Origin of the sequence: Actinacidiphila oryziradicis, from assembly GCF_005047355.1 — a bacterium.
GTDB classification, from domain to species: Bacteria; Actinomycetota; Actinomycetes; order Streptomycetales; family Streptomycetaceae; genus Actinacidiphila; species Actinacidiphila oryziradicis.
Genome location: NZ_SUMC01000061.1, coordinates 1 through 50,019 on the forward strand (window position 1 = coordinate 1; position 50,019 = coordinate 50,019).

Annotated in this window: 49 protein-coding genes and 5 pseudogenes; 28 read left to right on the top strand and 26 right to left on the bottom strand. The window is 67.7% G+C overall.

Annotation, left to right across the window (positions count from 1 at the left end; all coding sequences use genetic code 11):
- Positions 1 to 681, top strand: a 681-nt coding sequence (locus FCI23_RS38125) for a cytochrome d ubiquinol oxidase subunit II (RefSeq protein ID WP_136728757.1), incomplete at its 5' end; no start/stop codon positions are given.
- Between the two features lie 58 nt (positions 682 to 739).
- Here the strand turns inward: FCI23_RS38125 and FCI23_RS58590 are convergent.
- The 3 genes from FCI23_RS58590 to FCI23_RS64105 all read right to left on the bottom strand — a co-directional run bounded on the left by FCI23_RS58590 (position 740) and on the right by FCI23_RS64105 (position 1,975).
- On the bottom strand, positions 740 to 1,177 hold the full coding sequence (locus tag FCI23_RS58590; protein ID WP_211265645.1) for a hypothetical protein: 438 nt from the start codon (positions 1,175 to 1,177) through the stop codon (positions 740 to 742).
- A gap of 40 nt (positions 1,178 to 1,217) precedes the next feature.
- Positions 1,218 to 1,502 (bottom strand): hypothetical protein, encoded by a 285-nt coding sequence (locus FCI23_RS38140; RefSeq protein ID WP_246144475.1) that lies wholly within the window; start codon positions 1,500 to 1,502, stop codon positions 1,218 to 1,220.
- A 167-nt stretch (positions 1,503 to 1,669) separates the two neighbouring features.
- The gene (locus tag FCI23_RS64105) at positions 1,670 to 1,975 is read right to left on the bottom strand and encodes an aldo/keto reductase (RefSeq protein ID WP_136728758.1); all 306 of its coding nucleotides are present in this window, start codon (positions 1,973 to 1,975) and stop codon (positions 1,670 to 1,672) included.
- Here FCI23_RS64105 and FCI23_RS64110 point away from each other — a divergent pair.
- Positions 1,974 to 2,522 (top strand): hypothetical protein, encoded by a 549-nt coding sequence (locus tag FCI23_RS64110; RefSeq protein WP_407646090.1) that lies wholly within the window; start codon positions 1,974 to 1,976, stop codon positions 2,520 to 2,522. The two genes, FCI23_RS64105 and FCI23_RS64110, sit on opposite strands and share 2 nt — an antisense overlap.
- 300 nt (positions 2,523 to 2,822) lie before the next feature.
- Here the strand turns inward: FCI23_RS64110 and FCI23_RS38155 are convergent, their stop codons facing one another.
- From FCI23_RS38155 to FCI23_RS38165, 3 genes are read right to left on the bottom strand one after another with little or no spacing between them, the layout of a single operon-like run.
- On the bottom strand, positions 2,823 to 3,905 hold the full coding sequence (locus FCI23_RS38155; protein ID WP_136728759.1) for an L-idonate 5-dehydrogenase: 1,083 nt from the start codon (positions 3,903 to 3,905) through the stop codon (positions 2,823 to 2,825).
- A 1-nt stretch (position 3,906) separates the two neighbouring features.
- Complete coding sequence (locus FCI23_RS38160) at positions 3,907 to 4,704, bottom strand: SDR family oxidoreductase (RefSeq protein WP_246144477.1); 798 nt, start codon at positions 4,702 to 4,704, stop codon at positions 3,907 to 3,909.
- Positions 4,705 to 4,718: 14 nt separating this feature from the next.
- Positions 4,719 to 5,438, bottom strand: a complete 720-nt coding sequence (locus FCI23_RS38165) for a FadR/GntR family transcriptional regulator (RefSeq protein WP_136728760.1) — start codon at positions 5,436 to 5,438, stop codon at positions 4,719 to 4,721.
- A gap of 67 nt (positions 5,439 to 5,505) precedes the next feature.
- On the opposite strand from FCI23_RS38165, the gene dgoD reads away from it, so the two are divergent.
- From dgoD to FCI23_RS38210, 9 genes are all read left to right on the top strand, one after another.
- On the top strand, positions 5,506 to 6,657 hold the full coding sequence (gene dgoD, locus FCI23_RS38170) for a galactonate dehydratase (protein WP_136728761.1): 1,152 nt from the start codon (positions 5,506 to 5,508) through the stop codon (positions 6,655 to 6,657).
- Positions 6,658 to 6,696: 39 nt separating this feature from the next.
- Positions 6,697 to 7,665: a sugar kinase gene (locus tag FCI23_RS38175; protein ID WP_136728762.1), complete on the top strand. Its 969-nt coding sequence runs from the start codon at positions 6,697 to 6,699 to the stop codon at positions 7,663 to 7,665.
- Positions 7,666 to 8,506: 841 nt separating this feature from the next.
- Positions 8,507 to 9,652 carry a substrate-binding domain-containing protein gene (locus FCI23_RS38180; RefSeq protein WP_136728763.1) on the top strand — a complete coding sequence of 382 codons (1,146 nt, stop codon included), beginning with the start codon at positions 8,507 to 8,509 and terminating at the stop codon, positions 9,650 to 9,652.
- Positions 9,649 to 11,175 (top strand): sugar ABC transporter ATP-binding protein, encoded by a 1,527-nt coding sequence (locus FCI23_RS38185; protein WP_136728764.1) that lies wholly within the window; start codon positions 9,649 to 9,651, stop codon positions 11,173 to 11,175. Before FCI23_RS38180 ends, FCI23_RS38185 begins: the two co-directional genes overlap by 4 nt.
- A gap of 13 nt (positions 11,176 to 11,188) precedes the next feature.
- Complete coding sequence (locus FCI23_RS38190) at positions 11,189 to 12,301, top strand: ABC transporter permease (protein ID WP_246144478.1); 1,113 nt, start codon at positions 11,189 to 11,191, stop codon at positions 12,299 to 12,301.
- A 22-nt stretch (positions 12,302 to 12,323) separates the two neighbouring features.
- On the top strand, positions 12,324 to 13,412 hold the full coding sequence (locus FCI23_RS38195) for a Gfo/Idh/MocA family protein (RefSeq protein ID WP_169317113.1): 1,089 nt from the start codon (positions 12,324 to 12,326) through the stop codon (positions 13,410 to 13,412).
- Between the two features lie 3 nt (positions 13,413 to 13,415).
- Positions 13,416 to 14,318, top strand: coding sequence for an SMP-30/gluconolactonase/LRE family protein (locus FCI23_RS38200; RefSeq protein ID WP_136728767.1), 903 nt, complete (start codon positions 13,416 to 13,418; stop codon positions 14,316 to 14,318).
- Positions 14,319 to 14,367: 49 nt separating this feature from the next.
- Positions 14,368 to 15,156 (top strand): bifunctional 4-hydroxy-2-oxoglutarate aldolase/2-dehydro-3-deoxy-phosphogluconate aldolase, encoded by a 789-nt coding sequence (locus tag FCI23_RS38205; RefSeq protein WP_136728768.1) that lies wholly within the window; start codon positions 14,368 to 14,370, stop codon positions 15,154 to 15,156.
- 113 nt (positions 15,157 to 15,269) lie between these two features.
- The gene (locus tag FCI23_RS38210; protein WP_169317114.1) at positions 15,270 to 18,131 is read left to right on the top strand and encodes an RICIN domain-containing protein; all 2,862 of its coding nucleotides are present in this window, start codon (positions 15,270 to 15,272) and stop codon (positions 18,129 to 18,131) included.
- Positions 18,132 to 18,248: 117 nt separating this feature from the next.
- Here FCI23_RS38210 and FCI23_RS60680 read toward each other — a convergent pair.
- Positions 18,249 to 18,563, bottom strand: a pseudogene (locus tag FCI23_RS60680) (nucleotidyl transferase AbiEii/AbiGii toxin family protein); the annotation flags it as partial.
- The gene (locus tag FCI23_RS38220; protein ID WP_136728770.1) at positions 18,563 to 19,177 is read right to left on the bottom strand and encodes a type IV toxin-antitoxin system AbiEi family antitoxin domain-containing protein; all 615 of its coding nucleotides are present in this window, start codon (positions 19,175 to 19,177) and stop codon (positions 18,563 to 18,565) included. The gene FCI23_RS38220 and the pseudogene FCI23_RS60680, both read right to left, overlap by 1 nt.
- Positions 19,178 to 19,585: 408 nt before the next feature.
- Here FCI23_RS38220 and FCI23_RS38225 point away from each other — a divergent pair, with 408 nt between their 5' ends.
- The 4 genes from FCI23_RS38225 (at position 19,586) to FCI23_RS57050 (ending at position 22,675) form a co-directional block, all read left to right on the top strand.
- On the top strand, positions 19,586 to 20,590 hold the full coding sequence (locus tag FCI23_RS38225) for a DUF1259 domain-containing protein (RefSeq protein WP_246144479.1): 1,005 nt from the start codon (positions 19,586 to 19,588) through the stop codon (positions 20,588 to 20,590).
- 315 nt (positions 20,591 to 20,905) lie between these two features.
- Complete coding sequence (locus FCI23_RS38230) at positions 20,906 to 21,085, top strand: hypothetical protein (RefSeq protein WP_211265646.1); 180 nt, start codon at positions 20,906 to 20,908, stop codon at positions 21,083 to 21,085.
- 943 nt (positions 21,086 to 22,028) lie between these two features.
- Positions 22,029 to 22,253 carry a hypothetical protein gene (locus FCI23_RS57045; protein WP_169317111.1) on the top strand — a complete coding sequence of 75 codons (225 nt, stop codon included), beginning with the start codon at positions 22,029 to 22,031 and terminating at the stop codon, positions 22,251 to 22,253.
- The gene (locus FCI23_RS57050; RefSeq protein WP_169317112.1) at positions 22,250 to 22,675 is read left to right on the top strand and encodes a hypothetical protein; all 426 of its coding nucleotides are present in this window, start codon (positions 22,250 to 22,252) and stop codon (positions 22,673 to 22,675) included. The genes FCI23_RS57045 and FCI23_RS57050 overlap by 4 nt, the downstream gene beginning before the upstream one ends.
- Here the strand turns inward: FCI23_RS57050 and FCI23_RS38235 are convergent.
- The 5 genes and pseudogenes from FCI23_RS38235 to FCI23_RS38255 all read right to left on the bottom strand — a co-directional run.
- Positions 22,625 to 22,756 (bottom strand): annotated as a pseudogene (locus FCI23_RS38235) (MerR family DNA-binding transcriptional regulator); the annotation flags it as partial. The gene FCI23_RS57050 and the pseudogene FCI23_RS38235 overlap by 51 nt on opposite strands.
- A 6-nt stretch (positions 22,757 to 22,762) precedes the next feature.
- Positions 22,763 to 22,954 (bottom strand): annotated as a pseudogene (locus FCI23_RS38240) (HEAT repeat domain-containing protein); the annotation flags it as partial.
- 247 nt (positions 22,955 to 23,201) lie between these two features.
- Positions 23,202 to 23,798 carry a DUF742 domain-containing protein gene (locus FCI23_RS38245; protein WP_211265647.1) on the bottom strand — a complete coding sequence of 199 codons (597 nt, stop codon included), beginning with the start codon at positions 23,796 to 23,798 and terminating at the stop codon, positions 23,202 to 23,204.
- A gap of 16 nt (positions 23,799 to 23,814) precedes the next feature.
- Complete coding sequence (locus tag FCI23_RS38250) at positions 23,815 to 24,249, bottom strand: roadblock/LC7 domain-containing protein (protein ID WP_136728772.1); 435 nt, start codon at positions 24,247 to 24,249, stop codon at positions 23,815 to 23,817.
- Positions 24,246 to 26,786, bottom strand: coding sequence for a sensor histidine kinase (locus tag FCI23_RS38255; RefSeq protein WP_136728773.1), 2,541 nt, complete (start codon positions 26,784 to 26,786; stop codon positions 24,246 to 24,248). The genes FCI23_RS38250 and FCI23_RS38255 overlap by 4 nt, the downstream gene beginning before the upstream one ends.
- 822 nt (positions 26,787 to 27,608) lie before the next feature.
- Here FCI23_RS38255 and FCI23_RS38260 point away from each other — a divergent pair.
- Together FCI23_RS38260 and FCI23_RS38265 are read left to right on the top strand one after the other, a co-directional pair.
- Positions 27,609 to 28,001 (top strand): DUF485 domain-containing protein, encoded by a 393-nt coding sequence (locus FCI23_RS38260; protein ID WP_136728774.1) that lies wholly within the window; start codon positions 27,609 to 27,611, stop codon positions 27,999 to 28,001.
- On the top strand, positions 27,998 to 29,593 hold the full coding sequence (locus FCI23_RS38265) for a solute symporter family protein (protein ID WP_136728775.1): 1,596 nt from the start codon (positions 27,998 to 28,000) through the stop codon (positions 29,591 to 29,593). The genes FCI23_RS38260 and FCI23_RS38265 overlap by 4 nt, the downstream gene beginning before the upstream one ends.
- Before the next feature lie 14 nt (positions 29,594 to 29,607).
- On the opposite strand, the gene FCI23_RS38270 is transcribed toward FCI23_RS38265, so the two are convergent.
- From FCI23_RS38270 to FCI23_RS38280, 3 genes are all read right to left on the bottom strand, one after another.
- A complete protein-coding gene (locus FCI23_RS38270; RefSeq protein WP_136728776.1) occupies positions 29,608 to 29,913 on the bottom strand; it encodes a hypothetical protein in 306 nt (101 codons plus the stop codon).
- Positions 29,910 to 30,377 (bottom strand): hypothetical protein, encoded by a 468-nt coding sequence (locus FCI23_RS38275; RefSeq protein WP_246144480.1) that lies wholly within the window; start codon positions 30,375 to 30,377, stop codon positions 29,910 to 29,912. Before FCI23_RS38275 ends, FCI23_RS38270 begins: the two co-directional genes overlap by 4 nt.
- Before the next feature lie 155 nt (positions 30,378 to 30,532).
- On the bottom strand, positions 30,533 to 31,540 hold the full coding sequence (locus FCI23_RS38280) for a LysR family transcriptional regulator (protein ID WP_169317115.1): 1,008 nt from the start codon (positions 31,538 to 31,540) through the stop codon (positions 30,533 to 30,535).
- Between the two features lie 315 nt (positions 31,541 to 31,855).
- Between FCI23_RS38280 and FCI23_RS62600 the strand changes: the two genes are divergently transcribed.
- Positions 31,856 to 31,978 carry a hypothetical protein gene (locus FCI23_RS62600; protein WP_265737800.1) on the top strand — a complete coding sequence of 41 codons (123 nt, stop codon included), beginning with the start codon at positions 31,856 to 31,858 and terminating at the stop codon, positions 31,976 to 31,978.
- Positions 31,979 to 32,322: 344 nt separating this feature from the next.
- Here the strand turns inward: FCI23_RS62600 and FCI23_RS38290 are convergent, their stop codons facing one another.
- On the bottom strand, positions 32,323 to 34,029 hold the full coding sequence (locus FCI23_RS38290) for a carbohydrate binding domain-containing protein (RefSeq protein ID WP_136728778.1): 1,707 nt from the start codon (positions 34,027 to 34,029) through the stop codon (positions 32,323 to 32,325).
- Positions 34,030 to 34,455: 426 nt separating this feature from the next.
- Positions 34,456 to 35,151 carry an NAD(P)-dependent alcohol dehydrogenase gene (locus FCI23_RS38295; RefSeq protein ID WP_246144481.1) on the bottom strand — a complete coding sequence of 232 codons (696 nt, stop codon included), beginning with the start codon at positions 35,149 to 35,151 and terminating at the stop codon, positions 34,456 to 34,458.
- A 745-nt stretch (positions 35,152 to 35,896) separates the two neighbouring features.
- Between FCI23_RS38295 and FCI23_RS38300 the strand changes: the two genes are divergently transcribed.
- Entirely contained in the window at positions 35,897 to 36,400 is a 504-nt protein-coding gene (locus FCI23_RS38300) for a hypothetical protein (protein WP_136728779.1), read from the top strand.
- Positions 36,401 to 36,722: 322 nt separating this feature from the next.
- Here the strand turns inward: FCI23_RS38300 and fumC are convergent, their stop codons facing one another.
- On the bottom strand, positions 36,723 to 38,189 hold the full coding sequence (gene fumC / locus FCI23_RS38305) for a class II fumarate hydratase (protein ID WP_136728780.1): 1,467 nt from the start codon (positions 38,187 to 38,189) through the stop codon (positions 36,723 to 36,725).
- The gene (locus FCI23_RS38310; protein ID WP_136728781.1) at positions 38,189 to 39,850 is read right to left on the bottom strand and encodes an NAD-dependent malic enzyme; all 1,662 of its coding nucleotides are present in this window, start codon (positions 39,848 to 39,850) and stop codon (positions 38,189 to 38,191) included. The genes fumC and FCI23_RS38310 overlap by 1 nt, the downstream gene beginning before the upstream one ends.
- Before the next feature lie 997 nt (positions 39,851 to 40,847).
- On the opposite strand from FCI23_RS38310, the gene FCI23_RS62605 reads away from it, so the two are divergent.
- The 8 genes and pseudogenes from FCI23_RS62605 to FCI23_RS38340 form a co-directional block, all read left to right on the top strand.
- Positions 40,848 to 40,982, top strand: a complete 135-nt coding sequence (locus tag FCI23_RS62605; RefSeq protein ID WP_265737799.1) for a hypothetical protein — start codon at positions 40,848 to 40,850, stop codon at positions 40,980 to 40,982.
- Positions 40,983 to 41,063: 81 nt separating this feature from the next.
- Positions 41,064 to 41,456 carry a tautomerase family protein gene (locus FCI23_RS38315; RefSeq protein WP_136728782.1) on the top strand — a complete coding sequence of 131 codons (393 nt, stop codon included), beginning with the start codon at positions 41,064 to 41,066 and terminating at the stop codon, positions 41,454 to 41,456.
- A 289-nt stretch (positions 41,457 to 41,745) separates the two neighbouring features.
- Positions 41,746 to 41,982, top strand: a pseudogene (locus tag FCI23_RS63270) (alcohol dehydrogenase catalytic domain-containing protein); the annotation flags it as partial.
- Positions 41,983 to 42,123: 141 nt separating this feature from the next.
- Positions 42,124 to 42,534, top strand: a complete 411-nt coding sequence (locus tag FCI23_RS38320; RefSeq protein ID WP_136728796.1) for a VOC family protein — start codon at positions 42,124 to 42,126, stop codon at positions 42,532 to 42,534.
- Positions 42,535 to 42,777: 243 nt separating this feature from the next.
- Positions 42,778 to 43,092 (top strand): hypothetical protein, encoded by a 315-nt coding sequence (locus tag FCI23_RS60690; RefSeq protein WP_246144482.1) that lies wholly within the window; start codon positions 42,778 to 42,780, stop codon positions 43,090 to 43,092.
- Positions 43,093 to 43,155: 63 nt separating this feature from the next.
- A complete protein-coding gene (locus FCI23_RS38330) occupies positions 43,156 to 43,371 on the top strand; it encodes a type II toxin-antitoxin system VapB family antitoxin (RefSeq protein ID WP_136728783.1) in 216 nt (71 codons plus the stop codon).
- Positions 43,368 to 43,784, top strand: a complete 417-nt coding sequence (locus tag FCI23_RS38335; protein ID WP_136728784.1) for a PIN domain nuclease — start codon at positions 43,368 to 43,370, stop codon at positions 43,782 to 43,784. Before FCI23_RS38330 ends, FCI23_RS38335 begins: the two co-directional genes overlap by 4 nt.
- 78 nt (positions 43,785 to 43,862) lie before the next feature.
- Positions 43,863 to 44,009: pseudogene (locus tag FCI23_RS38340) on the top strand (NF041680 family putative transposase); the annotation flags it as partial.
- An 88-nt stretch (positions 44,010 to 44,097) separates the two neighbouring features.
- On the opposite strand, the gene FCI23_RS38345 reads toward FCI23_RS38340, so the two are convergent.
- The 6 genes from FCI23_RS38345 to FCI23_RS38370 all read right to left on the bottom strand — a co-directional run bounded on the left by FCI23_RS38345 (position 44,098) and on the right by FCI23_RS38370 (position 48,768).
- Complete coding sequence (locus tag FCI23_RS38345; protein WP_136728785.1) at positions 44,098 to 44,520, bottom strand: type II toxin-antitoxin system VapC family toxin; 423 nt, start codon at positions 44,518 to 44,520, stop codon at positions 44,098 to 44,100.
- On the bottom strand, positions 44,517 to 44,747 hold the full coding sequence (locus FCI23_RS38350) for a FitA-like ribbon-helix-helix domain-containing protein (protein ID WP_136728786.1): 231 nt from the start codon (positions 44,745 to 44,747) through the stop codon (positions 44,517 to 44,519). Before FCI23_RS38350 ends, FCI23_RS38345 begins: the two co-directional genes overlap by 4 nt.
- Positions 44,748 to 45,157: 410 nt before the next feature.
- Entirely contained in the window at positions 45,158 to 45,805 is a 648-nt protein-coding gene (locus FCI23_RS38355; protein ID WP_169317117.1) for a dihydrofolate reductase family protein, read from the bottom strand.
- On the bottom strand, positions 45,802 to 46,338 hold the full coding sequence (locus FCI23_RS38360; protein ID WP_136728788.1) for a DinB family protein: 537 nt from the start codon (positions 46,336 to 46,338) through the stop codon (positions 45,802 to 45,804). The genes FCI23_RS38355 and FCI23_RS38360 overlap by 4 nt, the downstream gene beginning before the upstream one ends.
- Positions 46,335 to 47,324, bottom strand: a complete 990-nt coding sequence (locus tag FCI23_RS38365; RefSeq protein WP_136728789.1) for a sigma-70 family RNA polymerase sigma factor — start codon at positions 47,322 to 47,324, stop codon at positions 46,335 to 46,337. The genes FCI23_RS38360 and FCI23_RS38365 overlap by 4 nt, the downstream gene beginning before the upstream one ends.
- The gene (locus tag FCI23_RS38370; protein WP_136728790.1) at positions 47,314 to 48,768 is read right to left on the bottom strand and encodes an MFS transporter; all 1,455 of its coding nucleotides are present in this window, start codon (positions 48,766 to 48,768) and stop codon (positions 47,314 to 47,316) included. The genes FCI23_RS38365 and FCI23_RS38370 overlap by 11 nt, the downstream gene beginning before the upstream one ends.
- Before the next feature lie 221 nt (positions 48,769 to 48,989).
- On the opposite strand from FCI23_RS38370, the gene FCI23_RS38375 reads away from it, so the two are divergent.
- Complete coding sequence (locus FCI23_RS38375; RefSeq protein ID WP_136728791.1) at positions 48,990 to 49,514, top strand: DUF4232 domain-containing protein; 525 nt, start codon at positions 48,990 to 48,992, stop codon at positions 49,512 to 49,514.
- Positions 49,515 to 50,019 lie beyond the last annotated feature (505 nt).

Here is a 50,019-nt window from a genome sequence, read left to right on the forward strand (position 1 = left end):
CGTAAAGCCTTGGTCCGCACATCCGAGCAACGGGTCGCCGGGGCCGTGTTCGCCGCCTCCTCGGTGGTCACTCCCTTCTTCCTGGGGGCGGTGGCAGGCGGCATCGCCTCGGGCCGCGTCCCGACCGGCGGATACGGGGATGCGCTGTCCAGCTGGACCAATCCGACGTCCATGCTCGGCGGCATCCTGGCGGTCAGCGTCTGTGCCTACCTGGCGGCCGTGTTCCTCACCGGTCAGTCCGTGCGGCGCGGCGACACCGAGCTCGAGCAGGGATTCCGGCGGCGTGCGCTCGCCGCGGGCGTCGCCTCCGGACTGGTGGCCCTGGCGGGAGTATTCATCCTCCACGACGACTCACCCAGGCTCTTCCACCAACTGAGCAGAGTCGGACTGCCACTACTGATCATCTCGGCCGTCTGCGGAGTCGCCGCTCTGCTGCTGCTGCGCAGCGGCCGACCGCCCCTGGTACGGACGCTCGCTGCGGCGGCGATCGCCTGCGTGGTGGCAGGCTGGGGCGTCGCCCAGTACCCGTACCTGCTCGGCACCCATCTGACCATCGACCAGGCCGCCTCGCCGAGCGCCACCCAGTGGGTCCTGATCGCCGTCTCGTGCGTGGCAGCAGTGCTGATCGCCCCCTCACTGCTGCTGCTCTACACCCTCTCACTGCGCCGCAAGCTAGAATGAGCCGCCCCACCAGCCCTCAGGCGGCAGTCGCGGGAGCCGGGGGCAGGTACTGAGCCGGTCAAACGACGACGTGGTTGGCGTGCATTTTGGCGATGGCATCGGCCTCGTAGCCGAGTTCGGCGAGGACTTCGTCGGTGTGTTCGCCGAGCAAAGGGGACCCGGTGATCACAGGGGTGAAGCCGGAGAACCCGATCGGGCTGCCGAACGTCAGGTACCCGCGTGTGCGGACTGCCGGCCGATGCCGGTGCCCTCCACCCCGACCACGACCAACGACCAGGGTGCCGTCTGAGCGCATCCAGTCCAGCAGGTCACGGTAGCCGCGGATGGTGGCGGGGAACTCACGGTCGGCCAGGTGCCGGCCGATCGGGTCGATCACGGCCGCGTGGTGGGTCAGACCGTAGGTGTCGACCCCGCCGGTGATCTGCGGGCCGTCGTGGCGTGACTTGGCCTCGACGCCTGCTGGAGTTCCCGCACCTTCGGGAGCTGTGGGGCTCAAATATAGGATTCGGCCGCTGACCTGCGGGTTCTTGGCGGTGTCAACTGGCGATCTGGTTCTCGTTGATAAGTCCGCCGAGGACCGCTGTGTGGTAGACGTGGTACTCGGCGAGGTCGATGGGGCGGCGCGGTATCAGATGCGAGAGCGCGGCGAACCACAGGCGGTCGGCTGGTTCGTAGCGCACGCGCGGGACGTGTCGGCGCAGGACCGCGTTCTCGTGCCGCAGCACCAGCAATTCCGCGTCCTTGGAGACGTCACGCCGCAGCAGCAACGCGGGCAGCGACAGCAGGCGGCGGGTGACGGCGTACACCATGGACAGGATCACGAAACATGATCCCAGACGAGGAACAACCGCTGCTCAGAGACCTGGACTCCCGGTTCCCCACGGCGAAGGACCTCAAAGCCAGACGACGATTCGTGTTTTTGAGCCCCACAGGATCTCCCTGTGCTCGTCGGGATTCCACGGCGGCACAGCTCCGGCGGCAAGATCCGCTATCGCCTTCGTGTGGGCCGCCTCAGGGCCGATCTCCTCGACCCATCGTGCCATAAGGACGTCGCGGAAGACCTGTCTCGGGATACGTGGCATCCCGTCAGCGCCTCATCCGCCACTGACAGTCGGTAGGCGTACGCCTGTGGTGCTTCCCCGGGCCCTAGCCAGATCCGGGCGAGTCGTTCCGCGAAGTCGTCGTCCAGCCGTATTGCCAGTGTTTCGAGGTTGGAGCGCAGTTGTTCGGTCGTCTCTGCTCCAGCGATCGCGGTGGAGACGACGGGATTGCGCAGCAGCCAGGCCAGCGCCATGTCCGCAGGCTTCACGCTCTTGCTGCTGTCGTATCCGGTGGGTGTCGAGCCCCTGGTCGGTTTCCTCGTCGCGGGCGATCAGGCGGATGCCGCTGTCTGTCTTCGGGGCACCCTCGTAGACGTCCCAGTTGTCTTGGACGAGTTGGGTGGCGATGGCCAGTGTTCGGGTCGACCTGGAACGGTCTTCCCAGCGGACGCCGCAGACCTCGCCGCGTCGGGTGCCTCGAAAAGCGATGATCTGCCAGAGCATGTACAGCCGGTCTTGCTCGACGTAGTCGAGAAAACAACCCGTCTGCTCCGGGGTCCAGACACCGTCGGTGCCGGGCGGTGCGATGGCGGCGACGAGGAACTGCCTGGGGTGCGGCGGGCGGGCGAGGGCGATCAGGAGTTCATCGACGGGGCCGACCAGCAGGGCGGCCTCGCGGTGGACGTAGTCCAGCAGGGCCCATTCGACGTGGCCGTAGTCCCACAGCTTGTCGAGCATCTCGGTACGGGCCGGGCTAGAAACGCGCGTGTTCATGGCTTCCCGATGCCCGGAATGCCGTAACTCGTATGTGCAACGGCTACACCTAGCGCAAGAGCTAGGGGTTCCCGTTCGGCGGGCGGTTCCCCGGCCGAAGGGACGGTCAGACTTGGTGAGTCGGTGTTGTCCGTGGTCGCTGAGCCTGTCGTCGAGTCGTTCGCCTTCGATGTCGGGGTCCGGGACGTAGCGGGAGAACCAGCGGGGGTGGTACGAGGCCTTGGCACCGAGGATGGCCATGGCGGCGGGGACCAGGGTGAGGCGGACGACGAAGGCGTCGACCAGGACTCCGACGGCGAAGCTGGATCCGATCTCAGGTCGTGCTGGTCAGAAGCGCAGGAGCACCTTGCTGGACCGGCCGGGGTCCGCGGCGACCTTGAAGGCATCTGCGAGGTCGTCTAGGTCGAACTCGTGGCTGATAATGGCCTCGACGCCCGAGCTGGGGTCGGCGAGGAAGCGCAGCGACGCGGGTAGTTCGGCGGCCATGCGCAGGGAGCCGGTGACTGTCAGTTCGTTGGTCACGATCTGCGAGGCAGGCAATGTGAAATCGGCGAGTGGGAGTTGTCCGACAGCCACCACAGTGCCTCCGCGGCACGCCGCACGCAGCGCCATGGCCAGGCCTGCGGGCGCACCTGAGGACTCGAAGACGATGTCGGCCGGGGGGATCAGCGTGCCGTTGGACATCTGCTCGACGGTGAGGGTCCGGTCGGCCCCTGTACGGGCGGCGACCTGGAGTGGGCGGGCGTGCAGGTCGGTGACGGTCACCGAGCCAGCGCCCCGGTGCCGGGCGATGGCGGCGACCAGCAGGCCAATGGGGCCGGCGCCCACCACTAGGACGTGCGCGCCGTGGAGGGGTGGCCCGTCGGCTTGTTCGGCGCGGGTGACCGCGTGCCAGGCAATTGCCGTCGGCTCGGCCAGAGCGGCCCGGCGCAGGTCCAGGCCGTCGGGGATCGGGACGAGCCGGTCTGTCGGGACGGTCATCCATGTGGCGAATCCGCCATCGGTGTGCGGCCACTGTGCGGCGCTGCCCAGGTAGCGGCACTTCGGGCACAGATGTTCCTGGCCGGTGCGGCACCACTGGCATACTCCGCAGGTCTGCGCCGGGTGTACGACCACGGCGGTGGACCCGGTTGGTCCCGAGCCGTCGACGGCGGCCTGCGCGATCGTGCCGACGACTTCGTGGCCCAGGACCATCGGGGCGCGCAGGACGGAGGCGCCGACGGCGCCGTGACGCCAGTAGTGGATGTCGGATCCGCAGATGCCGCCGTATGCGATGCGCACCACCGCTTCGTGCGGTTGCGGTACGGCCAGTTCCAGCCGGTCCAGCCGTAGATCGCCGGCGGTGTGGACCCGGACAGCCTCGACGGTGCGCTCTGCCGTGAGTACGGCCTGGCCATGTGGGATCGACATGTCAGATGACCGCCGTCATTCCGCCATCGACGAAGACGACCTGCCCGTTGACGAAGTCCGACGCGGCCGATGCCAGCCACACGGCGGGGCCGGCCAGGTCCTGCGGGGTTCCCCAGCGGCCGGCCGGCGTCCGGGACTTGATCCAGTCGACCATTTCAGGGTTCTGTTTCAGGGCGGTGTTCAGGTCAGTATCGATGTAGCCCGGCGCCAGCCCGTTGATCTGAATTCCGGCCGCGGCCCACTCGGCGCACATGACCTGTCCCAGGGCGCCGAGACCCGCCTTGGCCGCAGCGTAGGCGGATGTGGAACCGCGTACCAGCCTGTTCTGCACCGAGCAGATGTTGATGATCTTGCCCCGGCCACGGATGATCATTCCAGGGGCAAGCTGCCGGGCGAGCAGGAAGCAGCTGGTGAGATTCGCTGACAGTACTTCCTGCCAGGCATGCAGCGGGAAGTCGACCAAGGCCGACCGGTGTTGGATGCCGGCGTTGTTGACCAGGATGTCGATGCCGCCCAAGTCCTGCTCCAGCCGTGCAACGGCGGACAGCATGCTCTCGGCATCGGTGACGTCGAAGACCACGGAGTCCACCAAGGCCTCAATACCGTCGTCGGCGAGCGCATTGCGCAGCTGGTTCACCGCGGCCTTGACGCCAAGCTCATCGCGGCCATGTACGGCGACGTGCGCGCCGGCGCGGGCTAGGCCTTCGGCGATGCCGGCGCCGATGCCCCGGGTGGAGCCCGTGACCAGCGCTCGTCGGCCGGACAGGTCGAACGGTGAAGTGCGTATACGCTCTTCCAAGATCACCGGCGTCCTCACGCTTCAAATCCAAGTTCGACGCTCGCCAGGTCGACGAGTTCGCGGGCGATTCGCTCGGCCTGGGCGGCGGCCTGACCGGCCTTGCCGCTGCCGGCCCGCTCCAGGGCCTGCAGGAGTTTGCGGTGCAGTACCAGCGACGGCGGTGTCAGCTCGGTGATGGCCGTGCGCGACTCGTGCTGCCGGGCCTCCAGGGCGGCCACGACCACCTGCCCGAAGCGCGCGACCAGCTCGTTGCCGCATCCGATCAGGATCGTGCTGTGGAACACCTCGTCGGCGCGCAGGAATGTGCGCCGGTCCACTGTCCGGGCGGCGGCTTCCATCTCGTCGCAGGACTCACGCAGGGTCTGAAGCGCTGCGGCGTCCAGCTGGCCGGCTGCCAGCCGGGCGGCCAATGGCTCGATGCCGCTGCGCAGTTGCAGCAGGTCGTGCAGTTGCAGGTCGCTGTCCTTGCCTTCGGAGCGCCAGGCGATCACCTGGGTGTCCAGCAGGTTCCATTCGGCGCGGGGCAGTACGCGGGTGCCGACCTTGTGCCGTGCCACGATCATGCCGAGGCTGGACAGGACGCGCAGGGCCTCACGGGTCACCGAGCGTGACACGTCCAGCTCTTCCTCGATCTTGTCCAGGTCGATGATCTCCCCTTCGGCGAGGTGACCGTCGACGATCGCGGCCCCGAGCTTGTTGACGACGCGAGTGTGAAGATCGCCGCGGCGCTGCATCTGCCCCCCTTGTGGGTCGGTTCCTGGTTCAGATAATAATCATAGTAATCCGAGGAATGGAAGGTTCATGAAGATAATTCAGATCGAGACGTTCCAGGTGGCGCCCCGTTGGTTGTTCGTCAAGGTGGACACCGATGAAGGGGTGACTGGGTGGGGCGAGGCATCCCTGGAAGGGCACGGCGACGTCGTCCGCCAGGCGGTGGCGGCCCAGGCCGACTACCTGATCGGCCAGGACCCGGGGCGGATCGAGGATCACTGGCAGACGATGGCCAAGGGGGGATTTTACCGCGGCGGCCCGGTGCTGTCGTCGGCGCTCGCCGGGTTGGACCAGGCGCTGTGGGACATCGCCGGCAAGACCCACGGAGTGCCGGTCTACCAACTGCTGGGCGGGCCGGTCCGCGACCGGGTCCGGGTCTACGGCTGGGTCGGGGGCGACGACCCGCACCAGGTCGGCGAGGCCGTTGCCGCCCAGGTCGAGGCAGGCCTGACCGCCGTCAAGATGAACGCCTCCGGTGTCGTGGGTCACCTGCCGCCCCAGGCGCAGACCGCCGCCATCCTGGAGCGGGCGGCGGCCGCCCGCGAAGTGCTGGGCCCCGACCGGGATGTGGCCATCGACTTCCACGGCCGCATCTCCGCTCCGGCCGCCCGCCGCCTGCTGCCGTTGCTCGAACCTTTCCATCCGCTGTTCGTCGAGGAACCGGTCCTGCCCGGCAACAACCACGCGGCCCTGGCGCGACTGGTCGCCGGCTCCAGCACGCCGATCGCCACCGGCGAACGGCTGTACTCCCGCTGGGACTTCCTGCCCGTTCTGCAAGCCGGCGTCGCGGTGGTGCAGCCGGATCTGTCGCACGCCGGCGGTATCTCTGAGGTGCGGCGGATCGCTGCCCTGGCCGAGACCTTCGACGCAGCTCTGGCCCCGCACTGCCCGCTGGGCCCGCTGGCCCTGGCGGCCTGTCTGCAGGTCGACTTCGCCACCCCCAACCTGCTGATCCAGGAGCAGTCCCTGGGCATCCACTACAACGAGCCGGGGGAAGACCTGCTGGACTATCTGCTGGACACCTCGGTGTTCGACTTCCGCGACGGCCATATCCACCGCAGGGACGCTCCCGGACTGGGCGTCGCCATCGACGAGGCCGCAGTGCGCCGCGCCGATGCGGCCAGTACCCCGTGGCGCACGCCGGTGTGGCGGCACGACGACGGCGCCTTCGCCGAGTGGTAGCGGCCACCCGCCCGGAACCCGAACCGAGGAGTTCTTCCCATGCCCCAAGATCAAGATCCCCCGTCGCGCGTGGTCTGCTTCGGAGAGACCATGGCCCAACTCGTCCCCGATGACGGGCTGCCCCTGAACACCGCTGCCACGTTCACCGTGCGGACCGCGGGCGCGGAGTCGAACGTCGCCCAGGCACTGGCCCAGCTCGGCATCCCCGTGTCCTGGGTCAGCCGCCTGGGCGAAGACGCCCTGGGCCAGCGCATCACCCGAGACCTCGCCGCCACCGGCGTCGATGTCTCAGCTGTACGGTTCCTGCCCGGCCAGCGCACCGGGCTGTTCCTGAAAGACCCCGGCCCGCACGGCTCGACGGTCACCTACTACCGGGCGGGCTCCGCCGCCTCCACCATGTCGCCGGCCGACGTCGACACTGCCCTGGCCTTTCAGCCGGCGGTCCTGCACCTGTCCGGAGTGACGCCCGCGCTATCGGACAGCTGTGCGGCGGCCATTCGCTATGCGCTGACCGCATGCCGGGCCCAGGGCATCCACACCTCCTTCGACGTCAACTACCGCCCGGCTCTGTGGCCCTCCCCAGCCGTTGCGGCCAACCAACTGCTGGACCTGGCCAACGCGGCAGACACCGTGTTCGTCGGCCTGGACGAGGCCGAGGCACTGTGGGACCTGGCCTCCGCGACCGAGGTACGCCGGCTGATCGGCCAGCCGTCCACCCTCGTAGTCAAGGACGGCGCCCGCGCGGCCGTCTCCTTCGGCCGGGCCGATGAACCGGTCGTCGTGCCCGCGCTGCCGATCGTCGTCCGGGAGCCCGTCGGAGCAGGAGACGCGTTCGCGTCCGGTTGGCTGTACGGAAGGCTCCACGATCTCCCGTGCACCGCCCGCCTTCGCCTCGGGCACCTCATGGCCGGGGCCGCCCTGACCTCCCTCGGCGACCACTTCACCATCCCCGACACCCCCGAACGCCTGCTAGCGGTGGCTTGCGCGTCGAGTTGGGCAGGCGGCTGAACACTCTGATGCCGGGGGGACCTTCGAGGTCTTCCGGCCCAGGTCTCTGTGGGCCGTCGGCGGGATCGGCTTGAGCCCGGATGCGGCCGCGACCAGGTCCACCGCCGGCCGTGGCCGACGGCACCGGTCGGCCAACGAGCAGGCACCGCCAACTGCCCGCGCACAGCAGCAGGCCATGCCGCCATAGCGGCACCGCAGCTGATCCGGTGGGTTCGTCGCAGGACGTGGACGCCGGCGCCGACGGCCTGCCGGACAACCCGGTCGCACGCCGAACAGCTACCCTGAACGGTTCCCTGCCCGAGCGGCACCGGACCCACAGCGCCTTGGCATCGCGAGCACCGCGCTCGCTCGCGAACAGCGCGACGCGCCCCGTGCGGGGCTATCGCCGACCACTGGCGGTCCTTGGTGACCAGGTGCCCGACATGCCCGGTCACCGCCAAATCCCCCGTCGCTGGAGGGCAACACCCCGGCGGGCCCCGCGCTGATCTCCAGGCCTCGGGTAATTCTCTCAGTCACCCGTTCGGCGGACACCGCCTTTTGGCCGGCTGCCCCGGCCAATCAAGGTGCAGGTCGGCGGGGCGGCACACCAACGGCAGCGTCCCAACCTTCGTGGCCTCCAGGGTCTTCCATTGCTGTGATTACTCTGATTATTATCTCGCACAGCAAGTTACGTGAAGGTTTCAGCCACCGCGCTCGGATGCCTGACACCGGCACAGCCACCACGCTTCGGAGGGGCCGGCGCGAGCCGCGAACCCCCGGAACACCGCCCTTATTTGTGGCGATCAACGCACAGTAAGGCCCCACTCCCGGGCTGGACATCCGACCTGAACAGGAGCCCCTCATGGGTCACAGAGTTCGTAAGCATGTGCTGCCGGCCGTTCTCGTCGTAGCCGCGTTCACCATGAGCGCCTGCAGCACCAACTCTTCGGGAACCTCCACCAAAAGCCCGAGCAACGCGCCGGCCGCCGACAGCTCCGCCGCCGCGTTGCAGGGGTCGATCGCGTTCAACGACGACAAGCTCGCCGAGTTGCGAGACAAGATCAAGGCGGCACTGGCGGGCAAGGACCTGTCGAAGGTCGACAACGCCGTCGTGGTCAACGTGGTGTCGGCCTACTGGGACGCGGCGAAGACCGGCGCGGAAAAGGGCGCCTCCGAACTCGGCGTCAAGTCAACGTTCCAGGAGCCCCCCACCCAGGACGTGACCCTGCAGCTGTCGATGATCAACACGCTGGTGTCCCAGGGCATCACAGGCTTCTCCGTCTCGGCGATCCAACCGTCGGCGATGGGCAGCGCGGTGAGCGCGGCCACGGCCCGCGGGGTCAACATCCTGCCGATCGACGGGCCGATGCAGCAGTACCAGAGCGACGCGCCGGTGTACCTGGGCACCCCGAACTACGCCGCCGGGCAGCAAGCCGGCAAGGCCATGGCCCAGATGCTGCCCAACGGCGGGGACGTGGCGCTGCTGACCGGTTCGCTGACCGCGACCAACGCCACCCAGCGCATCGCGGGCTTCAAGGACGCCATCAAGGACACCAAGATCAAGGTGTTCCAGGTGTACAACGACAACGGTGACGCCGGCAAGGCACTGCAGAACGCCTCGGCGGCGATGCAGGCGGACCCGAACCTGAAGGCCTTCTACACGGTGTGGTCCTACGACGGCCCGTCGGCCGGGCAGGCCGTGCAGAGCGCTGGCAAGTCCGGCAAGGTGCAGATCCTGGCCGACGACGCCGAGCCGAAGACGCTGCAGATGCTCAAGTCCGGCGTGATACAGGCCATGGTGCTGCAGCAGCCCTACCAGCAGGGCTACATGGCCGAGTACATCCTGACCGCGATGAAGGTCCTGGGCAAGGATGCGACGATGGCACTGCTCAAGCCCTATCTTGAGTCGGACGGCTACACCCTGTCCTCGGGCATCGGCGTGGTCACCGCCGCCGACCTCGACGCCTACAACGCCAAGCTCGCCAGCTTCGGCCTCGCCTCGTCATGACGGCGGCCGACGTCGCCGCCAGCCCGGCGGTGCACCTGCGCCAGGTGACCAAGGCATACGGACCGGTGCGGGTCCTGGACGTGCCAGACCTGGTGCTGCGCCGCGGTGAGGTCGTGGCGCTTGTGGGGGAGAACGGTGCCGGCAAGTCCACGATGATGGGCGCTATCGCCGGCACCGTCGCCCCAACCACCGGGACGGTCGACATCGGCGGCGAAGAGGTCGCGGCCGGTCATCCGGCCGCGGCCGCCGCCGCAGGTGTGGCCATGGTCTCCCAGGAGTTCCCGTTGGTGGCCCAGTTCTCGGTAGCCGAGAACCTGCTCCTGGGGCGCACCCCCGAGGGCACCCGGCGCGGCATCTTGGACCGCCGGGCCCTGCACCGCCAGGCCCAGGCCGCGCTTGACGAGCTGGGCCTGGACATCTCGGCCAGCCAACGACTGGACACGCTGTCGGTCGCCCAGCGCCAGCTCGTCGAGATCGCCAAGGCATGGGCCCGTAGGCCGCTGGTGTGGATCCTTGACGAGCCCACCTCCGCCCTGGGCCCGGTGGAGGCCGCGATGGTCCTGGACCTGGCCCGACGCCTGGCCGAAGACGGCGGTGCCGTCATCTTCGTCGGCCACCGCATGGACGAGGTCCTGGACGTGTCCGACCGCCTGGTCGTGCTGCGCAACGGCGAGATCGTCGCCGACCTCTCCCGGGACCAGGCCAGCGAGGAGGTTCTGGTGCGGGCCATGGTCGGCGCCGAGCTGGCCCAAACGGAGGACGATCTGCCCGCGGTCGCGACCGCGACCGTGCTGGCCGCGCGCGGCCTGGCCGCCGACGGCTTGGGCCCGCTGGACCTGGACTTGAACGCCGGGGAGATCGTGGGCGTGGCCGGGCTGATGGGCTCCGGGCGCAGCCGCTTGCTGCACACCCTGTTCGGCGCTCAGCCGCGCACCGGCGGCACCGTCACTCTGGCCGGCACACCGTTCCGCCCCCGCAGCCCCGCTCAGGCGATCGCAGCCGGCGTGACCCTGGTCGCCGAAGACCGCAAGGAACAGTCCCTGCTGCCGGCCGCGCCCATCCGCTGGAACCTGACCCTGACCGCGCTGCCCCGCCTGGCCCGCCGCGGCTATCTGCGCCCGGCAGCTGAACGCCGCGAGGCCGCCCGGCTGCTGACCCTGGCCAACGTGCGCTGCCGCTCCGCGGAGCAGCCGATCCGCGACCTGTCCGGCGGTAACCAGCAGCGGGCGATCTTCGGACGGGCGGTGGCCACCAACCCGGCCGTCCTGCTGCTCGACGAGCCCACCCGCGGTGTGGACGTCGGCGCCAAATCCGAGATCTACCGGCTGATCACCGACGCCGCCTCGGGAGGCTGCTCGGTCCTGGTCGCCTCTTCTGAGCTGGAGGAACTCCTGCGGATCTGCCACCGCATCATCGTCATGGCCGGCGGCCGCGCGGTCGCCGACATCGCCCGGGCCGACTTCACCAAAGAACTGATCATGACCTGGGCGGCCGCGACCGCCCCGACCAGCGGAAACCGGTAAGGAAGCCATGCCAGTGTCGACCAACACGAACGGCCCGGCCGAGGCGCTCGGCCGGACGCAGCGCCCCCAGCCGGGCCGCGGCTGGACCCGCAGGCTAGCCGAGACCCCCGAGATCGGCGTGATCACCGCCTGTATCGCGGTGTTCCTCGGGGTGTGGGCGGACAAGAACCGGTTCGCCGACCCGGGGAACCTGAGCGAGATGAGCCGCAACCTGGCCGAGTTCGGGATCCTGGCCTTGGGGGAGTCCCTGGTCATCCTGACCGGCGGCATCGACCTGTCGGTCGGCGCCTTGGCCGCGCTGTCCGGGGTGTTCAGCGCCTGGCTGTTCGTCCAGGCCGGCCTGCCGCTGGCCCTGTGCATCCTGCTCACAATTCTGTTGTGCGCGGCGGTTGGGGCCATGCACGGACTGTTCGTCACCCGCCTGAACGTGCCCCCGTTCGTGATCACCCTGGTCACGTTCACCGCTGCCCGCGGTGGCGCTGAGGCGATAACCCATAGTGTGCCGATCTCCATCTCCGGGCAGGCGTTCATGGACCTGTCCCAGCAGAGCGTTCTTGGGATACCGCTGCCGGCGCTGGTGTTCGTGCTGGTCGCGGCCGCTGCCTGGTTCTTCCTGGAGCGCATGTACCTGGGCCGGCAGACGTATGCCGTCGGCGGCAACGCCGAAGCGGCGCGGCTGGCCGGCGTCAACGTCGGCCGCCGGGTGATGTGGACCTACGTCACCTCCGCCGTGCTGGCCGGCATCGTCGGCATCCTGATCGCCGGCCGGCTGGGGCTGGGAGACCCTTCGGTGGCCAATGGCTACGAACTCGACGCGATCGCCGCGGCCGTCATCGGCGGCGTCAGCCTGCTCGGAGGGCAGGGGCGCGTCATCGGCATCGTCGCAGGCAGCGTCCTGCTCGTCATCATCAACGACGCGCTGATCGTGCTCAACGTCAGCCCCTACTACCAGCAGATCGTGCTGGGCGCGGTCCTCGGCGTCGCGATCACCATCGACCGGGTGCGCGCCAAGCGCCTGGGCCGGGCTCGCCGACTGGTCAGGGCCCGCGCCGGCCGAGCGACCCAACTACCAGCCGAAGCAGCACCGGAAGACTCCCCCAGTGAGCTGCGCACAACAACCCGCTGACAACACTAAGGACGTTCATGCCGTGAACACCGAATCCGCCGTGCCCTCAGACGAGGCCGACCCCGCGACCGTGCGGATCGTGCTGGTCGGCTGCGGAGCGATCGGCTGGGAGGTGGCCACCCGGGTCTACGCGCACCCGACCGGCGGCCGCTACCGCCTCGTGGCAGCCGTCGACCCGCACGCCGACCGGGCCGACGCCGTCGGCGCTCTGCTGGGCATACCGGCCTTTGCCTCCCTCGCCGAGGTGCTGGCCGCCGGAGTCGAGTTCGACGCTGTCGACCAGCGCCTGCCGCACCACCTGCATGCCGACGCCGCCGTCGAGGTATTGACCGCCGGCCGGCACGTACTGGTGGAGAAGCCCCTGGCCACTTCAGTTGCCGACGCCACGCGCATGGTCGCCGCCAGCGAAGGCGGTGGCGTGGTGGCGGCCGTCGCTGAGAACTACCCGCACCTGTCGGCGGTCAAGGCCGCCCGCCACGCCATCGCGGCCGGGCAGGCCGGTGCGATTCGGGCGCTGCGCACCACCCGCGCCTACACCCTGGGCGGCGTCTGGGTCCGCGACGGCTGGCGGGCTGGCACTGGCCCGTCCTCCGGGATCATGCTGGACCAGGGCACCCACCACACGTCCCTGCTGCGCCAGCTCGGCGGAGAGATCACAGCCGTGGCCGCCCAGCACAGCACCGCGCCCGAGGATGCTGGAGACGGTGAGGTGGAAACCGTCCTGCTCACCGTCCGGTTCGCCTCCGGGCTCATCGGACACTCCGTCTACTCCTGGGGCGCCGCTGCCCTGGTCGACGAGGCCGAAGCCACGGTCTTCGGCTCGAAGGCCCGCATCGACGTGCGCGTCAGCTATGAGGCCGACCTCGGCCACGCCCACTGCTTCGACGCGCACGCGCAGACGCCGCAGGGCACCGCCATCAGCCCGCCGGAGAACTACTACGGCAGCCACCGGCTCATGGTCGACGACTGGGTGGCGGCGATCATCGAGCAGCGCCAGCCGCTGGTGACCTTCGCCGACGCTGCGGCCGACCTCGCGGTCGTGTTCGCCGCGGCAACCTCCCTGCAGCACGGCGGTGACTTCGTCGAAGTCGCCCAGATCGTAAAGGGCTGAGCCATGCGAACCGTTGTGAGCCGCGTGGCCGGGAACCACCGCGCCGAACACGCCGAAGGGCCGTGCTGGGACCCGCGCCTGGACAAGCTGCTGTGGGTCGACCAGTACGCCGGTCTCGTGCACCAGGCTAACTTCGACGCCGACACTCGCTACCTGGAGGTCGAGCACAGCTTTCAGGTCGGCGTTCCCGCTGGGGCCGTGGCGCCCTCGATCGGACCCGACGGCGGATGGCTGCTAGCCGCCGGTCACGGTTTCGCCCACATGTCGCACGACGGCACGGTGACGCAGCTGGGGCAGCCCGAGGCCGACGCGGGTCAGCGAATGCGGATGAACGACGGCAAAGCCGATCCGCGCGGCGCACTGTGGGCCGGGAGCATGGCCTTCGGCAAGCAGCCCGGCGCCGGCTCGCTGTACCGGCTGGACCCCGACGGCACCATCACCGTGGCCCGGACGCGCACCACCATCTCCAACGGCCTCGCCTTCTCCGCGGACGGGGATTGGCTGTACTACATCGACACGCCCACTCAGCGCGTCGACCGCTTCCACATCGCCGCCGACGGCCGCCTGACCGATCAGGCCACGGCTGTCACCATCGACCCCTCCCTCGGCCACCCCGACGGCATGTGCATCGACGCCGAAGGCTGCCTGTGGGTCGCGCTGTGGGACGGCTGCGCGGTCCATCGCTACACACCGGCCGGCGAATTGCTGGCCATTGTCGAAGTGGACGCCCCGCAGGTCTCCAGTTGCACCTTCGGCGGCCCCGACCTGGGCACCCTGTTCATCACCACCTCCGCCGAGAACATGACCGGCGCCCAGCGGGCCCGCCACGAGCACTCCGGCAAGATCTTCTGCGCCGACGTGGGCGTGAAAGGACTCCCCGCCGACGCCTACGCCCCCAAACCGTGATCGACCCTCCGGCCGACCCGGAGCAACCGCGCCCCAACAGGAGAAAGCAATGACCGGCTCCCACTCAGCGCCACAGGACGTCTTCGACGAGATGTTCCGCCACAGCCCGGTGATGGCGATCCTGCGCGGCCTGGACCAGCCAACCACCCTCAACCTATGTCACCGGCTGTGGGACCTGGGCGTGGTGGCCGTCGAGATCCCCGTCCAGCGCGAAGCCGACCTGGCCACCCTCGCGGCCGCCGCGACCGCAGGCGAGCACCGCCGGCGACCGGTCGGCGCCGGAACCATTACCAGCGTCGAGCTCGTCGCTCAGGTCGCCGCCGCCGGTGCCGCCTTCACCGTCGCCCCCGGACTGGACGAGCACGTCCTGACCGCTTGCACCGGCCTGGGGCTGGCCCACCTGCCCGGCGTCGCCACCGGCACTGACGTGCAGCGCGCGACACGGCTGGGCCTGCGGTGGGCGAAGGCATTCCCGGCCGCCCAGCTGGGCAGCGCCTGGATCACCGCGATGCTCGCGCCTTTCCCCGACGCCCGCTTCGTCGCCACCGGAGGCATCACCACCGGAAACGCGGGCGAGTTCCTGTCCGCCGGCGCGGCCGCCGTGTCTCTGGGCGGCTCGCTCGCCGACGCCGACGACGACGCCATTTACACCCTGATCGCAGGCTCCTCGCCGACCCCCGACAAGGCAGCAGGCAAAGGGGCGCCCAACCGCCCCACCCCCCTGGCCGCGGTGCGTCGGCCTGGCTGCGGTGGTCTACGCCAGCAGGAGTCTGGGGAAATCCGCAGTATTTCCGACTTTCCGCTTCAACGCGAGACCGACCATGACGGCCCGTGCTGAGAACCGGGATCTGCGACACCGCACCACGTCAACCGACCCCCGCCCGGCCGCCCGCCCAATCGACCCCCGGAGCAGCACCACCCACCCACGGAAGCGAGCCCATGATGTCGCCCTTGAACCTTTCGCGTAGGCAGGTCCTCGTCGCTGCAGGCGCCACGCTGCTGGCCAGCAGCGTCAGGATGGTGGCGGCCCCGTCCCCGGCCTATGCCGACACGGGATACAGCCCGACCGTGTACTACAAGATCAAGAATATCGCGTCCGGGCGGTTGCTGTCCGTGCTCGGTGGCGGCACCGACAACGGCGACGACGACATCCTCTACGACGACGTGAATACGACGGACCAGTTCTGGTACATCCAGGACTCGGCGCAGGGCTACAAGAAGTTCATCAACGTGCGCAGCGGCCGCGCGTTGTCGTTGGACCAAGGCGCTACAGCGAACGGCACCCGCGTCCACCTCTGGCAGTACCTGAACGGCTACCCCGATCAGGACTGGCTGGTAGCGCCGGGCACCACTTCGGGCACAGTGACGATCACGAACAGGAAGCGGGCCGACGCTGCGCTCTCAACGGTGAGCGCTGGCACGGCAAACAACACCCTCGTGCAGGTCTGGGACAACATCAATGCCTCGGACCAGTCGTGGCAGATCATCCCGGTGCAGACGTTCGAGGACCCGACTGTGCTTTACCAGATCGTGAACAAGAACAGCGGATCTTCGCTGTCGGTACAAGGCGGGGGCACCTCGAACAACTCCCCGGCCATCGTCTACACGGACGTCATCGCACCGGACCAGTACTGGACGATCCAGGACATCGGCGGCGGCTACTACCACCTGGTGAACAACAAGAGCGGCCTGATCCTGTCACTGACAGGAGGCGGTACCAGCAACGGCACGATCGCCATGATCTATGACAACGTCAGCGCCTCCGACCAGGCGTGGACGATCACAGCTCAGCCGAACGGCTACTACAAGTTCTACAATCAACGCCGTGCCACGGGGGTGCTGTCCGTCGTGGGCGCTGGAACCGCGAACAGCACACAGGCCCAGATCTGGGACGACGTCAGCGCGAACGACCAGTACTGGACGATCGTCCCGGTGGGGAACTCGATCGGTGTGAACGCGATCAACAACCAGGCCGTGCACTCGACGCAGATGACCGGCGTCGGCATGGAGGACGTCAACCACGAGATCTACGGGGGCCTCTACAGCCAAATGGTGTTTGGGGAGAGCTTCGCAGAACCGCAGAGCGACGCCGGGATCAGCGGCATGTGGCGCAAGGCGATCTCGGGTGGGGCGAGTGGATCGTTCGCGCTGGACACAAGCAATCCCTTCAAGGGCTCGCAGAGCCAGCAGATCACCTTCACCGGCGGCTCCGGCTCGGCAGGTGTCAACAACATGGGCCTGAACCGGTGGGGAACCAACTGGCAGGCGGGCAAGTCCTACGACGGCTACGCCTACATGCGAAGCACCGGTTCGGTTACCGTGCAGGTGGCCGCCGAGAGCAGCGCCGGCACCGTCTACGGATCGCAGTCGCTGACCGTGAACGGCGCAAGGTGGACGAAGCACTCGTTCTCCTTCACTCCTAACACGACGGACTACGCCGGCCGATTCACGATCAAGCTGACCGGTCCGGGAACCGTGAACATCGGGTACGTGTATCTCGAGCCGGGTACCTGGGGACGGTTCGATGGGCTGCCGGTCCGACTCGATATCGCAAACGCGATGCAGTCGCAGCACAACACCGTGCTTCGCTACGGCGGATCGAGCGCGGACCCGGGTACTTTTGGACCCGGAATGTGGACCAACTACCAGTGGAAGAACATGGTCGGCCCGCGGGAGAGCCGGCTGGACTACACCGGATGGTGGTACGAGCACGAGTCGAACGGCTGGGGGATCCCGGACTTCCTCAACTTCGCCGAGGCCCTGGGTATCAACGCGATTCCCACGTTCAACTCGTACGAGACTCCACAAGACATGGCCGACTTCGTCGACTACCTCAAAGGCTCCACCAGCACCACCTGGGGTGCCCAGCGCGCCGCTGACGGGCACCCCGCCCCCTACACGTTCCGTCAGATCGAGTTCGGCAACGAGGAGAAAGTCGACTCGAACTACGCCACCCGCTTCAACAACGCCGCGAACGCGATCTGGGCGAAGGACCCGTCGATCATCGTGACGGTCGCTGACGTGGAGTACACGAACGTCATCACGGATCCCGACCACGTGACCGGCGCGGGGAGTGGGCTCGGCTCCCTGTCGGCCTACCAATCGATCCTGAGCAACGCCGTTGCCAACAACGCACAGATCGCGATCGACCTCCACATCGGCGACGACGCCCCCGAGCGGGTACAGCAATCGATCGATGCGCTGAAGAGCTTCGACTACTGGCTGCACCAGTACAACCAGGGCGCCAAGTACCACATCAACGTCTTCGAGCTCAACTCCGGGCAGCACAACATGGAACGCGCCCTGGCGAACGCGAAGGCGATCTCGCTACTGCAGCAGTACGGAGACCGGGTAACCGTGGTCGCATCAGCGAACGCCCTGCAGCCGGACGGGCAGAACGACAACGGCTGGAACCAGGGCCTGGTGTTCTTCGACACTCACCGCAGCTGGCTCCAGCCGCCCGCGTACGTCACCGCGATGTTCTCCGAGGGCAACCTGGGAACCGTCGTGCACGCCGAGACGAACAACCCGTCCCTGGCCGTGAGCGCGCAGTTCAACGGAAGCAAGCTGGTCCTCAACGTGACGAATGAGTCCTCGACGGCGCAGTCGCCCACGATCGCGCTCACGGGCTTCGCGCCTACGAGCCAGACGGCTCAGATCACCAGCCTCAGCGGCGCACGCACCGATCAGAACAACGCCGGCAACGTCAACCAGGTTACACCGCAGAACAGCACGACTGCCTACACGCTCGTCGGCAACGCGCTGAACCTGACGTTCGCGGCCAACTCGGTCACCGTCGTCACACTGTCCTAACACCACGGGGGGCGGCCAGTGGTGCTGGTCACCCCCCGTGTTCCCCATGCCAGAGCCAGGCTGGCACCATCCACCGACTACTCCTCGCCGTACCGTCCCGGTCAGCTGCCGACGGGCGCACGCTCCGTCGTCGATTTCGGTGGCGGCGATCGTGGCGATCCTGCGGATGATCTCGGCTTCGTTGCCGGGGAACGCGCGGCCGAGGATGTCGATGTCGCGGGTCATTCGGCGGGCGCCGAACTGGGCGAGCAGCAGGCCGCCCTTGAAGATGAAGTGTTCCCGGCCGAGGCGCGATGCGGCCAGGCGGTAGAGGAACCGTTCGAGTACGTACTCAATCATGATCTCGTCGGTGGACCGGCTGTTGCGGCGTGCGAGGTTGCGGAGGTCGTTGTAGACGCGTCCGGCGGTGGTGTCGCGTGTGGGGTTGGCCATCAGGCGAGCACCGCTTCTACGGCGGGGCGGATAGCGGAGAGCGCGCCCAGCTCGCGGGCGATGTGTTGGAGTTCGCTGACCCCGCCGTGTCCGTTGCGGCGGAGGTAGCGGCCGAGTGCGGACAGAGCGAGGGTCTCGCCGATGCGGCTGCGGTGGCGCATGGCGTCGACGACGCTGCGGGCGGCGTTGTACGCGGGGATAGTCTCTCCTGGGGCTGCTTCGAATCGTTCGACGCCGAGGCTGAAGGTCTTCGCGCTGTACTGCGCGACCACGGTCGGTGGGTAGGAGATGGTGGGTCGGCGCGAGCCGCGTGGTACGGCGATGTTTACTGCCGCGGGGATGTCGTCGATCAGCTCGTGCAGGGCCAGGGCCGACTCCCCGCACACGACGGCGCGGGGGGCCCGTGTGCACACGGCCAGTAGGTCCGCGTGTGCGGTCTCGGGCGCGTCCGCGCGCCGGTAGACGCCACGGGAGAGTTCGTCTATCTCTCCCTCTGCGGCCAAAGATGCCAGGTCGCGGGAGGAGAGCAGGGCCTGACGTGCCTGGGCTGTCGTGAACGTGGGGGAGAGGCCGGCCAGTCGTCGCTCCAGGCGGGCGTTTTCCGCAGCATCCATGTATCGAATGATACCCCTGCATGAGCATGAGGGGATCGATTTAATACAATCTGCTGGCGGGGCGGTTGGTGAGTGGGTTCGTGCGAAGCGGCCGTGACGGGGTCCCTCGGATGGCCGGGCGGGTGCGGGTCGCGTGTGGTGGTCGGTGGTCTGACGTTCGGCGCGCCGGGCTTGGCTGGGGGACGCGTCGACGGCGGTCGGGGCGCCCTGGGCGCTCAAGGCCCGCCCCCAAAGAACTCTGTGCCCGTCTGTTCCTGAGGGGGAGCAGGCTCGAACTCCCATAACGGTGGTCAGGTTCGGGGCGCCGTTCGAAAGAGGGCCAAACAGTGACAATATTGTCTAATATGCCCCAAGGTGATGATGGCATCTCCCCCGGTCGTGGTTCCATCTCGTCATGGAGGTGATCACGTGATCGCTGGAGACCGACAGCAGGACACGTCCACGCAGGCAGCCACGCCGCGGCGGCGCCTGTTGGCCGCGGCCGCACTGGCGCCGATGCTGGCCGGGGCCGGGCCAGGTGCCGCTCACGCCCTGCCCACCGGGATGGTCGGGGGGAAGAGCCGCGATCCGGCCAAGCCGGTAGTCACCGCTGAATCGGACTGGAAGGACGTAGCGGACACCCTTGGTCGTAAAGGTATTATTATGCGAAAAGCGGTCTACCATACAGACTTTACTCGCTGGGACCTCCAGGTGGTCTCCGACGGGATCTCCATCGCACCAGGGTTCGCGCTGGGTACGCACGTGGCCTTCGTCCGTTACGCCGACGGCAGCACACTGGTGATGGGCGATGTGGCGGTCACCGAGGACGAACTGCAGCAGGTGAGCGACGCCCTGCACGCGCATGGGATCGCGCAGACCGCGATCCACAAGCACCTGCTCGCCCAGACCCCCGACATCTGGTGGACCCACGTCCATGGGCACGGCCGCGACGCGGTGGCCCTGGCCCGCGGGCTGCGCGCGGCATTTGACCGCACCGGCACTCCGCCCGCCGCACGGCCTGCTCCGCCGCAGGCCGTCGACCTGGACACCGCCGGAATCGATGCCTCGCTGGGCGTCAAGGGTTACATCGAGGATGGGATCTACAAATCCATCTTCGTCCGCCGCGAGACCATCACCGACGGCGGCCTGGTACTGCCCCCCGGCACGGGATCGACCACCGCGCTCAACTTCCAGCCCCTGGGCGGCGGCCAGGCCGCGCTCAGTGGCGACTTCGTCATGATCGCCAAGGAGGTCCAGGACGTACTGGTGGCCCTGCGGCGTGGCGGGATCCAGCTCGTCGAGCTGCACAACCACGGCTTGACGGACGAACCGCGCCTGTTCTTCACCCACTTCTGGGCCGTGGGCGACGCCGTCAAGCTCGCCCAAGCTCTGCGCCCCGCAGTGGACGCCACCAACATCGCACCGTCGGGCTAGCAAGATACGTAGCACTTCCCGTGTTGGTGATGACGACTCGGACGGCCCGCCCCGTGAAAGCCGGACCCGGCACCCTGCGGTGCGCCCAGGCGGTGGGTGCCCGTGCCCCACCTGACACTACTTGCCCGGGAGAACCGGGCCGCCGGGCGCCCAGGGCCGGCCGTTGGTTCGGCGGTGTCAGGCAGGGTCTTGAGGTTGACGGCATAGCCCATCGCCGCATACCCCGCTTCGCCCCGGTGCAGGTGGTCGCCGCAGTCAAACGCGGGCAAGAAACGCAGCAGGTTGAAGGGATCGCGCACCGCGCGTTCGAAGTCGATGACGCTGTCGAACGCCTCCGAGGTACGAATCCACTGGTTGACCTGCTCCCGGATCTCGTTCTTGGTAGAAGCCGACACCCTGGAACGGCAGCAGCGGGCCGCCATGGACGGCGACGCCTGCCTCCTTCCCCTCGTCGATCAGGGTGCGGTAGCCCGCGACGAGGGCCTGGGCGGTTAACGGCTGCCCGAGCCCGGCGCTGCCGGATCCGATGTCGTTGATGCCCTCCAGCGGGAGCACATTGCGGGTGCCGATAAATCATCCGCCCGGGTGGGGGCCTTGATCACTGATCTCTGGTCGTATCGGTTGCTCGCCCCGCTGTCTTCCCCTGGACACGGCCCGGCGGCATCATGATCCGTGGTGCTGGCCCCCCGTGGCCGGCTTCCCGCCCTTGAGGTTGAGGGTGTTCAGTGACAGGTTCCCCGTGGAGCTGACTTCGAAGAACCGGACTGCATCCGTCTGGGTGAGGGCGGCGCCAAGGCCCGGTGAGTCGTGATGGGCGTGGTGATCACGGGGAGCGCATTGAGGTGGTTGGTGGGGGCGTCGGGCCCGGTGAAGGTGTAGGTGCACAGTGCCCCGGCCGGCACGATGGAGCCGCCACCTGCGGTGTTGGCTGCGTTGACCGCGTTGATCAGATCCTGGGCGCGTGTGGGGCCACAACCCACGACTGTCGCAGGTGCAGCTTTCGAGGACTGCGTAGCCTGCGTACCCGCGGCGGCGGGAGCCGTCGGTCGTGCCGCCCGTCAAGGACGCGGACGTGCAGCCCCAGCACGAGACGGACGACGTAAACCTCAGGCGCGACGGGGACAGACGCCTCCGGCAGGGCAGCGAACGGCATGAAGCCGGCGAAGCCCGTTTCCATCAGTCCCGGGTGCGTCCAGTCCACGACCCCAGTCTGAGGCCCAGGAGCCAGTGACCGTCGTCCTGGTAGGGGCCCAAAGCGTGAGGCCGACGTGGTCCAGACGAGTCAGCCCATGGATTGGCATGAAGTCTAAATGGATCCATTCAACTTGTCTTCATACATTCTACGGCACATAATCTAGGGAAAAGGGCCCATATGGGGCAATATTGCCTACATAATGGATCCATTCCAGGTTTCTCAGTCACTCTCCAGGGAGCGCCCATGCCTAGCCGTGACACTCTGACCCCCCGCTCGCCTTGGATCGATCTGAGCGCCTCAGCCGACCTTGGGGTCATGGCCGGGCGTGCCCTGCGGGACAGACGCCGGAGCCAGTGGTCGGGCGGGGTGGGGATCGTCCCCCCGCCCATCACTCACAGCGCCCCGCCGCTGTGGACCTGCGCCCCCATCGCCGAGTACAAGCCCAAGGCCCCGAGGAAGACCACGTGAGCGACACCGCCGAGATCCTGTACGGCCACTGCGCCTCCTGCAACCGCGTCGTACCCCTGCGGGACGGCACCCTCGCCCCGCACGACTCCCAGCCGCCGCTGCGCGTCTACTGCTATGGCTCCAACCAGGCCCCCGCGCAGCCAGGGCAACCCGACCCCGGCGGGCAGGGCTGCCCACGACACGGAGACTGGTACCTGGAGACGATGCCCTGCACCTGCACCCCCACCCCCGCGCCCCAGGCCCCGCCACTGCCCTTCCCTGACCCGTGGGTACCAACCGGCACCACCGAGACCACAAGGCCCCTGCGGCCACTTGCTGCGCCTGATCCTGCCCGCTACGTGGGTCCGGACGGCACGGAGAAGAGCCAGTCCGATGTCCTCGCTGGAGTACTCTCGATAGCCAGCGTCGGTACGACCCGTTGACCGCACCAGGCCGAGCGAGTCGTAATGCCTGAGCATGCGGGCGCTGACCCCGGACCGTCGTGCCACATCGCCGATCAACACTGCCTATCACCCCTCCTGGCTGGTCCTGCCGAGGGCTACGACGCGCTTCGCCTCCTCGATCGCGAACTCGAATCCGGCATCCGGGTCGCGCAACAGCCGTTCCGTGGCGATCGCGTGCGCGTGCACGCGAGGGTCGAGATCCGTCATCGCAGCGCGCAGAGTTGGCAAAATCAGGCGGCTCAAGGCGTTGCAGCACCGCCACGGCATCCTCGGTGGATTCCTCGCCGGGACGGGCTCGTTCTCGACAGACCAGACGGACCCTAATACGCCGAAGTCGGTATACCAGCGATCCGACCCGACCGTCATGGGCGTTGACACCACAGGGACTACCAGGGGTCCCGTCCTCCTGTCTGTCGACTTGACAGGGAACCCACGCCGTTGAGGCAACGGTGTAACTCGTTGACGAGACACACCCGGCGACGCCACGTGGGTAAGGACAGGCTCATCAGAGCTGACGCAGTCCGATCAGCACCCTCTCCATCAGCGTGGGGCTCGGGGCGCCGCCTTCGCCGGTCGCCGCCCCGTGGACAACGATCATTCCGCGATCCGCCATGTCACCGAGGATGACCATGGCCACCCCGAGCGGCATCGCGAGCAGCGCCGCCACCTCGGCCACCGACCTCGGTTCCCGGCACAGCCCGAGCACCGTGCGGTGTGGCTGCGTGACAGCGCTGCTGCTCGGTTCGGCAGCGGTGACCAGGGTCTCGATCTCGAAGTGATGGCGCGACCTGGTCCGGCCGCCCGTCCACACGTAGGCGCGGACGGATGCGGCTGGTGCTCCCCGCTCGGCGTTCCCGGGTTCCCAGGTGGCCGGCTGGTCGTCCACCGCGGGCGCCTGCCCGAAAGACTCGTCGGCAGGCGCCGGCGAGGCTTCCTCCTGCTCGTGGTGCGCCATGTCCTGCGGCGTGTCACGAGTACCGGACGCCTTTCGCCTGCGTCGCGCGTCGCCGAAACTGAACGCGTTGAGCACGTCGGCGAAGGTCTGTTCGTCGTCCGCATCCTGATCTCTCCGAGGCCCGGACGGGCCTCCACCGGTGCTCATGTTCTTCTCGTCCGCGCTATCGGGCGGCGGTCTGCCGGGATTGCTGCAGCTCGGTACGGAGCTCCGGAGTCAGCATCTCGCCGACCTGGTCGACGAGCACGGACATCTCGTAGGCGATCTGGCCGATTTCGCAGTCCGGAGCTGCCAGGGCGACCAGGCACGAGCCGTCTCGGATCGACATCATCAGCAAGTTGCCGTGCTCCATCTGGATCACCGTGCTCAGCACGTCTCCGGTATCAATACAGCGGGCAGCGGCATGGATCAGGCTGATGGCACCGGCCGCGATGGTGGAGAGTTGCTCGGCACGTTCGTCTGCCAGCCGGTCTGATGCGGTGAGCAGCAGTCCGTCGGCTGAGATCACCACGATGTGCGCCACATTGGGAACTCGCTCGGTGAAGTTGGTGACCAGCCATCCGAACTGGCTCACCTCCCCGGAGTGGGGTGATGTCATGGCTTCTTCCTGCCCGTCGCCGATGGATTCTGTGTCTGGTCGGGTCGCGCCCGACGGAGGCCCGCCTGGTAGCTGCTGAGGAAGCTGTGGGCGCGGCCAGCGACCAAGCCCGCAGTTGCCCCGTCCCCGGCGGGGGACCGCTCAGCCCAGGCCGGTGGAGCGGATCGCGTAGGCGGAAGCCTTCTGGGCAATCCGGCCTGTGTGAGGTCGGTCGGCCCGTCGGGCTCCTGCGCAGCTCGCCCGGCCGGGTGTCGGACAGCAGGCGCGGGCGCCGGTCGGTCCGTTGTCGGTTCCCGGTCGCCGGGGGGCTTGGGCGAGGACGACGGGACAGGTGCGGGCTTCACCGCCGCGGCGGGCGGCACCGGGGTGTCCGCGGCGTTCCCGGCGCTGGGGGCGGCCGTTGCCGTTGCCGATGCTGATGCGGCCTCCGCGAACCACGGCAGGCCGACGGGCTCCCGAGGGGCGCCCTCGCCGGCCGGGGCGGGCCTTTGGGCAGTGCCGGCGAACGGCCGCGGCGGGCGAGATGGTGTCTTACCGTCGTCCATCCGGCCGCCGCTCGCCCGCCCCGGAATCCTGGCAGCAGTCGGCCGTTCGGCCATGGTGCCCTGCTGGTCTGTGTGGGTCGGCGCCTGCGCGTTGACCAGCGTGGCCGATATACGAACCCGGGCCCGCAGTCCCCTGCGGCCCGGCTGCGAGCTCAGGTTGACGGCGATGCCGTGCCGATTGGCCAGGCGACCGACCACGAACAGTCCCAGCTGCCGGGACGCGGGCGTATCCGTGGCGGCTTCCGCCGCCACGCGCTGGTTGGCCATGGCCAGGTCGCTCTCGCTCATCCCGATTCCCTCGTCCTGGATCTCGATCAGTACCGAGCCGTCGGACTCCCGGGTACCGCCGATGATCACCTGGGTGTGCGGCGGGGAGAACGCGGTGGCGTTGTCGAGCAGTTCGGCGACAAGCCGCCCCAGGTCTCCGGCTGCGTACCCGATCACGTCGACGGGAGGGCTGGGCTGAACGAGTACGCGCTGGTAGCGCTCGATCTCGGAGACAGCACCCCTCAGCACAGTGTCCAGCGCCACACGCTGATGGGATGAGCGCACCAGCGTGCTGCCGCACAGGACCATCATGTTCTCGTTGTTGCGCCGCATACGTGTCGCCAGGTGATCGAGCGTGAAGAGGCTGGCCAGTTGGTCCGGGTCTTCTTCGCGCCGCTCGAGCTGTTCCATCAGCAGCAGCAGGCGGTCCACCAGGCTCTGGCTGCGCCGGGAGAGGTTGACCAGGGTGTTCCTGAGGTCGCCGCGCAGCCCGGCCTGCTCCGCTGCCAGGCGCACGGCCTGAAAGTGCACCGTGTCGAACGCCCTGGCGAGCTGGCCGAACTCCTCTGTGGTGTGGACCGGCACGACGTCGACCGCGGCGTCCGCCACCTGCCCCTCGCGAATGCTCACGACTGCGGCGGGCAGCCGGTGCTCCGCCACATCGAGTGCCGTCGTCCGCAGGACGGTCAGCGACCGCAGCAGATGCCGGCCGATCGCGAAACCGATGGCAAGGGCGAGCAGCAGTACTGCGAAGACGATCACGGACGCCACGCCTGCGCGGTTGCTCGACTGGTCCTGCAGCTTGGCCGACGTTGTGCGCAACGTGCCGGTGAGGTCGTCTGCCACCTTGTCGACGAGCATTCCGGTGTTTTCGGAGTCGTGGTTCCACTTCTCGACCGAGATCGGCAGCGAGGTGGTGGCATTCTGCTGTACACCCGACCCGGGGGGCACAGCCAGCGCGGCGCTCACCGCTTGTGCACGCCGGCTGACGGCCGAGCCGGTGACCGTCCGCTGGTAGTCGCCCAGCTCCGTGGGGATGGCCACGGTCCGGAAGTCACCAAGCCTGTCCCGCAGGCGGACGTCGGACTCCTGCAGGGCCCTGATGAGCGTCGGGGTCATCGAATGGCCCCGGCCGACTGCTTGCAGCAGAATCACGTGCTGGAGGTGGATCTGCTCCTCGGCGGCCTCCAGGTCGTACAACGTGGTTGCCGACCTGGACAGTTGGGGAACGCTGAACGGGCTGAAGAGTGCTTGGCCCAGATTGAGCAGCCCATTGATGATCGTGCTGTAGTCGTTGAGCGCGGTCCAGGAAGCGATGTGGCCGGACGCCACCTGCGCGCGCAGAGCGGGCAGGCGGGTCAGGAGGCTGGCGGCGTCCCGGTAGCGATTCCCCGCAACACCCGCAAGGGAGACTTCCTGGTTCCTGGTGCTCGTGACAGCGGTCTGGGCACTGTCGACGCGCCGCGTCTGCTGCCGCAGAGCGGAGGGATCAAGGGGAACGCTGTCGCCCAGCCGTTCGACGGACATCGTGCGTTCCATCTGCAGGGCTTCCAGCAGAGTCCGCAGCTCGCCACGCATCTTGACCAGCCGTTGCATGTCCGCGTAGGAGTTGGCGCGTGCGACGTCGCCCTGGATCTGCACGACGCCCAGGGCGACGGCGAGCAAGGCCGGCACGATCAGCACCGCCGCCAGCTTCACCAGCAGCCGCCAGTTCCGCCACTGCACGAGCGGGGCCCACCACGATGGCCGAACCGGCCGCGCGGCCGCGTGCCTCGCCGCGGTCACGAGCTGAACTCCGCAGTCGGAACAGCTTGCTCACAGGGACCTATCACGGTGCCGTTTCTCCTGGGTTTCCCCTGAACAGGATGTGGAATGCCCGGCAGCAAAGGGCGATGCCGGCGAGATGGCGCAACTACCCGCGGTCACGCCACGGTGCGCGAACCCAGGAGCGGGCATACGCCCGGCCGGTGGAGAAGCATCTCAAGAGCTAAGGGAAGGCTCAGCCAGGGGGTTCCCAGCCTACCAGGCGACGTGGGGGTGCGCCCCAGGAAATCCATTGATTGCTCCACCTCCCCCTTCTCGGGTCCGACCCGATCCCCGCCCATTATGAGTCTGCTCGTCAAGTACTGGGTAGCGCGGGCGAGTTTAGGGCAGCCAACGGAACGGTAACAAGCTGCCCCCACTCCACCCCGGGCATCGACGAGCAATCCCTCACTCGCAGGTTCGCCTTACTTGGCGGGCCGACGAGCGGCACCGCGCGCCCAAATGCCCAAGATGGTAAATAATCAACAAATAGAAGACCAAGCCTCCTTCAATTCATAACCGCCCAAGGCCTCAAGTGGTCAAGTGGCGCAGAACTCGTGGGCACATCAAGGGTGTCATGTACATTTTGTGCGCACCGTGTGAGTAGTGGTGGGGGAGTTGTTTGACGGCGTGCGGCATCTCACTAGACTTTCCACCGCTCAACGGGCCACGGCTCACCCCTTCCCATCTCTCGCCCCAGGAGCACCAGTTGGCCGTCCTGCCCGAATACCCCAGGAGGGGAACGTGACCAAACCGGTATGGTCGCCCACCGCCGAAACTTCCGAGCGGCCTGCCGGACGGGAGTTCAGCGACCCCCGTGACGAAGCCGAGCCTGACTACCGCGCGATTCAGCAGAGCCCGGAGTTCTTGCGGCTGCGCAGACGGCTTCGGCTGTTCGTCTTTCCGATGAGCGCGGCCTTTTTCTTCTGGTACATGGCGTTCGCTCTTCTGTCCGCCTACGCCCACGCGTTCATGAGTCACAAGCTGGTAGGCGAAATCAACACCGGCACTGTCCTGGGCCTGATGCAGTTCGCGTCCACCATCGCGATCGTCCTGACGTACCAGCGTTTCGCCCGGAAGAAGCTTGATCCGGAGGTGCAGAGGATCAACGAACTGGCAGGAGTCGGCAAGGAATGACATCGCAGCTCGCGGTCCCAGCGACCGGTAGTCCCACGCTCAATCTGAGCGTGTTCCTGATATTTGTCTTCATTACTCTGCTCGTCGTATACAAGGTCACCAACAGAAATCAGACGACGGCCGACTACTACGCCGCGGGCAGCGCCTTCACCGGTATGCAGAACGGCATCGCGATGTCCGGCGACTTCCTCTCTGCTGCTTCCTTCCTGGGTATTTCCGGGGCGATCGCGGTCCATGGCTACGACGGATTCCTCTACTCCGTCGGATGGCTCGTCGCCTGGCTGGTCGCCCTCCTGCTCATCGGCGAGAGAGTGCGCAACACCGGGCGATTCACCATGGGTGACGTGATGGCCTTCCGTATGAGGCAGCGCCCGGTGCGGGCCGCGGCGGCCAACGCCACCCTGGTGATCACGTTCTTCTACATGCTCGCCCAGATGGCCGGCGCCGGTGGGCTGATCGCCTTGCTGCTGAACGTGCACACCAGGGGCGGGCAGGCGCTCCTCATCACGGGCGTGGGGATCGTCATGGTCCTCTACGTCCTGGTTGGCGGGATGAAGGGCACCACCTGGGTGCAGATCATCAAAGCCGGTCTGCTCCTGGTCTGTGTGACCTTCATCAGCGTGTTCCTCATTGGCAAGTTCGGATTCAACTTCTCCGCGCTCCTGGAACAGGCCACGCAGAACAGCCCGTTGGGCGAACGACTGCTTCAGCCGGGCAGCTCGTACGGCACGGACGCGACGAGCCAACTCGACTTCGTCTCGCTGGCTCTGTCGCTGGTTCTCGGCATCTCCAGCCTGCCGCACGTGCTGATGCGCTTCTACACCGTGCCCAGCGCCAAGGAGGCACGCAGCTCGGTGGTCTGGTGCTCCTGGTCGATGTTCACGTTCTACCTGGGAATCCTGGTCGTCGGTTACAGCGCCACGGCCCTGGTCGGTTCCGACGCTATTGTTCACGCCCCGGGCGGGGAGAACTCCGCAGCGCCTCTGCTCGCCTTCCGTATCGGTGGAGTTGTGCTCCTGGGAATCGTCTCGGCGGTGGCCTTCGCGACGATCCTGGCGGTCGTGGCCGGTCTGACCCTGGCCGCTTCGGCTTCCTTTGCCCATGACGTCTACGCCAACGTGATACGACGCGGGAAGGCCGATCCCCGGTCCGAGATACGGGTCGCCCGCCTGACAGCGATCGTGATCGGTTTCCTGGCCATCATCGGCGGCATCGTGGCCGACGGTCAGAACGTCGCCTTCCTCGTGTCGCTGGCCCTGGCGCTCGCCGCGTCCGCCAACCTGCCCACGATGCTCTACACGCTGTACTGGAAACGCTTCAACACCTCGGGAACGCTGTGGAGCATCTACGGCGGTCTGGTGTCCAGCCTCGTGCTCATCCTCTTCTCGCCGGTGGTCTCGGGTACCCCCACGTCGATCATCACGAGCGTCGACTTCCACTGGTTCCCGCTCACCAATCCGGGCGTCGTGTCGATTCCGCTCTCCTTCGTGTGCGGATACCTCGGCACCGTGTTCAGCAGGCACCCCGCAGATCCGGACAAGCACGCCGAGATGGAAGTTCGTGCGCTGACCGGGATCGGGGCCCATCGGTAGCCGACTGCGGCAGGTCATGTCCCACGTCGTGCAACACCGTCGGTTAGCTGCCCGAGAACCCGTTCCACGAGCTCCTCGCGGCCGACCGGGTCGGGCCCGGCCGGCGCCGGCGGTACTGGGGGCGTGCGCAGCGGGAGTTCCAGCACGCTGAGGGTCTCGGCGAAGCCGCCCTCGGCGTAGACGACGTTGAACGCGTAGTCGCCGGTGCTCGCAATGCCCTTAATGTCGCCGTGGACCACGATCGACCGGTCGCCGACGGGCTGATCAATCTTCCGCGACGGGTGGTCCGACGCCTTCTGCGAACCCGCCCCGGCGCTCATCGGCCTTGGATGTTCGTCGCACCGTCGCCCGTGGAGGCGATCCCGGGATTGTCTCCGCCTACGGCGACGCTGCGCATACCAGTCGCTTGAACGGGGGAACGCTCCGGGAGCAACGCCGATAGTTCAATGGCGAGTTCCGGGTCGCCCGTCAGCAGTTTCTTGATCTGGAGTCGCGGCGCGGCCATCGCATCGGGATCCTCTATGGCCTCCGCCAGGTCAGTGACCGCAGCTCCAATCGGCGTGCGATCGCCGGTCCGTTGCAGGATCCGGGCGAGCAGCCGCTGCCCGAGCCGTACCGTCGCCCCGGCCGCCTCGTCCTCGGCCCTGGTCAACACGCCGACGCCGTACGCACTCACTGCTGCTCCGACTGCCGGCACGAGCTCACCGAGCGCGGTGCAGGAGGCCCCCACGGCCAGGGTGCTGCCGCAGGTGGTGGTGTCGGTGAAGTCACCGGTGGCAGTCACGGCGCCAAGGGTGGCCGCCGCGGTGCCGCCTCCGCTGGTGCCGCCACCGGAGTAGACCAGCTGGTGATCTTCGCCGGGTAGCGATAGCCCCTGTACGACGGAGACACCGCATCCACAACAAGCTCCTCCCGACGACGAACAGCCCGAAGACCATCTCAACTGTCAGCCAAGTTGACAGTGTCCTTCCGGGCACTGGGGGGAAGGTGGCGGTGGCCCAGCGTCGCCGTCCGTGCGGTCTGGCGGAGTGTGGTGACGATGGGCGTGTCGCGGTTTTTCGGCAGCCAGGCGAGGGCTGTGGTCCAGGGCGGGAGGCCGGTGACGTCGACGTAGGTCACTCCAGGTCGCGGGTACAGGTGGCGTGCGGTGTCCGGTGGTAGCTGGATGCCTTCGCCGAGGGCGATAAGCGGCAGGGCGCTGTCGTAGTCGCGTACCGCATGGGGGCTGTAGCGTGCCGGGCTGCCGTCTGGGCGCGGGTCGGCGGACCAGAAGTTGCGCCACACCTTCGGGATCTGCGGAGACCAGCCTATGCACGGCCGGTCCGAGAGTTGGTCCAGCGTCAGAGTCGGCTGGGAGGCAAGAGGGTCGTTGCTGGCCATCGCGGCGCACCGTGGCCCTGTGTCCAGGGGCTGGACCTGGATCCCCTCCGGCACCGGGAGGAACACGAATGCGGCGTCGACGTCACCCTGAAGGATCGCGTCGGTGAATTCGGCGAAACTCAGCCGGCGTATCCGGATATCGAGCTGTGGGTAGCGTGCTCGTATGTCCTCCAGCACCTGGGGTATCGGCGACATCGCGGTGACGGCTTCGACCGAGCCGATCGTGACATATCCTGCCATGGTGCGCGCCTGGAAGTCGGCAGTCCGCCGTAGTTGGTCAGATGCCTCCACTACGCTGCGGGCGTCTGCGATCAGTGCCTGACCAGCTGGGGTCAGGGCGACTTTACGGCTTGTACGGTCGACCAGGTCCAGGCTCAGAATTCGTTCCAGTGCCCGGATCTGCTGGCTGAACGCGGGCTGTGTCATGAACAGCCGCGTGGCTGCGCGGCCGAAGTGCAACTCCTGTGCCAGTACCAGGAACAGTCGCAGCTGGTGAGTGCTGGGGTCACGGCGTACGCCCAGGCTCGCCAGGGGGAACGAGCCGCTTTTGACTTCATCCTGAGTCATAAGTATCAGGCTATCGATCAACCACAAAGGGTGATGGTCGTGAGGCATCTGGGGGCAGCGGTTCGGTGCAGAATCGTGTCTGCAGGTGAAACGGGGGCCCCGGGCCCCGCCGGATATCCGGCGGGGCCACACGGGGCGCGGAACGACCTGTGCTGTTCAGAAGCGCATCGCTGCTGGTCACGCCGTGTATCTGTACTCGTTGACGACGCCGCCGAGCACTCGTGTGCGTAGGAGGCGGTCAGTGGCAGGGTCGCCCAAGGGCACCGGGTGCTCCGCGACAAGGGGAGGGAGCTGCCCTCGAGCCTGGTGCGGGCGATGCTGGTTGTAGTGCCGGGCGTAGACGTCCGCACCGGCACCGCCCAGATCACCGTCTCCTGCCCCGGCCCGCACTCCGCGCCGGGCACCGACCTGACCCTCACTGTAAATGTCTGGAACTGACCCAGGGAACCGTTGAGAGCGCCGCTCCCCGGCTTCCGTCCGCGGAAGCCGAGATCGACGACGGTCTGCGCTGAGCGGGGGGACACCGTTCACGGCTCGCAGAACCGCACCATCCGGTTGGTCCTGCTTGGTGGACGCGCGGTTGCGGCCCGGCAGTCCGCGCTGGAGACCTTTGGCGGATCTCAGGTGGATTCGGGCCGCGGGGCACCCTTTCGCTGCGATGACAGAACGCCATCGCTTTGAGCGCCGGGGTGAGACATCGAGGCTGGCTGCCGGGCGGCGGTGCGTGCGGCGCTACGTCCGGTGGGGGCGGTGCGCCGCACGCGCGGTTGGGCGGTTGATGCCTAGCTGAGGGTGAAGTCGTCGGCATAGACGTTGGCTTGGCTGTACCAGCCGTGGACGTAGACGGTGACGGCTCCGCTGCTGCCGGTGGTGAAGGTGACCGTCAACTGGTTCCAACTCGCGCTGTTGGACCAGACGCTGGTGGTGGCGCCGCCGCTGACGCCGATGTAGGCGTAGGGGCCCTGAACCCAGCTGGTGAGCGTGTAGCTGTGGTTGGGGGACAGGGTGACGGTCTGGTCGCATTCACCGGTGCTGTTGGAGCTGGGGGTGACCTGGAGGGCGTGGCTGCCGGAGTGGACCGGGCTGGAGACCACGGTGCTGCCGCCCGTGCAGGTCCAGGGGCTGAGGCTGCCGGTTTCGAAGCCGGCGTTGGCCAGCGAGCCCCCGCCGCCTCCGCCCCCGCCGCCGCTGGTGGTGGTGACGGTGAGCGTGTAGGTCGCGCTGTGGCTGCCGGTGGAGGCGGTGCCGGTGACGGTGATCGGGTAGGTGCCCGCGGCTACGGCCGAGCCGACCGCCGCCGTCAGGGTCGAGCTGCCGCCGGAAGTGACGGAAGCGGGGCTGAAGGAGACACTGACGCCGGAGGGCGCGCCGGAGGCGGAGAGGCTGACGGACTCGGCGCTGCCGGAGGTTACGGCCGTGGAGACGGTCGCGGTGGCGGAGCCGCCCTGAGCGGCCGACGCGGAGCCCGGCGACAGGGACAGCGAGAAGTCACTGGTCGTGCCGCCGCCCCCGCCACCCTGGTAGGGCACGAAAGCGTCCGTGAACGCGAGGCTGCTCTGGCTGATCTCGCTGCATGTGGACAGTGAGTTGGCGCTGCCGCTGCACGGCTGGTCCCGGTTGACCGACCAGAACGCCAGCCGCCCGACACCGTTCTGCGCGGCGAAACTCTCCACTGTCTGGGCATCCGCCAGGGTGAAGGTGGAACCGTCGTCGTTCTTGCCGATCATCGGGGTGATCCCGAGGTTGGCGTAGGTGTAGCCGGAATCGACGGACTGCATCTGTGCCAGCGTGGCCCTGGCGGCGGAGAGCGCGCCCTGGCCCATCTCTGTGCCCGTGCCCGCGTAGTAGTCCATGGCCATGATGTTGACCACGTCGATCCTGATACCCGCGTTCTTCGCGGCCTTGAGGATGTTGACGCCGTCGTTGGTCAGCCCACTGGTCAGCACCGGAAGGGTCATGGAGAACTGCAGGCCGGGGTTGGACGCCTTGAGGTCCTTCATCGCCTGCATCTGGCGGGCTGCGGCGGCGGTGTCCGCGATGGCGGCGCCTTCGATGTCGAAGTCGAGCTGGGTGACGCCGTAGTCGTTGATGATGGCCTGGTATCCGGCGTCGATGCTGCTCTGGGTGGAGCAGGTCCAGGCGAGCGCCTCGCCGCTCGCACCGCCGGAGGAGATGATGACCGAGGCGCCCTCGGACTTCGCCTTGGCGATCTCGGGGTCGGTGTAGGAGTCGGCGCCGATGGGGAGGGTGTCGCCCCAGATCTGGTTGCAGCCTTCGCCGAGGACGAAGGCCGCTGTGTAGGCCTTGAGATGGTGTCCGGTGATGGCGGTGTCGAGCAGACCTTCCTGGCTGTTCGACATGTCGACGTAGGGGGCTACGGAGTAGACGCTGCTCGCTGCGGCGCTGCTGGTGGGGGCCAGAGCGGCGACCGCGCCAGCGGTCGCGAGCGCGAGAGCGCAGGCGGAAGCGGCAAATCTTGCCAGGTACATGACATGACACCTTTCGGGGATGCCCGTCGGGCGTGGGGGTACTGGAGAGTGGTGCCGCTCAGGCCTGGCGTTGGTACATACCAAACAGGCCGTGTGCCTCCACGTCAAGAGGACTAGACCAACTAAATGATTGAGTCCAAGGGGTCGCGCTGCGGTCAGTGATCGTAGGCGGACATTGATCGCTTGACGTTCGTCGAGAAGGGCTGGCTACCGTGCACGCCATCCACGTGGGCACCGGCGCTTTGCCCGGCGCCGTGCACGGATACGGCGCCACAGCGCGGGGACCAGGCACGCCGTCAGCTCCGCACGGCATGCTGCCGAGCGGAGCTTGGAACGTCCGGCACGCGGAAGAGGGGGCTCCCTCGGAGCACCGCATCCAGCGCAGGTGCACCCCTCGGCAGCCGAGGGCCGTGATCGTTTCGATCATCATGCTGCCGGTGAGGGGTGAGGCGCTACTTGTCGGTCCGGTCGGTGCGCAGGTTGGCTGCCGACGTCGAACGGTCCGATCCCGTCCGAGGTGGTGGAGCCGTAGTCCAGGACCTCGTCGGCACCGAGGTCGGTGAGCAAGTTGGCGTGGCGGTCGCGGGCCAGCGCGGTCACATGGCAGCCCAGCGCGTGTGCCAGTTGTACGGCGGCTGTGCCGACTCCGCCCGCCGCGCCCCGGACCAGGACCCGTTCCCCACTCGCGAGGTGCACGGTGTCCCGCAGCGCGATCAGCGCCGTCGCGCCCGCGACGACCAGGGAGGCCGCGTCGACCGACGAGATGCCCGCCGGGGCGTGCGCGATACGGTCCATGGGGACCACCACGTACTCGGCCGCCCCACCGGTGAGGTGCCGCTGCCGGGGATGCACCATGCCCCACACCCGATCCCCGGCCTGGTAACCCTCGACATCAGCGCCGGTCGCGACGACGGCGCCCGCGAAGTCCAGCCCCGCACCGATCGGGAAGCGGCGTCCCGACACCATCTTCAACTCCCCGGCGCGGACGATCACATCGTGCCCGTTCACGCTGGATGCCTCGACCGACACCAAGACCTCACCCGCGCCGGGAGCGGGGCGGTCGACGTCGTTGACCCGCAGGACGTCCGATGCCCCGTAACTCGTGATCTGAGCGGCCTTCATGTCGCTGTCCCTTCCGTGGGTGGCTGTCGTGGATCCGATCCTGGACCCCGCTCGCGACATCACGGTCGTTCGCCTTTTCCTGGGACTGCCAGACCCACCCTCACAAGCCGCGCCCGCGGCGTACTGGCGCCGTGACGGACACCCCCCTGGACATCACCGACGATCCCCGACGCGAGCTGGCCGAGTTCCCGGGTGATGCGGGTGATGCGGGTGATGCGGGCGATTCGTGAGCGGGGCCACAGGCTGGCAGGCGGAGTCACGGCGTGGCCGTCTGGATCCGAAAAAGCGCGGCCGTGCCTTCTGACCGGCGTGTCACCAACGTGTGTGCTCAGTACACCTAGGCCTTGAAGTTGCATTCGTGACGCGGTCCAGTCGCGACGATCGGTGACCGCGGGCGGGGCGGTATCAGCTTTCGGGGCATGCCTTCGTCGGTAGGGCGGTCGCGGAGAGGGCGCGCAGATCGTCGAAGGCTCGGACAGACGGGACATCCGGCTCTCGGTGTTGCCCTTGCCGAAAACCTCATCCGCGTGGTGACGGGTGGCGTGAGGGGTGCTCGGGGTGTCTGGGGGGCCGGCGTTCGCATGGTGCTCTCTGGTGATGCCGAAAGCGCACGTCAGCGATTTATGGACAGCACGTGTCCCCCCTTTATGGGACAGGAACGTCTCCAATTACTGGGCAGACAGACAATCCCTTAACTGGAACCGTCGTCCGTGCCCGTCAACAGCTGCTCACATGGAGGAATTCTATGATCACAAAGCGCCGTGCATTCGGGGCGATGTCCCTGGCCGTTGCAATGGCCGGATTGATCGCTACCTCGGCATCCGCTGCTCAGGCCGTCCCCAACTCGCCGACGGCCAAGCAGAGCATCGCCTCTGCCTCTGTATCCAGCAAGCAGCTCAGCCCCGCAGCGCTTACCGAGCAACGGTGCTGGTATTTCTCCCCCGGCACCAACGCCAACCGTCTGTGCGTGCAGATCGTCACCGACTCCTGGGGTAACTGGACGGGCGTGCGCACCACGTACTACAAGACCACGCCTGGAACCATCTCGGTCCAGCTCGGTTGGGAGCACACGGACGGCAGCTCCGGAAACGCCACCGGCTGGTACAACATCACCGGTCCCACCTCCACCAGCCATGAGTGGGATGGCGTCACTCCCCGAGGCTGCATTATCGGCACGATGAACGTTGCGGGGCAGGGACACTTTGATACCTACCTTGGAACGCCCGGAAACGGAGTTTTCTGCTCCTAGCTCACGGAGGAACGGACACGTCCGCCCGCACCCCCACCAACCGGAAGGCTTTCCCCTGACCGGCGGCGAGGGCCGACCGCACACCGCGGTCGGCCCTCGCCGCTGCCCGCCTCAGTCGAGGGCCGATTCGTGGAACCCCCTGCCGGGCACCTCGCCGAGCGGGCCGTGACCGCCATCCTCTCCAGCGCACCGGATGTGTCATGTGACGAACCCGCGCCCGTGGTCCCTGTGGCAGCTGCGCCCGCACCGCTGCCCGCGCGCCCGGAGCCGACCGGCCCGGCCGCACCCGAACGAGCGCGAGCCATTCCGGAGCGTTACGGGCTCAGTGGTCGAGGTGGACCATTTTCTTGGGGTCGACGATGCGGTCGAAGTCCTTTTCGGTGATGTAGCCGGTGGCGAGGGCGGCTTCGCGCAGGGTGGTCCCCTCGTCGTCAGCCTTGTGTGCGATCCGGCTTGCTTTGTCGTAGCCGATTTCCGGCGAGAGCGCGGTGACGAGCATCAGGGAGCGGGAGAGGTACTCGTCGATCTGCCGGCGATGCAGTTCGGTGCCTTCGATGCAGTAGGTACGCATCTTCTCGCAGGCGTCGGCCAGGATCCGCGCGGAGTGCAGGAAGTTGTTGATGATGACGGGCCGCATGGCGTTGAGTTCGAAGTTGCCCTGGCTGCCGGCGAAGGCGATGGCGCTGTCCTCGGCCAGGACTTGGATGCACACCATGACCATCGCTTCGCACTGGGTCGGGTTGACCTTGCCGGGCATGATGGAGCTGCCCGGTTCGTTGGCGGGCAGGGCCAGTTCGCCGATGCCGCACCGCGGGCCGGAGGCGAGCCAGCGGATGTCGTTGGCAGTCTTCATCAGCGGCACGGCGAGACCTCTCAGGCCGGCCGAAGCCGCCACCATGGCATCCAGGCTGCCAAGGGCGGCAAAGGAGTTGGGGGCCTTGCGGAACGGGTGGCCGGTTAGCTCTGCGATCTCCTGCGCCATCTGAACGCCGAAGCCCTCGGGAGCGTTGAGACCGGTGCCGACCGCGGTCCCTCCTACGGCCAGCTCGTACAGACCCGGCAGGGTTGCCTCGATGCGGTCGATGGCGTCGGAGATCTGGGCGGCGTAGCCGGACCACTCCTGGCCTACGGACAGCGGGACGGCGTCCTCCAAGTGAGTGCGGCCGATCTTGATGATGTCCCGCCACGCTTGGGACTTGGCTTCCACGGCATGTTGCAGGTCCCTCACCTTCGGGAGCAGGTACTCGTGGATCTGGCGGACGGCGGCGATGTGCATCGCGGTGGGGAAGGTGTCGTTGGAGGACTGGCCCATGTTGACGTGGTCGTTGGGGTGGATGGGTGTCTTGGACCCCAGTGTGCCGCCGACCAGCTGGATCGCCCGGTTGCTGATGACCTCGTTGACGTTCATGTTGCTCTGTGTGCCGGACCCGGTCTGCCACACGTACAGCGGGAAGTGGTCGTCCAACGCGCCGGAGATCACCTCGTCGGCGACACGGGCGATCAAGTCGGCCTTCCAACCGGGCAGACGGCCCTCGCGGCCGTTGACCAGCGCGGCGGCCTTCTTGACGTAACCGTACGCGTGGTAGACGGCCTTGGGCATGCGGTCGTCCCCGATGGAGAAGTGGATCAGGGACCGCTGGGTCTGGGCGCCCCAGTAGCGGTCGGCTGGCACCTCGATGGCGCCCATCGAGTCCGATTCAGTACGGCTGCCCTTCGCGTCGATGCCGATGGGCACCTCCTGCACCGTCGGCGGCGGCTCGACATCGGTGTGCGCGTGCTTGGCGGCCATCAGGACGGCCCCTGCTCATCGGGCAGCGGCCCGTAGACCGGCTGCCACATGGCGTCCTGCACGGCCTGGACGACATCGTCCGGCCGGCGGGTGGCGACCTTGTCCTGGATGGCCGCGCGCACGACCGCCACCGCTACCGTCGCCGAGGAGGCGCGCAGGTTCGCCACCGGGGGCAGCAGGGGCGCGCCGGGGGCGCGGGCGTCGACCTGCCCGGCCACCGCCTCGGCGGCGGCGAGCAGCATTGCGGCGGTGAGCCGTTCGGCGCCGGCGACGACGGTGCCCAGGCCGAGGCCGGGGTAGAGCAGCGCGTTGTTGGCCTGTCCGATGACGTGGCGGACCCCTCCGTATTCGACCGGGTCGACCGGGATGCCTGTCGCCGTCAATGCCTTGCCGTCGGTCCAGGCCAGCAGGTCAGCGGGCATGGCCTCGATCTTCTCGGTGGGGTTGGACAGCGGGAAGATGACGGGCCGCTCGACGTGCTCGGCCATCGCGGTGACCACGTCCTTGTCGAAGGCGCCCGGCGAGGTCGAGGTGCCGATCAGTATGGTGGGGTGGACATGCCGGACGGTGGTCAGCAGGTCGATCTTTCCGTCCGCCCAGCCCTGCACCTCCGCGGCGGGCCGTGCGTAGGGCGCTTGGTAGTCGCGTAGGTCCGGCATGCCCTCCAGCAGCAGCCCCTGCTTGTCGACCAGCCACACCCGACGGGTGGCTTCCTTGGAGTCCAGGCCGTCACGGACCATGGCGTCGCGCAGCTGGTCGGCAATGCCCACCCCGGCCGTGCCGGCACCGAAAATGATCACGCGCTGGTCACGGAACGGCACGCCGGTGATCTTCAAGGCCGACACCGCGGCGGCCAGGGTGATCGCCCCGGTGCCCTGCATGTCGTCGTTGAACATGCGATAGCGATCCCCGTAGGTCTCCAGGATGCGGCGGGCGTTGCCCGGCCCGAAGTCCTCGAAATGCAGCAGCGCGTTCGGATACAGGTCCGAGACCGTCTCCAGGTAGGACTCGATGAAGGTGTCGTAGCGCTTCCCGCGTTCCCGGGTGTGGCGCACGCCCAGGTAGAGAGGGTCGTTCAGCAGGTTCTCGTTGTCAGTGCCGACGTCCATGACCACCGGCAGGCAGCGGCCGGGGTGAAGTCCGGCCGCAGCGGTGTAGACGGCGAGCTTGCCCACCGAGATCTGGATGCCCTGCACACCCCAGTCGCCGATGCCCAGGATCTCCTCGGCGTCGGTGACCACCACCAGGTCGACCTCATCGGGGTGGAGTTGAAGTGCCTCGAAGGAGCGGCGCACATCGTGCGGCCGGTCGATGGACAAGAACACCCCGCGGGGGCGCCGGTACTCGTGGCTGTACCGCTTGATCGCCTCACCTACGGTCGGGTCGTAGACGACCGGCAGCAACTCGGCCAGGTGATCTTGTAGCAGCCGGTAGTACAGCACCTCATTGCGGTCGTGCAATTCCTCGAGGTTGATGAACTTCGCCAGAGCGGTCGGCTCTTCCCGCAACTGCTCATAGGCACGAATCGCCTGCTGGTCAAGGGTGAGCACGGCGTCGGGCAGCCGGCCCACCAGTCCGAGGCGCTCACGCTCCTCAGCCGTGAAAGCGGTACCGCGATTGGTCAGCGGATCCAGCAGGACAGGAGGCATATGCATAGGCATGAGAGCTCCTCCACGTGCATGACTCCATCGGTTCCAGCCCCCGCATTGCCATGTTCCACCAGCTCCCCCCAACGGCGCCACTGGAGAAATCCGCACTCATCCGCCCCGTTGGTGGCCTGAAACGGCATGCCGCTCTGAAATACGATTCTGGCCCTGACTTGCAGGTTCCCCGGGTTTCTGGGGAACCTGTCGCCGCCGGCATCGCCCTCGTCCCGCAGCGCTTCAGTCCGACATGGCGTCGGTTCCTCACCACACAGGCCCACGGCATCATCGCCGTCGACTTCATGCCGGTACGGCTTCCGTCCCAAGTGGTCCACGATAGCGTGCGTCGCGAAGCAGCCTGCGGCGCGCGGGGGTATCCTTCGTGGTTGCCGTGGCGATGGGGCTTCCTTTCAGAGACTGTTTTTCGACATGCACGCAACCCTTTTTTGCTACGCTTTTCTTGCTGGGTGCGCGGCCCGTGAACAGATCTTGATCTTCGGGTCACGATTCGACGTCCGTGAAACGACTCCAAATTGGCGTTGTGTTGCCGGTGTGCGCAGAGAGCGCTGGTGAGCCTGGGCCGTCTTTCGGGTCAGAAGACGGCCGCGACTAGGGCCTGTCCGGCCGATCTCCGTGGGAGAAGGAGCGGGGTCTGGCGCCTGTGATCGCAAGGCGGAGGAGGGAGACGACGCGATGGGGGTCCCCCCTGCTCGAGCGGAGCCGAGAGCTTGGTGGGGGCACCTCCCGGACGGAGTCTGGGGGAGAGTCGTCGACTGATGACAACGCCGCGAGCGCTGGTGCCAGGGCACGCGACGCCGCGGAGATCGGCCGGACAGGCCCTAGCTCGCATGCCGAATGAGCCGGGCTCCGAGAGATCGAAGGAACCCACCATGACCACGACAGTGGCACCCCAAGCGGTGCGCGCCTGTCGGTAGGGGGCTCGAAATGACGGCGCCCGGTCTACCGGCGAAGCGGCGGCCTCAGCTTGGCGGCCCCGCCGTGGCAGTGCCGCAAGGTGCCGAGCGGATCGTCGAAGATCTTCACCGGGCCGGGCTCCAGCCACGCGGTGGGCCTGGAACGCACCGAGGAGTTCCTCGCCGCGCCCCTGGCCTTCTTCGCCGCCCAGCCCGCTCCCGCCGCCACTGGCTGACCGTCAACCCCTGGCCGAGCCCTGGTCCACGCAGCGCCTCCACGACCCCCCCACCGGTCATCAGACCCGGAAGGAAAGGCCATGCCACTGCTGTATTTCGACGTCATCGAGGGCCGAACACCTGGTGAGATCAAAGCGCTGCTCGACACAGCGCACGCGGCCACGGTGGAGGCGTTCGGAGTGCCCGAGCGAGACCGGTACCAGGTCGTGCGGAGCCACCCCGCCAGCGAGATCGTTGCACTCGACACCGGTCTGGGCATCAATCGGTCCGACCGGATGGTAATAATCCACGTGGTCAGCCGCAGGCGCAGCCGTGCGCAGAAGGAGAGGCTTTACGCGCTGCTGGCCGAGCGGCTGCGACGCGACTGCGGTCTCGACCCGGCCGATCTGATCGTCTCGGTGACCGAGAACGATGACGAGGACTGGTCCTTCGGGTCGGGCCGAGCTCAGTTCCTGACCGGAGAGCTGCACTGAGCGTTCGGCGTGATCCACGCCGTTGTCGTCGGCTCGCTGCCTTGCGGTGCCAGCAAGACGGCTGCTCTAGTTTGGAAGATCCCGTATGCATCCGGTGGCTTACCTGCCAAGACCGCTAGATCTGCGTGATCGCGCGGCTCGCCGCTCTTCCCGCTCCCCGTGGCGGGCCGACGATCAGAACCTGTAAGGCCAGGCAGCTGATTCGAGTAGGTCCGAACGAGCGGTCGGCGACCCGAGAGAGCCTCCGGAGCGATCACTGGGAGCCGGCGGCGAGCCCTCGCCCGGGCAGGTGCTGATCCGGGTGCGGACCGCGGGTGCCGGGTTCCCCGACGTGATGATGGCGGCAGGCCATTTCCCGCTGCTCGGGGAACCTCCCTTCGGCCTGGCGGAAGAAGCGGCGGGGGAGGTCGTCGCCGTGCCGCCAGGCTCGCGGTTCGCAGTTGGCGACCAAGTGACCGGCATCACCGGGTTCTTGGAGGGATGGGGCGGGTACGCCGAGTACGCGTATCTGCGTGAGGGATCGGCCATCCGTATTCCGGCCGGCATGACGGACGAAGAGGCCGGCGGCTTTCCCATCGGCTTCCGCACGGCGTACGCGGGCCTCGTCGAACGCGCCCCGGTGGAATCGAGAAGCGCGGGTCACGGAGCCGCACATAGCCTGATCGTCATGGACATCACCATTCACACGAGCTTCCTCCCGCATGACGACCCGGACGCGTCCCTGGCTTTCTACCGCGACGCCCTCGGCTTCGAGGTCCGGAGCGACGTCGGACAGGGCAAGATGCGCTGGATCACGGTCGGCCCCGTCGGCCAGCCCGGCACGTCCATCCTCCTGGCGCCGCCGGCCGCCGACCCTGGGGTCACCGAGGACGAGCGCCGCACCATCGTCGAGATGATGGCCAAGGGCACCTACGGCTGGATCCTGCTGGCCACCCGGGACCTCGACGGCACTTTCGAGAAGGTGCAGGCCGGGGACGCCGAGGTCGTCCAGGAGCCGACCGAGCAGCCGTACGGCATCCGCGACTGCGCCTTCCGCGATCCCGCGGGCAACCTGGTCCGCATCCAGGAGCTTCGCTGAGCCGTCCGGTCATCGATTCGGCTCGGCGGGCCTGCCCTGGTCGCCGCCGCTGGACGGCAGGGACTGCGAGCCGGCACCGGAGGCGGCGGCGATCCTGAGCGCGCGGTCCGTACTGCCGCAGGTACCGGTGGAGGTCGGCGTCTCGGCGGGCGATGCGGTGGGGTTCGAGGGCGACCGGCGGGCCTGCCTTGCCGTAGCCCGGTCGCTGCTCTGCCAGGCCGTGACGGGCAGCGGGCCCGCGGCGTGACGCTGGCGGTGTTCACCGACCCCGACCGGCTCGCCGACTGGGACTGGACGAAGTGGCTGCCGCACGGCGCGGATGTACGGTCCGGGACGACCCGCCTGGTGGCCGTCGGCCCCGAGCAGGCGGACGCGCTGGCCCGGCAGCTGCTCGCCGCCGCACCCGGCGCCGCGAAGGGCGGCACGCGGTTATACGCCGGTCATGGTGGTTTTGGCGTTTATTTACCTGTTCATGCCTCAGGTGGGGAGCCGAGGTTGACGGGCGGCTGGCGGCTCGTTCGCTGTGTGGGCGATGAGCGGCGACCCGTCGATATCTGATATCGGCTGCCGTAGATTTTGATATCGTGGTCGTGTCGCGATGCACTGGATCGAGGAGGACATATGGCACGAACCGTCATTGACGTCAACGATGAGATGCTCGCCGAGGCGGCCGAGATCTTCGGTACCACGACGAAGGTCGCCACGGTGAATGCAGCTCTGGAGGATGCGATCAAGCGCCGGAAGCGTGCGTCGTTCCTGGGCTGGCTCGCGGAAGGCGGGCTGCCCGACCTGACCGGCCCGGTCGAGACGGCTGACGACCCGCACCAGGCCGCATGAGCGACCGCTACCTCATCGACAAGTCCGCCCTTGCCCGCTACCCAAAGCCGGCTGTCCGCGCTGTGATCGACCCACTCCACAACGCGGGCCTGCTCGCCGTGTGCGGGGCTGTCGAACTGGAGGTCCTGCACAGCGCCCGGTCCAAGACGGACGCGGAACGTATCCGCGACGAGATGCGGGGCTTCGACTGGCTCCCGACGCCCGATGAGGCCTGGGACCGTGCGCTGGACGTGCAGACGCGGCTGATCGCTGCCGGGAACTGGAAAGCTCTGTCGGTCTCGGACCTGGTCATCGCCGCGACGGCCGAGCGCAGTGGCGCGACGGTCCTGCACTACGACGGCGACTACGACATGATCGCGAGCGTGACCGGCCAGCCGATGCGCTGGGTGGTCCCTGCCGGAACGGCCGACTGACACGCTTCCGCACCGCTGGTCTCACCGCTCTGCTGCTCGACCCGCTGCGGGCCGGCGCACCGTCCCGGGTGGTCAACGGACGGGCCGGTGCGGTCGTTGGTGGAGCTGACGTTGGCGGCTGAGCACCGGCGCGGGCACGGCGCGATGTACGACGCGCTCAACGCCGGCTGGCTGGAGCCCACCCGCTTCCGCCGCCTGCCGGCCTCGCTGCCGCTGGCCCGGGCAGGGGGGAGCGCCAGAACCTGATCGGGGCGTGGCGGACGCCAAGGCCGGACCCAGTGCGGCAAGCCCCTGCACGTTGGTGCTGCTGGGGTCAGGTGCTGGATGCCTCGAAGGTCTCGATCGTGCAGCGTGTTGCTCCGCTGCGCTCGATCCTGGCGTCGCTGGTGATCAGCGGAACGCCGAAGCTCTCTGCGAGGGCCACGTAATGCGCGTCGTAGACGGAGAGGTTGTTCGACAGCTCGCGTACGCGCTGCCACAGGACCAGCGTTGGGTGCAGGTCGAGAGCGAGGGCCTGGTAGTCGGTGATCGCCTTCAGTGCCTCCTTTTCTGTGATCTTCGGCTTGCACCCTCGCCGGCTGCAGGCCAACCCGAAGGCGGCCGAGGTGATCTCGTAGTCCAGTAGGCCCGGCGCTGCGAGAGTATCGGCGCGGCCCACCCGCTCACGGATCGCGGTTCCGGTCTTGCCGTGGTCGAGGAGGAAGTGCACAAGGCTGGAGCAGTCAATGACGATCAACGTCGGTCCCGCCCGTCCTCGATGGCGTCGAGGATGTCGGTCGTATCGAGCTCGGTGCGGGTTTCACGCTCCAGGCGTGTGGCCATCTCCGCGAGGGTGGGCTTGACAGCTTCCCGGGAGAGAAGCTCCAGGGTGTACGCCTGGAGCGACTTGCCCGCCTGTGCGGCGCGGACCTTCAGAGCGTTGACTGTGTCGTCCGGGACGTCCCGGATCGTGATCGCGGTCATGCCTTCATTTTAGCAGCAATGCAGGCGATATGCAGTCGTCAGGGGCTGGCTGTACCGCACGCCGGTGCTGACCCAACCGTGCGGCGTGCGACACGGCCAGAGGGTGCTGGCCGTGCGTCGGCTGTCCTGCCGAGCGCGGGTCATCATCCGGCTGGCAGTGTGGAGGGGGTAGCTGATTGTGTGATCGCCGGACGGAGATCATCTCTGTGTGTCACCGTGCGATCGCGTTATGAAGCCGCGCTCGCCCTTTGAGGAGCACGATGCCCGCACCCATCCCTGAGCAGAGCACGGCTGGCGAGACCTTCCGGCGCGGGGACCACCTGGTCCTGCAGGTCGGCGCCGGAACCGGGAAGACGACGACGCTGGCGATACTCGCGGCCGGCACAACCAAATGTTCCAGCCGGCCGTGGTCATTCGATTCCTTCCCAGGCAGGCAGTTCGACTGCGGCGACGTCGGAGGGATGTTCTGGCCTGGTCGGGTTCCAGCGAGTGATGAGGATTCCGCAGGCGGTGGGGGTTGCATCGAGCAGGGTGAACCTGTCCCTTGCGAGGGTGTCGCCGAAGATCCGGGCCCCGTGGCCGGCGAGGCCGGGATTGACGTAGAGCTGTAGTTCGTCGACCAGGTGGTGCTGAAGCAGGGCTGCGACGAAGCCGGCGCCGCCGAAACAGATGAGGTTCCCGTCGACAGCGTGCTTGGCCTGCCGCACTGCCTCCGCGAACGACCCGTTGATCACCTTCGTGCCTGGCTGGTCGGCTACGTGGTGTTCGGTGACGACGAACTTCGGAAGCCGGCCGATACGCGCCGCGAACTCGTAGTCGGGCTCGTCCGGGTGCTGTTCGGCGGTCCGGCGCCAATGGGTCAAGTAGCCTTCGCCGGCCATCGGTCGGCTGAGCAGGATGCCCGAAGCGGAGGCGAACAGGGCGTTGAACCGGGCGCGGGCGTCAGCACTCCAGGTCCAGTTCGGTCCCCAGTCCCAAAGTTGCCACCGTGAACCGGGCACGTCGCTGTCCACGAACCCGTCAATGGACATCTGCATCTGGACGATGAGGCGACTCATCGGACGATCTCTCCCTTCCGGCCGAACATGGCAAGCAGCCTGTCCGTGTCGGTGCATTGGTCGGACGACGGCGGGTAGCTGGAGTCGAACAGTCCTTCGCGTTCGACGTTGCCCAGCACGACCGGCGCGAAGGTGAGCAGAGTGCTCACCAGATCAGCAGGTAGCGGTGCGCGTCGTCCGGTCGATTCGTTGACGTCCCAGGCGTGCACGGTGAGTTCGAAGGCACCTGTCAGTGCCGTCAATCCGATGTCCGGACGGTCGCACGGCGACCGCGAGACTGCCTGGAGCAGCCGCCGGATCTCGAACTGGACCTGCGTGCAGTCACCTTTCGGTCCGGGGCAGGGCGTGGCACCGCTGATCAGTTCGGTCAGTGCCGCAACCGAATCCGATACGTGGTGCACGAGTGTGCCGAGGTCCCACTCGGTGCACGGGGTCGGACGGGTGGGCATGACCTGCGCGGCCCCGTGGAGACTCGCGCTCATGACCTCTGCGGCGCGCGTCAGCAGGTCTAGCGGGTGCGATGTTCCGGTCATGAGCTCGACGACGTGCGGAGGGACAGCGGGAGCCCGAAGTTCGGGAACAGCTCGTGTCCGAGGAACACCGTGATCCGAGAAATCAGTCCGTCACGTGGCTCGATGACCTGGATGCCGTGTGCCGCAAACGACCCGTCCGCCGTCTCAACGTACGTTGCCAGCGCGGGGTACCCGTTCGCGGACGTCGGAAGCGCTCGACGCCCGCAGCTGAACACTCGACGGATGTGGTGATCGAGCACAGCCGCCCGGCCGAGGAACCAGACGGGGATCGGCGGCATCTCGTATTCCACGTCCGCCACCAGCAGCTCGGCGAGCGCCACGATGTCCGCTGACTCGAAAGCCCGCAGGTATCGATGCAGCAGGCCAGAATCCAGGTCAGGCGTCGGAACCACTCGCTCCAGGACCGGTGCGTCGCTGGCGAGGGTCGCTCGCGCTCGCTGGAGCAGGCTCCGGACGGCGGTGACGGTGACACCCAGCAGATCAGCGACCTCCGCCGGCGTATAGCCGGCCACCTCAACCAGCATCAGGACCGCACGCTGCCGGGCGGGGAGCTTCTGGAATGCGGCGACCAGCGCCAGTCGGGTGCTGTCCCGCAGGGCCACGACCGAGGCAGGATCATCAGCCTGCCCGGCGAGATCGGACGTCGGAGCAGGCTCGAGCCAGGACACGTTGTCCAGATGCCGCAGATCAGCGTGCTCGGAGTCCGACGTGCCCGTGCCGAGACCGGACGGGAGCACGCGACGATGGGTGCTGCCGAGCGCCGTCAGGCAGGTGTTGGTGGCGATGCGATACAACCACGTCCGCAGGGATGATCGCCCGTCGAAGTTCTCGTAGCCGCGCCAGGCCCGCAGTAGCGTTTCCTGCACCAGATCCTCGGCATCGTGCAGGGACCCGACCATGCGGTAGCAGTGGGCCAGCAACTCGCTGCGATACGGATCGGCCAGTTCAGCGAAGCGTCCGCCAGCCGCGTTGCCTTCACCTGACACCGAGTTCCCCCTCAGCGCTCACGACCGGCTGCGCAGCCGGTGTCACCTGTACTGCCGCGACCGGCCTCCGGCCAGGAGCGAACACCCCGCTCACGGCACCGGCGAACGCCATCACCGCTGACGCGGTGATCGCAGCAGAGAACCCGTTCGCGAACTCGAGCGGCGACCGATCACTGCCGTGAGCGGCAAACACCGCGGCAACAATCGCGATACCCAGTGCCCCGCCGACTTGCCTCACCGTGCTGAACGTGCCGGCGGCCTTGGCCATCAACGACAGCGGCGCCGAACTCATGACCGCAGTCTGCTGCGCAGGCATCGCCATCGACGTACCGACGCCGGCCAGCACCAGCGCCGTGACCATCTTGCCGTACGAGTCGTGGTCGTGCGCCGTGACCGCGAGCCACACCAAGCCAACGCCCTGCAGCGTCAGACCAACCGAGATCAGCCACCGTGGACCGATCCTGTCCTGCAACCGACCGGCAACAGGTGCGATGAAGAACAGCGGCACCGTCCACGGCAGGAACCGCACTCCCGTGCCGAGCGGCGAGTAGCCCAAGCCGATCTGCAGATACTGAGCGAGGAAAAAGACGGTGCTGAACAGCGACGCAGTGAGCAGCAGCGTCGACAGGTTTCCCGCCGCGAACTCGGGGATCCTGAACAGACGCATGGGCAGCATCGGCTGACTCACCCGCAGTTCCCAGGCGACGAACAACACCAGCACCACGCCGGCGCCGATCAGGGCGCCCAGCACCTCACCACTGGACCAGCCGGCGGCACCCGAGCGGACCAGCCCCCACACGATCCCGAACATCGACGCGGCCGCCAGCACGAGGCCGAGCAGGTCAGGACGGGCAGGGTTTCCCTTCGTCTCGATCAGCTTGGTCGCGGCGAACGGCAGGACGACTGCGATGACCGGGAGGTTGATCCAGAAAATCCACTGCCACGCAATGCCCTGTGCGACGGCACCACCGACCAGCGGACCGCCGACCACCGCCAATCCCATGACGGCGGCGTAGATCCCCATGACAGCGCCACGCTTCTGTGGAGGCGTCGCGCCGGTGAGCAGAGCGAGGGCGGCCGGTGAGATGAGGGCCCCACCGGCGCCCTGCGCGACTCGAGCCGTGATCAGCAACCCGACGCTGGGTGCAATGGCGCATGCGGCGGAAGCCAGCGCGAAGACGACAAGACCGATCACGTAGGCCCGCTTACGTCCAATGCGGTCCCCGAGCTCCGCGCCGGGGATCATCAGTGCCGCGAAACTGAGGCTGAACGCGTTGACGGTCCACTCCAGGCTGGCCATGGAGGCGCCGAGGTCGCGGCGAATCGTCTGCAGCGCAGTGGCGACCACGAGTTGATCCAAGGCCACGATCAGGGCAGCGGCTGCCGTAATCGCAAGTACCCAGCCCAGTGACGCTCGTGGCCTCGCAGGCACGGTGACGCTCATGGTGAGTCCTTCCAGTAGGCAAGTCACTGGTATCGACTCGCCCCAGGAGCCAGATTCATCGCTCCCATCGGCCGACGATCACCGTCCGGTGGCCGGTATCCCCGGTCGTCGCCCCCTCGTTGATCAGCAGTGACGGAATCGGGATATGCGAGGGAGAGGCTTTGACGCAAGAGGCCAGCGAGACAGCGAGGCCGCCTTTTTCGATACAAAGGGATCACGTCATGCGTGCATTGATAGCTGTGGTGGCCGCCGCGTCCGTCGTTGTTCTGGGTGGTGCCGGCGTTGCCTCCGCGACGACCGCGACGGTTCACACGGCGACCAGCAAGGCGGCGGCCTGCCAGCCCGGAACCCTCAAGGCCGTCGTGACGGGCACCCAGGCCGAGATGTCGAGCTTTGGAACCGTGCTGAAGGTCACCAACACGGGGAAGGCGACTTGCACGATCAGCGGTTACGCCGGGCTGGCGCTGGAGGGCTCCGGCCACAAGGCGATCAAGACGACGGTGAAGCACGGCAGCACCTACTTCACCAAGAACCCGGGCGCCCACACCGTGACCCTGAAGCACGGCCAGAGCGCCTACGCCGACCTGGCCTGGACACGCACCGGTACCCACACGGCGAACGCCAAGTACCTGCAGATCGCGCCCACCGGGAGCAACAGCCACAGCACCGTCGGCTTCTCGCACCCGCTCGACAACGGCGTGCTGACGGAGACCGCCTGGTCCACCAGCCGGCCCAAGACCAACTGACACCGCGGCCCGTGCGGGGACACCGCCGGGGACAGCGGACACGTGGCAGCGTCCGCCCCCTCGCGACGCTGGCCGTGCCGACGCGTGCGGCCAGTATGCCGCAGGCCCGGTGAACGGGTGCGTCACTTGGCCTCGTGGTGCGGTCGTGCGGTTCTTCGAGCCGAGGGGGGCGTCCAGGGCCGGGCCGGGAGGTTGTCGCCCGAATCGCTGGAACAGCTGGGCGAATCCCGGTCCAGCCCGGCACCCGGCTGTCCCAGAACCCCAATTGCATGAGCGTCGTCAGATGCGATCGGCGCGGTGCCGCGTGCCAAACTCGCCACATGATTGTCTAAATGCGCGTCAGGTGAATGTGTGAGATTTTCTCAGAGAGGGCCGGGAATTTGTCGCGACCGCGCCCGCGGCCTTTTTTTGGGGGTTTCCTGGCCCGCGACAAAGCCCCCGCATCGGCCGTTGCGGGGGCTTTGTCTGGGTCAGGAAGGGCTATGGCTGTGGTCAGCGGACGACG

What these genes read in the sequence shown, in the direction of transcription:
- FCI23_RS64110 (WP_407646090.1), top strand. Translation starts at nt 1,974, where the DNA reads ATGTCCGCAGGCTTCACGCTCTTGCTGCTGTCGTATCCGGTGGGTGTC.
- FCI23_RS64105 (WP_136728758.1), bottom strand. Translation starts at nt 1,975, where the DNA reads ATGGCGCTGGCCTGGCTGCTGCGCAATCCCGTCGTCTCCACCGCGATC.
- FCI23_RS38155 (WP_136728759.1), bottom strand. Translation starts at nt 3,905, where the DNA reads ATGTCGATCCCACATGGCCAGGCCGTACTCACGGCAGAGCGCACCGTC.
- FCI23_RS38165 (WP_136728760.1), bottom strand. Translation starts at nt 5,438, where the DNA reads ATGCAGCGCCGCGGCGATCTTCACACTCGCGTCGTCAACAAGCTCGGG.
- dgoD (WP_136728761.1), top strand. Translation starts at nt 5,506, where the DNA reads ATGAAGATAATTCAGATCGAGACGTTCCAGGTGGCGCCCCGTTGGTTG.
- FCI23_RS38175 (WP_136728762.1), top strand. Translation starts at nt 6,697, where the DNA reads ATGCCCCAAGATCAAGATCCCCCGTCGCGCGTGGTCTGCTTCGGAGAG.
- FCI23_RS38180 (WP_136728763.1), top strand. Translation starts at nt 8,507, where the DNA reads ATGGGTCACAGAGTTCGTAAGCATGTGCTGCCGGCCGTTCTCGTCGTA.
- FCI23_RS38185 (WP_136728764.1), top strand. Translation starts at nt 9,649, where the DNA reads ATGACGGCGGCCGACGTCGCCGCCAGCCCGGCGGTGCACCTGCGCCAG.
- FCI23_RS38200 (WP_136728767.1), top strand. Translation starts at nt 13,416, where the DNA reads ATGCGAACCGTTGTGAGCCGCGTGGCCGGGAACCACCGCGCCGAACAC.
- FCI23_RS38205 (WP_136728768.1), top strand. Translation starts at nt 14,368, where the DNA reads ATGACCGGCTCCCACTCAGCGCCACAGGACGTCTTCGACGAGATGTTC.
- FCI23_RS38220 (WP_136728770.1), bottom strand. Translation starts at nt 19,177, where the DNA reads ATGGATGCTGCGGAAAACGCCCGCCTGGAGCGACGACTGGCCGGCCTC.
- FCI23_RS38230 (WP_211265646.1), top strand. Translation starts at nt 20,906, where the DNA reads ATGACGCTGTCGAACGCCTCCGAGGTACGAATCCACTGGTTGACCTGC.
- FCI23_RS57045 (WP_169317111.1), top strand. Translation starts at nt 22,029, where the DNA reads ATGCCTAGCCGTGACACTCTGACCCCCCGCTCGCCTTGGATCGATCTG.
- FCI23_RS38245 (WP_211265647.1), bottom strand. Translation starts at nt 23,798, where the DNA reads ATGAGCACCGGTGGAGGCCCGTCCGGGCCTCGGAGAGATCAGGATGCG.
- FCI23_RS38250 (WP_136728772.1), bottom strand. Translation starts at nt 24,249, where the DNA reads ATGACATCACCCCACTCCGGGGAGGTGAGCCAGTTCGGATGGCTGGTC.
- FCI23_RS38265 (WP_136728775.1), top strand. Translation starts at nt 27,998, where the DNA reads ATGACATCGCAGCTCGCGGTCCCAGCGACCGGTAGTCCCACGCTCAAT.
- FCI23_RS38270 (WP_136728776.1), bottom strand. Translation starts at nt 29,913, where the DNA reads ATGAGCGCCGGGGCGGGTTCGCAGAAGGCGTCGGACCACCCGTCGCGG.
- FCI23_RS38280 (WP_169317115.1), bottom strand. Translation starts at nt 31,540, where the DNA reads ATGACTCAGGATGAAGTCAAAAGCGGCTCGTTCCCCCTGGCGAGCCTG.
- FCI23_RS62600 (WP_265737800.1), top strand. Translation starts at nt 31,856, where the DNA reads ATGCTGGTTGTAGTGCCGGGCGTAGACGTCCGCACCGGCACCGCCCAG.
- FCI23_RS38290 (WP_136728778.1), bottom strand. Translation starts at nt 34,029, where the DNA reads ATGTACCTGGCAAGATTTGCCGCTTCCGCCTGCGCTCTCGCGCTCGCG.
- FCI23_RS38295 (WP_246144481.1), bottom strand. Translation starts at nt 35,151, where the DNA reads ATGAAGGCCGCTCAGATCACGAGTTACGGGGCATCGGACGTCCTGCGG.
- FCI23_RS38300 (WP_136728779.1), top strand. Translation starts at nt 35,897, where the DNA reads ATGATCACAAAGCGCCGTGCATTCGGGGCGATGTCCCTGGCCGTTGCA.
- fumC (WP_136728780.1), bottom strand. Translation starts at nt 38,189, where the DNA reads ATGGCCGCCAAGCACGCGCACACCGATGTCGAGCCGCCGCCGACGGTG.
- FCI23_RS38310 (WP_136728781.1), bottom strand. Translation starts at nt 39,850, where the DNA reads ATGCCTATGCATATGCCTCCTGTCCTGCTGGATCCGCTGACCAATCGC.
- FCI23_RS38315 (WP_136728782.1), top strand. Translation starts at nt 41,064, where the DNA reads ATGCCACTGCTGTATTTCGACGTCATCGAGGGCCGAACACCTGGTGAG.
- FCI23_RS38320 (WP_136728796.1), top strand. Translation starts at nt 42,124, where the DNA reads ATGGACATCACCATTCACACGAGCTTCCTCCCGCATGACGACCCGGAC.
- FCI23_RS38330 (WP_136728783.1), top strand. Translation starts at nt 43,156, where the DNA reads ATGGCACGAACCGTCATTGACGTCAACGATGAGATGCTCGCCGAGGCG.
- FCI23_RS38335 (WP_136728784.1), top strand. Translation starts at nt 43,368, where the DNA reads ATGAGCGACCGCTACCTCATCGACAAGTCCGCCCTTGCCCGCTACCCA.
- FCI23_RS38350 (WP_136728786.1), bottom strand. Translation starts at nt 44,747, where the DNA reads ATGACCGCGATCACGATCCGGGACGTCCCGGACGACACAGTCAACGCT.
- FCI23_RS38355 (WP_169317117.1), bottom strand. Translation starts at nt 45,805, where the DNA reads ATGAGTCGCCTCATCGTCCAGATGCAGATGTCCATTGACGGGTTCGTG.
- FCI23_RS38360 (WP_136728788.1), bottom strand. Translation starts at nt 46,338, where the DNA reads ATGACCGGAACATCGCACCCGCTAGACCTGCTGACGCGCGCCGCAGAG.
- FCI23_RS38370 (WP_136728790.1), bottom strand. Translation starts at nt 48,768, where the DNA reads ATGAGCGTCACCGTGCCTGCGAGGCCACGAGCGTCACTGGGCTGGGTA.
- FCI23_RS38375 (WP_136728791.1), top strand. Translation starts at nt 48,990, where the DNA reads ATGCGTGCATTGATAGCTGTGGTGGCCGCCGCGTCCGTCGTTGTTCTG.